Origin of the sequence: Paenibacillus mesotrionivorans, from assembly GCF_046098205.1 — a bacterium.
Classification (GTDB): Bacteria; Bacillota; Bacilli; order Paenibacillales; family NBRC-103111; genus Paenibacillus_AR; species Paenibacillus_AR mesotrionivorans.
In genome coordinates, this window is the sequence record NZ_JBJURJ010000012.1 from 173,015 (window position 1) to 228,758 (window position 55,744).

Below are 55,744 nucleotides of genomic sequence, written 5' to 3' on the forward strand. Positions count from 1 at the left end.
AGGAGACCTTATTTCCTCAAATCCGGGTCCCACGGAGGCTATAGGGGCCCAATAGCGGCTGTGGCCGCCGTTAGAATTTCCAAAGTAACCTAAAACCGGAAATAGCGTCTCTGGCTGCCGTTAGAATCCCTGGTGACCTGGCGGCACCCGGCGCCAGCAACGAAAATCCCGGGCACGTGTGCCGAAGGCGTTTTCGTATAAATGATGAAATGTTGAAGAGAGCCCCGAAACCAGCTCAGCCGGTTTCGGGGCTTTTCCAGGCTACTTGAAGAAAAACTGCCCCAGCTTCAATAAAAACGCAGTTATCCCCGCCGCCATCAGAGGGCCGACGGGCACTCCCCGCAGGAAGATAATCCCCATGATGGAGCCGATGACCAAACCCACAATCAGCTGGGGGTCAAACTTCAGCAGATCCAGTCCTTTGCCGTTCATCCAGGTGGCCAGCGCGCCGCCAACCAGCGCAATGATCCCCGGCCAGGAGGTAAACACCGCCGTCACATCCTTGACGGAGATCCGCTCACTCGCAAACGGGACCAGCACGCCCATGGTGAGAAACAATAACCCAAGCTCCAAGCCGCGGCGTTCGATCGTAGGCAGATACCGCTCCAGATGAATCAGCTTCACCACCAGAAGGATGCAGGCAGCTGTGGTAATAATGTTGGAACGGCCCACCATGCCGATGACGATTAAGGCCAGAAGCAGCAGATTGCCATTCATTCGGGTATTCCCCTTGTCCTAGGATTCTCGTTGGTTGATTGTATGCTGTCTCTGAGAAGTTAGAACAAGCAGCTATCATATTGACCGGCTGGGTTCACCCTCTGTCCCGGTTAGAGGAACCAGGAGGCCGTTTTGCCAAACCGGCACCAGATTATAGCGGTTGGTCCTTCCGCAGAATTCCAGATCACGGGCAAACCCCATACCGGTAAGGCGTTTGCCATTGGTGCACCCGGCTAACACCTCCGCCAGCCGGTTCTTGGCCTGTCTCCAGCTGCCCAGCATGGCTTCGGTCAGATCGCTCAGGACAAGGTCTTGTCCGGTCAATTGCAGCAGCTCCTCCGCCACCAGCCCGGCGCATAAGCCATCCTCCAGGGAAAACCGGTTATGGGTTCCGGAGCAAACCAAGGTGACATCCCGGTTCATACCAAAGAGAGCACGGGCGGCGGCTGATGCGTTAAGCAGTGATCCGGCCATCACGGTGTGGGCCTTCCCCAAGGCGGAATGCATAGCCCGGGTGCCGTTGGTGGTAGTGAGAATAATCCGCTTGCCCGCCAGATCGGCTGCCAGGTAATCCATGGGGGAGTTTCCTAACTGGAAGCCGGCAGGGCGTTTTCCTTTGCGCTCACCGGCCAGGATATCATCGCCGCCGGCAGCCGCTTTTGCCTCTTCCAGAGTCAGAACCGGCAAAAAACCGGCACAGCCGCAGGCTAACCCTGTGATGATGCAGCTTGTTGCCCGGAACACATCAATAATAAGAACCGATTTGCCGCTGAAATCCGTTTCCGCCGCTTCTCCAGCGTGAGCCAATGTTTCGATCCGCATGGTGCCTCTCATTTTCCCCGCAGGAAGAAGCTGTCGGACCGCAGCCCCCGCCTCAGCGCTTCCAGGGAAATCACGTCCTGGGGAGCGATATTCCCCAAATTCACTTCCGGTCCCAAAAGCTCCATCAGCCGCACCTGCTGGTTTTTCTGCGGTGCCTCCCACAAGAGCAGATGCGGGCTGGGTATTCCCTCCAGCACCGCCTGCACCTCGTCGTCCCGGCATTGGCCCGACTCGTCGAAGATCCCCACACCCACGCCCGATTCCCGGGCCTCCACCGTCACCAGCTCCGCACCGGCCTCCAGATCGGACAAAACCGTCTCAATCAGTTCATCGGTTTCAATCCGCGAGCCCCAGCATTTTTTTCCATATTCCGTGTACACCGAAAGACCCAGGCGGCAGCCCTCCCGGATCAGCCTGGTGCGGAGTGCGCGGTCCAATTGGATGGTTCCGTCGGAAACCTCTACTGCCGTAAAGCCCAAACCGGCGATTTGCTCCATAAAACGATCCTCCAGCCCGGCTGCAACCGCTGCTTCCAGGAAGGTTCCGCCGGGCATCACGGGAACGCCGGACAGTGCCGCTAGACGTATTTTTTTGGCCAAAACCTCCTCCGGATACAGGGCGGCGGTACCGAAGCCCAGCTTGATCAGATCGATATGCGCCTCCGCCGTTTCCAGCAGGTCGGCGAAGGCATGGGAGCCCAGGCCCTTGTCGATGACCATGGTAATCCCGCTGGTCCGGGGTTTGCTCTGGCGTTTGCCGGCGGGATTCACCAGCTCCTGTTGCCAGAACGGTTGAGATGTGACTTCCATTGATGACAGCTCCTTAGCAAACAGTGTAGGCATATAGAGCATCATATGCGGCGGCAGAAGGGGAGTGCGAAAATTGGCATGGCCCCGGTTATTTCACAGTCGAGAACTGCATAAGGTTAAGAGAAGCCGGCCTTGTCCTTTGAAGACTCTCACAATCTAGCAATGGCTGCGGCAATCGTACGAGGAGGGATTACAAAAAATGCTGGATAAATTTGTGATGGGTATGGCGGGCCTGCGGGTGCTCTCCGGCAGCATCGAGCTCATTGCCGCCGTGCTGATGCTCCGGTTTATGCAGGTGGAAAAAGCGCTTCTGATCAACTCCGGCCTGGCTGTGGTAGGCCCTTTGATCCTTCTGGCCACCACCACCATCGGTCTGGTGGGAATGGCAGACAAGCTCTCCTTCGGCAAGCTGTTCTGGATTTTGCTAGGGGTGTCCTGCATCTTTTTCGGCATTCTAAAAAAGTAACGGGGAGTCATATTTATGAGGGTCAAGCATATAGATGTGATAGACAACAAGATTGTCCAACCTTCCGAGGCGCCACAGAGGCTGTTTGCCGAGTCGGTGCTGCCGCTATTGCCCGCAGGACTCTCCCAGGCGGCGGCGGGGCTGCCCGGCAGCGTACAAGCCCGGATCGAGGAGATCCGCATCCGGGAGGGAAGGCCGCTGGAGGTCATCTACGGCGGCCAGTACGGATTTGTCAGCCCGGACGGCTCTGTCGGCCGGGAGCCGGGGGTGGCGCACACGGTCAGCCGTGAGGATTGCGCCCAGCTTCTGGAGCGACTGACCCGCCATTCCCTGTACTCCTTTGAGGAAGAGCTCAAACGGGGCTTCATTACCGTGGAGGGCGGACACCGGGTTGGGCTGGCAGGCCGAACGGTGCTGGAGGACGGCCGGGTGCGGATGATCCGGGATGTTAGCGGCTTTAACATCCGGATCGCCCGGGAGGTGCCGGGCTGCGGACGGGCTGTGCTGCCCTCCATTCTGGATGCGGGAGGGCGGACGGTCCACCATACACTGGTGATCTCGCCACCCGGTCATGGCAAAACCACCATGATCCGCGATCTGGCCCGGCTCATCAGCGAGGGAGAGTGGCCGGATTCGGGCTATGGAGGCGGGCGGAAGGTAGGCGTCGTAGACGAACGTTCAGAGATCGCAGCCTGTGTCCGGGGAGTGCCCCGCTTCAGACTGGGACCCCGGACGGATGTGCTGGACGGCTGCCCGAAGGCGGAGGGCATGATGATGCTGATCCGCTCCATGTCCCCGGATGTGCTGGTGGTGGATGAAATCGGCAGACCTGAGGATGCAGTTGCCGTACACGAGGCTGTCCATGCGGGAATCCGGGTGATAGCCACCGCCCACGGAGCGGGCCGGGAGGATGTCCTGTCCAGGCCGGTGCTCCGGGAGCTTACCGCCTCGGGCGTGTTCAAAAGGCTGGTTATTCTGCAGGGCAGGGGCGCTTCCGTCCGGGTGGAAAGCCTGTCCGGAGCGGGATATCCCCAAGGGGGAGGAATGTAGGCATGCTGAAGCTGGCAGGCGCCATGTGCGTTATTTTCGCAGGAACCATGCTGGGCTTTTACCAGGCGCTTCAGCTGTCCACCCGGACCCGGCAGATCCGGCAGGTGATGCAGGGGCTCCAGCGGCTGGAAACGGAGATTACCTACAGCTTTACTCCGCTATCCCAGGCTCTGCGCCAGGTGGCGGACAGTCTCGCTGGTCCCGTGGCGCATCTGTTCCGCCGGACTGCGGAGGCGCTGGAGGAGAAGGAAACCGCAACTGTGCAGGAAAGCTGGCGGCTGGCGGTGGAGGAGTGCTGGTCCAGGACGGCCATGAAGCGGCCGGAGCGGGACGCGGTGCTGCAACTGGGGGCGGTGCTCGGCAAAAGCGACAGGTCCGACCAGGCCAAGCATCTGCGGATGACGGTCAGTCTCCTGACGGCGGAGGAAGCGGAGGCTGCGGAGGAGAACAGACGGTATGGCAAGATGTGGAGAAGCCTGGGGCTGCTGTCCGGCGTCCTGATCGTCATATTGATGTATTAAAGCTCGGAAGCTTAGCTTGAACGGGAGGCCAGCCATGAATGTGGATGTGAACGCAATCTTTCAAATCGCCGGCATCGGTATTGTCATCGCCATGATCCATACGGTGCTGAAGCAGATGGGCAAGGAAGACATGGCGCACTGGGTGACGCTGATCGGCTTCGTGGTGGTTCTGTTTATGGTAGTCGGCATGCTCTCCGAGCTGTTCCAGGAAATCAAAACCATCTTCCTTTTCCAGTAGGTGAGAGCCCGTGGAAATTATACAAATCGTTTCACTGGGATTGGCGGTCACGGTTCTGGCGCTGATCCTGAAGGAGCAGAAGCCCATCTTCGCCTTTCTTCTGGTCACCGTAACCGGCATTGTCATCTTCTTGTTTCTCTTGGGGAAGATTTCAGCCGTCATCCGGGTGCTGGAGCAGTTGGCCGACCGCTCCGGCGTCAACCATGTGTTTTTTACCACCATTCTCAAAATTATCGGGGTGGCCTACATCGCCGAATTCGGCGCCCAGATTGTCCGGGATGCGGGCCAGGATTCCATCGCCTCCAAGATTGAGCTGACCGGCAAAATCCTGATTATGGTCATGGCGATTCCCATCGTTTCCGTCATCATCGATACAGTGCTCAAGCTCATGCCTGCCTGATGCGGGTATCCAAGCCCCTTCCGTACCACATTTTACGGCCCTATGTTGGGAGTTGTACCTATGAAACGCATCGTCTTCCTTGCGGTTTGCTTCGCGCTATTCCTGCTCTTGTCACTTCCGGCTTACGCAAGCGCAGGCGGAAATCCGGCCGATGCCATCATTACGGATCAGACGGAGAAGCTGCCCACCGGCCAGGTGGAGCAATACTGGTCGCAGATGATGAAGGAGTACGGGGCGTATTTTCCCTCCGGGGAAACCCCGAAGTTTAAGGATCTGGTGGCATCGGGCAACCAAGCCTTCAGCTTCAAAAGCATTCTCAGCGCTATCCTGAAGTTCTTCTTCCACGAGGTGCTGCAGAACGGCCGGCTTTTGGCCAGCATCGTCATCCTCACGGTGTTCAGCATGATCCTGGAATCCCTGCAGAGCGCCTTCGAGCGCCAGTCCGTCAGCAAAATCGGCTATGCCATCTGTTACATGGTGCTGATTGTCATCGCCATCAACAGCTTCAATATCGCTATCGAATATGCCAAAACGGCAATCGGCTCGATGATCAACTTTATGATCGCCATCATTCCGCTCTTGCTCACACTGATGGCCTCCATGGGGAATGTCACCTCAGTAACCATGATGCATCCCCTGATTGTGTTCATGATCAATACCATGGGTTCGGTCATCTACTACGTGGTATTTCCGCTCCTGTTCTTCTCAGTGGTGCTGCATATTGCCAGCTCTCTGTCGGAGAAGTACAAGGTCACCCAATTGGCTAAGCTGCTGCAAAAAGGCGGCGTGGTGGTGCTGGGTGTTATGTCCACCATCTTCCTGGGTGTGCTGTCGGTGCGGGGCATCTCCGGGTCTGTGGCCGACGGGGTGGGCATCCGGACAGCCAAGTATATTACCAGCAATTTTGTCCCGGTTGTCGGGAAAATGTTCTCCGATGCCTCCGATACGGTCATCGGGGCGTCCCTTCTGGTGAAGAACGCCATCGGGCTGGCGGGAGTTGTCATTCTGGTCAGCATGTGTGCGTTTCCCGCCATCAAGATTTTGACCATGGCCGTGATCTATCATGTATCAGCTGCCGTGCTACAGCCCTTGGGCGACAGTCCGATTGTCAAAACCCTGTCCACCATCGGCAAAAGTCTGGTGTATGTATTCGCCGCCTTGGCGGCGGTAGGATTTCTGTTCTTCCTGGCCATCACCATTCTGATTGCAGCCAGCAACGTGTCCGTGATGGTCCGTTAACAAGGAGGCCTGCCTATGATTGCCTGGATTCGCGAATGGCTGACCCAGGTTATCCTGATTATCCTGCTGGCGTCTTTTGCGGAGCTCCTGCTGCCGTCCCAAGCCATGCAGCGTTATGTACGGGTGGTTGTCAGCCTGTTCCTGCTGCTTACCCTCCTGACGCCGGTGTTCGAGCTGTTCACCCGGCAGTGGGACTCGGAGCAGGTGCTGGCCGAGGCCCAAACAGCCGGATTCAAAGACGGTCGGGCAGGGAAGCCCGACAAGGCCCAGCCGGTATTGGCCCCGCTGGCGGCGGTGCTGGACGATGCCGAGAAGCTGAAGTCGGATCAGGTCAAGGAAGCCCAACGGCTGGCGGAGGAGAAGCTTGGCCAGGAGATGAAAGCGGGACTTGCCCGCTCTGCGGGCATTCAAGCCCGGGAGCTGGCGGTTACCCTGGAAGTGGATAAAACAGGATCGCCGGTCATCGGCTCGGTCCGTGTGGTCCTATCACATAAAGAAGAAAGCCCTTCGCCGGAAGCGGAGGAGAAAAGCAAGGTGAAGCCGGTTACCGTGGAGGCTGTGAAGCCCGTGACGGTTTCCATGGAACATGCGGCGGGAGCCCTGTCCGCTTCCCCCAAGTCCGGTGTTGAAGGAACAGCAGAAGCGAATGAAGCGCGTGCCCGGTGCGTCAGCTATATGGAGAAGGAATGGCAGGTGCCGCGGGAGCGGCTGGCCGTTACCTTCACCGGAACGTAAGCATACACATTCAGTTTGACCTTTTCAGGAGGTGAACAACAATGGCATCTTGGCTCAAAAAACTGGAGGATATGCTGTCCGGCGGACCCGGAGGCGGCAAACGGGTGAAAACTTTCCGCTGGCTCCTCTTAATCGGCTTGGCGGGCATTGCGCTGATGATTCTCAACTCCTTTTCATCCTTCCATATCAAGGAGGTCCTTCCCATCCAGTCGGGAAGCGCTCCTCCTGACGAAAGTAAACCCGCCTTCGGTTCGGGCGCCCGGATGGAAACCAGCTTCCGGGATTACGAGCAGGCTTACGAAGCCAAACTGCGGGATATTCTTACGAAAATTGCGGGAGTGGGCGAGGTGGAGGTGATGGTGACCATCGATTCCACCGAGGAGCTCCAGGTGGAGAAAAATACCAAGGAAACCCAACAGTCCACCAATGAAAAAGGGGCCAACGGCGAAACCCGGTTTATCTCCGAAACCAGCCGCTCGGCGGACGCCGTCATCATGAACCAATCGGGGGGAAACAACCCCCTGGTGGTGAAAACCACCAAGCCCAAAATCAGAGGGGTGGTCATCGTAGCCAAGGGGGCGGAAAATGCCACCGTCAAAAGGCTGATTACCGAAGCGGTGGAAAGGGGCCTCGAGGTGCCGGCCCACCGGATTTCCGTAGTACCCCGCAAGCAGTAGCGGCGCTAAAAGCGCTGCTACAGCCAGGGGATGACATAGAAGAAACCAAAAACCAAGGAGGATGCAACATATGAATACGAAAAGACAAACAATTTGGCTGGTGTCCATGCTGAGTCTGATGGTGGTACTGTCGGCGTACTATCTCTTTACCGAGGACGTGGACAAATTGAACTCCGTTACGGAGAAGACGGCCCAGCAGGAAATCAAGGTCACCACGGAAGAGAAAACTCCCGAAGCGGCGGATAAAGCGGTTGGCGGCGTAACCACCGACAAGGCGCAAACCACCGATAAGGCGCAAACCACCAGCAAGGATCAAACCACCGACAAGGCCCAAACCGTCACCAAAACGGAAACCAGCGACGCCAAGGTTCTGGAGAAGGTGGCCAGCAAGGCGGTATCCGGCTCCGATTATTTTGCCAACTTGGTAATCAAACGCAATGAAGATCTTGGCAAAAAGGTGGAGAACCTGGCCAACATCATCTCCGACACCAAAAAATCCGCAGATGAAATTGCGAAAGCCAGCGATGACTTTGACCGGGTCCAAACCATGCAGGCCAAGGTGGAAAGCCTGGAGGATATCCTGGGCCAAACCTACAGCAATGCCATCGTTTTGGACGAAGGGGACAAATACAAGGCAGTGGTCCAGGTGGCCAACAAGCTGGATGCCAAGCAGGCTCAGGGCATTATCGATCTCATGATCAAGGAATTGGGTGTTTCCAAGGAATCCGTTTCCGTGCAGTACCTGAAGTAAGCCGCCATGCTCTAGGGAGGGCCGTACGGGCTCTCCCCCCGGGCATAAGCGTTTTACGCCACCCTTAGCTGATAGACAGGACATTTGTCGGTTCTTCCACAATCGTGACGGGATTCTAGGACTAGGTTATAAAACAGTCTTGTAGTGGCGGACGAGTGTGTTATAATTACTTTCGTCGCACGCTTGTTTCATTTCCGTTTCCTTGTGGCACCTGCATGAACCAATGCCGCGAACCGCCATGTGCGAATAGCTGCGGCAGATGCTTGTCCATGCCGGTTTATGCCGGCCAATAAACGCTTAGGAGTGGGTACGGCGCATGTTCAAATTAAGCGAAATCAAGGAATTGATCCGCCTCGTAGACCAGTCGAATCTGCAGGAGCTGGAGATTCAAAATGAAGGATATAAGCTGTACCTGAAAAAACCGGGAGTAACCGAATCCCTTTTGGTCACCCATACCCCCGCGTATCAGACAGCCCCGGCCGCTGTTTCTGTCCAGGCCGAGCCGGTCAAGAACGAGCCGGTGCGGGAGGAGCCCCAGGCCAAGCAGGAGGAGGACGGCCAGCTTCACCGGGTCGTTTCGCCGATGGTAGGTACATATTATCACGCTCCTACGCCTGAAGCCGCCCCCTTCGTGAAGGCGGGAGACCGGGTAACGGAGAAAACCGTGGTTTGCATTGTGGAAGCCATGAAGCTTATGAATGAGATTGAAGCTGAGGTCAAGGGCGAAATCGTGCAGGTGCTGGTAGAGAACGGCCAGCTGGTGGAATACGGACAGCCGTTGTTCCTGGTCCGCGTCTGACGGGAAGTCAACGGGAGCGAAAAGTATTTTATTTCGGGAGGATCATTCAGATCATGGCGTTTCAAAAAATACTAATTGCCAACCGGGGCGAGATTGCGGTCCGGATCATCCGCGCCTGCAAGGAGATGAATATCTATACGGTCGCCGTGTATTCGGAAGCCGACAGAGATTCCCTCCATGTCCGGCTGGCGGACGAAGCCTATTGCATCGGTCCTACCCTGTCCAAGGACAGCTACTTGAACTTTACCAATCTCATGAGCGTCGCCACGCTGACAGAGACTGATGCCATTCATCCCGGTTACGGGTTCCTGGCGGAGAATGCGGATTTCGCGGAGATCTGCGAACGCTGCAACATCACCTTCATCGGACCGTCCCCTGAAGCCATCAGCAAGATGGGAGACAAGGCCGTAGCCAAGGATACCATGAAAAAAGCGGGTGTTCCTGTTATCCCCGGCTCCGACGGGCTGGTGGAGGACCCCCAGGAAGCCCTGATGATCGCCAGGGATATTGGATACCCGGTTATTATCAAAGCTACCGCCGGCGGCGGTGGCAAGGGCATCCGGATCGCCAACGATGAGGAATCCCTGCTTCAGCAGATTACCACCGCCCAGCAGGAGGCCCAAAAGGCCTTCGGCAATGCCGGGGTCTATCTGGAGAAGTTCCTTACAGGCATGAAGCATGTGGAAATTCAGATTATCGCCGATAAACACGGCAACGCCGTCCATCTGGGCGAGCGGGACTGCTCCGTGCAGCGCCGCCGCCAGAAGCTGGTGGAGGAGGCGCCTTGCTCCGTAATCACTCCCGAAGTCCGGGAGCAAATGGGGGAAGCCGCCGTACGTGCCGCCTTGGCGGTGAATTATTCCGGCGCCGGAACCCTGGAATTTCTGCTGGGACCGGACGGGAACTTCTACTTCATGGAAATGAACACCCGGATTCAGGTGGAGCATCCCGTTACCGAAATGGTGACAGGCGTGGACCTGATCAAGGAAATGATCCGTGTAGCCGAAGGCCATCCCCTGAGCTTCCGGCAGGAGGATGTCCAAATTAAGGGCTGGGCTATCGAATGCCGGATCAATGCCGAGGACCCGGAGCGGAATTTTATGCCGTCACCCGGCCAAATTTCCTTCTATCTGCCTCCAGGCGGACTGGGTGTGCGGGTGGACAGCTCCGCTTATCCCGGCTATGTGATCTCCCCGTATTATGATTCCATGATCGCCAAGCTGATCGTGTGGGGAGATACCCGGGAGGACGCCATCGCACGGATGAGCCGGGCCTTGTCCGAGTTTGCCATAGACGGCGTGCAGACGACCATTCCCTTCCATATGAAGCTGATGCGGCATCCTACCTTCCTGAAGGGGGACTTCGATATCAAGTTCCTGGAGGAAGTGGACGTGTACAACTCGTAACGTACTCCAAGTCATAAAAATCTTGGGTTTGTCAACTTTCGGTCCAAATGGTATAGTAATGTATTAGGACGTCCAACAATGCTTGGGAGGTGTACATATGAGCACCATAGCTCCAGATTATGAGAAGACGGACATGGGGAACATCCAGATTGCCCCTGAGGTCATTGAGATTATCGCCGGTCTGGCTACCATCGAAGTGGAAGGGGTAGCAGGCATGAGCGGAGGCTTCGCCAGCGGCGTAGCCGAGCTTCTGGGACGCAAGAACCTTTCCAAGGGCGTGAAGGTGGAGGTTGGGCAAAGAGAAGCGGCCATCGATGTTTCCATTATCATCGAATACGGACAGCGGATTCCATCCGTCGCATCCGATATTCAACGGAATGTGAAGCAGGCCATCGAATCCATGACCGGCTTGGACGTGATTGAAGTGAATGTCCATATCCACGGCGTTCAGTTCAAAACTCCGGAACGGGTTATTGAAGAGGATGCGACCTCCGTTATTAAATTGAAATAACGGTTTGCACTTATGCCCCCTAGCCATAGGGGGCTTGCTTCACGAAAGGGGACCCGTTGGGGAGTGGTCCGACATGGAAGGGGACAAGCTTAATGGCCAAGATTATCGACCGCCTTCTTTTGTTTATTTTCAGCCTTGCCGTCATGGTAGCCGCTTGCGCCATGTTGGCCGGGGCGTTCAATTGGATTCCGCTGGAGGAAACCCAAGCGTTAACCGAGCGGATTTATACGCAAACCGGTCCGGCCATCGCCTTTATCAGCGTTTGCGCCGTTCTGCTGCTTATCGCCCTGCGTCTGTTTTACATTTCCGTGCGCAGCTCCAGGGAGCAGGCACCCTCCATCGACCAGCGCAATGAATGGGGAGATATCCGCATTTCCATTGAGACGGTGGAGAATCTGGCTCTGAAGGCCGCCACCCGTTCCCGCGGCGTCAAGGATTTGCGGGCCCGCATCCGGGTGGGCAGCGCAGGTATTGAGGTGACCATCCGCAGCATGGTGGACGGGGAAAGCTCCATTCCGGCTTTGACCGAGGAGATGCAATCCGCCGTCAAGCAGCATATCGAAGAGATCACCGGGATTCCGGTGGCGAGTGTTTCCGTATTTATCGCCAATATTGTCCAATCTGCGCCCACCTTCAAAAGCCGGGTTGAATAGGGGTGAAGCCGGATATGTGGAAGGACCTGTGGGAGCTCCACCGGGGCAAGCTCCTGGGAGCGGCATTCGGCTTTTTCTTGGGCTTCCTTTATTTGTTCGTCGGTTTTTGGGACATGCTCATTTTTGCTTTCATTGTTTTTATCGGTTATTATATGGGGAAAAAGCTGGATCAAGGGGAACGGCTGTTTCAGGTGGATCACCTGTGGCGCTGGCTTTCCGAAAGATGGAAGATGTTCAGGTAAAACTAGTTATATCCAAGTATAATCCTGTGGAACGGCACCGTCTCACGCTGGAGTGCCCTTTCATGGGGTTTTGTTTTGTATCGAATAGGGGGTTGAAGTCGTCCGATGAGACGCAGATTAGCCAGAGAGCTCGCCGTACAGAGCCTGTATCAGTTGCGAATGAACGAAGTGGATGTGGACCATGCCATCCGCATGGTAATTGAAGAAGCCTTGCAGGAGAACGAAGCCGAGCTTCGCCAGAAGAATGAGGATATTGTACCCAGTGACGTGAAGGAGCTGGTGGCAGGTACAGAAGAGCATCTGGCCGCCATCGATAATTTGCTCACCGATTATCTGAAGGGCTGGTCCATGGACCGGTTATCCAAGGTAGACCGGGAAATTCTGCGTATGGGCGTGTACGAAATGGTGTTCCGTGAGGATGTTCCGCCGAAGGTTGTGGTCAACGAAGCCATCGAAATGTCCAAGAACTTCGGCACCGAGGAATCGGGCAAGTTCGTTAACGGTGTGCTCGGCAAGATGATCACCGAGCTGGAAGGCATCAAGGAAAAGCTGTAAAGAGTTTGACTGCCGGGCAGACTGGGCACCTTCTGGCCCGGTTTTGCCGCTGCTTCAGGTGCGGTCCGAAACTAGAAATAAAGAACATATGGGGGGAGTTACATGTCGGCTCAAGTGATTAACGGCAAGGAATTGGTTCAATCCGTCCGCGAGCACTTCAGGCTTGAGGTGGAGGAGCTGGCCAAGCACCAGGTTCAGCCCGGACTGGCGGTAGTGTTGGTGGGCAATGATCCGGCTTCGGCCGTTTATGTGCGCAACAAAGCCAAGGCCTGTGAAACAGCCGGCATCTATTCCGAGGTGCACCGTCTGCCGGAGGATACCGGTGAAGAGGAGCTTCTGGCGCTGGTGGAACGCCTGAACGGCGACAAGAAGATCAATGGGATTCTCGTCCAGCTGCCGCTGCCCCGCCATATTAACGAAGATAAGATAATTGACACCATCCATCCTGATAAGGATGTGGACTGCTTCCATCCCATTAATGTGGGTAATCTGATGATCGGCAAACCCGGCTTCCTGCCTTGTACGCCTGCCGGCGTCATCGAGGTGCTGAAGCGGATGAAGGTGGAGATTGCCGGCAAACATGCGGTGGTTGTGGGACGCAGCAATATTGTAGGTAAACCTATGGCCATGCTGCTGCTCCGGGAGCATGCCACTGTAACGGTCTGCCATTCCCGCACCCCCGATATGGAGCAGATTACCTCCCAGGCGGATATACTGGTGGCGGCCGTAGGGCGTCCCCAGATGATCAAAGCCAAGCACCTGAAGCCCGGTGCCATCGTGATTGATGTAGGCATCAACCGTCTTCCTGACGGCAAGCTGGTGGGGGATGTGGATTTTGAGGATGTGCTGGAAACAGCCGGAATGATCACTCCTGTTCCCGGATGTGTAGGACCGATGACCATCACGATGCTGCTGGCCAATACCATTGTTTCGGCCAGGCGGGCCGCAGGATTGGAGTAAAGGCCATGATGCCCGATAAGGGGCCGGAGCAGGCCATTACCGTCAAAGAGCTGACCCGCTATATCAAGGCGCGGCTGGAGCAGGACACCCGGTTATCGGATGTCTGGGTCCGTGGGGAAATCTCCAACTTTACCCGGCATTCCAGCGGCCATATGTATTTTACCCTGAAGGATGCGGACAGCCGGGTCAAGGCGATTATGTTCGCTTCCTACAATCAGCGTCTGCCCTTTATCCCTAAGGACGGAACCAAGGTGCTGGCCAAAGGCGGCATTTCCGTTTATGAGCGGGACGGCCAATATCAGATGTATGTCACCCAGATGCAGCCGGACGGCGTGGGCAGCCTTTATTTGGCTTACGAGCAGCTGAAGCAGCGTCTGGAGGCGGAGGGGCTTTTTGCCGTCCACCGCAAAAAACCGATCCCCCGGTTTCCGAGAGCCATCGGTGTGGTCACCTCACCCACGGGAGCGGCGGTCCGGGATATTATCATTACTCTGCAGCGCCGGTTTCCGGCCATACCTGTACAGCTCTATCCCGTGCTGGTACAGGGGACGCAGGCGGCTCCCTCCATTGTGAAGGCTATCCGCCGGCTGAATGAAGCCGGTGAGGTGGATCTGCTCATTGTAGGCAGAGGCGGTGGCAGTCTGGAGGAGCTGTGGGCCTTCAATGAGGAAGCAGTTGCCCGGGCTATCCATGCTTCTCTGATTCCGGTGATTTCCGCCGTAGGGCATGAGACGGATTTTACCATTGCCGATTTTGTGGCGGATCTGCGGGCAGCGACTCCTACCGCAGCAGCCGAGCTGGCCGTCCCTCATCATATGGAGCTGCGCCAGCAGCTGGCTGTGGAGCAGGAGCGGATGCGCAGGGCCCTGCAGCGCAGGCTGCAGGAAATCCGGGAGCGCCTGGCAAGAGCGCAGCGTTCGCCGTATTTGCTGAATCCGCGCAAGCAGCTGCTGGAGCCTGTGGAACGGCTGGACCGCCTCACGGAGCAGTTGGGCTACCGCATCAACAAGCGGCTTACCAAAGCCCGTGAGGCCAAGATGGGCCTGGCCCACCGGCTGGCCCGGCATGACCCCGGCGAGCAGGTCATTTATGCCCGGCGCCAAAGCGATGCGTTAAGCCGCCGTCTGGCAGCCGCCATGCAATCGCTGATGAAGGACAAGCAGGCCGGCTTTGACGCCGCACTTAAGCAATTGGATGCGCTGAGCCCGCTAAAGGTCATGCAGCGCGGCTACAGTCTGGTATATAACGAGAACGAAACCGCACTTGTAAAATCAATTCATCACATACAGCCGGGAGATCTGGTCAAGGTCCGTCTGGCCGACGGACGTCTGGACTGCCATGTATGGGCCATGGAGGAGAATGCGGATGGATAAGGAAATCATTTCCGCCGGCTGGGCCGGTGAATCGGAACTGAGCTTTGAAGCGGCAATGGAGCGTCTGGAAACCATTGTCGGCAGGCTGGAGAACGGCGATGTTCCCCTGGAGCAGGCCATTGAGCTGTTTCAGCAGGGAATGAAGCTTTCCCATCTTTGCGGCAAGAAGCTGGAGCAGGTGGAGCGCAAAATCGAGATTCTGGTGGAGGAAAACGGCACTCTCGCCAAGAAGCCGTTTGCCGCCGGTACGGATGAAGGGTGAGTGGTGAGGCTATGAACCCTTTTGAAGCTCTAAAGCTGGCCACGATCAAGGACTATATCGGGCACTGGCAGACTGTGACGGAAGAGCAGCTTGCCTCCTGTCTGCCGGGGGAATGGCAGGTGCCCGACAAGCTGCGGGAATCCATGCATTATTCGCTGATGGCCGGAGGCAAGCGCCTGCGGCCTGTTCTTGTCTACGCCGCCGCTGAAGCGGCAGGCGGCAGTCCCGAGGCGGCACGTTATGCCGCCAATGCCATCGAGATGATCCACACCTACTCGCTGATCCATGACGATCTGCCGGCGATGGACAATGACGACTTCCGCCGCGGCAAACCCACGAACCACAAGGTATTTGGCGATGCCATGGCGATTCTGGCGGGAGACGCCCTCCTGACCCACGCCTTCTATTCCATTACCCAAGCGGGAAGAGCGGGAGGCGTTCCGGCGGAAACCGTGCTGGACATGTTGGAGGAGCTGTCTGTTTATGCAGGGGCCAGAGGCATGGTAGGCGGCCAGGCGGCAGACATCCTGGGCGAGCAGGGGACCACCGGCAAGGAGCAGCTGGAGTTTATCCATACCCACAAAACCGCCGATCTTATTGTTTTCTCGCTGAAGGCCGGAGGGCGTACAGCGGGAGCCAGTCCGGCGCAGCTGAAGGCGCTGGAGATCTATGGCTACAGCATCGGCCTGGCATTCCAGATTCAGGATGATATACTGGATATCACCGGAGACGAATCCAAGCTTGGCAAACCCCTGCACAGCGACGAAGCCTCACAGAAGGTGACCTATCCTTATCTGTATGGGCTGGAGGAGTCCCGGCGGAAGGTGGAGGAGCTCACCCAAGCGGGGAAACAAGCCGTGCTGGAGGCACAATTCGCTGACCCCCGCAGGCTGCTGGAGCTGGCGGATTATCTGGTGCAACGGGAGTTCTGATCTTACCGGATACTCCTGTGGATGAAGCATGGATGGAATCCGCTTTCGTAAACGCCTCTTTTCGCGTTGTGGCGGTTTTCCGGACTGTGATATAATGATGCATATTTAAACACGAAAGCGGGGCTACAATAGTGCTCGATCAAATCAACCAGCCGGAAGACCTGAAAAAGCTGAATATGGAGCAGTTGGAGGCTTTAACGGGAGAGATACGGAGGTTTCTGATCGAAAAACTCTCGTTGACGGGAGGACATCTGGCGCCCAATCTGGGCGTTGTGGAATTGACCTTGGCCCTGCATTATTATTACCAGTCCCCTCAGGACAAGATCATATTCGACGTCGGACACCAATCGTACGTGCACAAGATCCTCACCGGGCGCAAGGAGAACTTCGATACCCTGCGCAAGTACAAGGGTCTGTGCGGCTTCGTCAAGCGCAGTGAAAGCGAGCATGATGTCTGGGAGGCCGGGCACAGCAGCACCTCCTTGTCGGCGGCTATGGGCTTTGCCAGCGCCAGAGACCTGCAGAAGAAGTCCAACAAAGTGGTGGCGGTAATCGGCGACGGCGCCATGACCGGCGGCATGGCCTTCGAGGCCATGAACCATATCGGCCACGAGGGGAAGAATCTCGTGGTGATTCTGAATGACAACGAAATGTCCATCGCCCCCAATGTGGGCGCTATGCATAATTATTTAAGCAAGATCCGCTCGGACCGGCATTATCTGAAGGCCAAGGACGATGTAGAGTATCTCCTCAAAAAAATCCCGGCCATCGGCGGCAAGGTCGCCAAAACTGTGGAGAAGCTGAAGGATTCCTTCAAATATCTCCTCGTAAACGGTGTTTTGTTTGAAGAGCTGGGCTTTCAGTATATGGGGCCGGTGGACGGCCATAATTTGCCGCAGCTGCTGGAAACCCTGCGCCAGGCGGATAACCTGGAGGGGCCCGTTCTTATCCACGTGCTGACCACCAAGGGTAAGGGCTATTCTCCTGCAGAGGCGGATTCTCATACCTGGCACGGCATCAGCCCCTACAAGATTGAATCCGGCCAGGTGATGAAATCCTCCGGACCACCCATGTACACGGAGGTCTTCGGCAATACGCTGATAGAACTGGCGGAAGCGGACAGCCGGATCGTCGCCGTCACTCCCGCTATGCCGGGAGGCTCCGGCCTGCTGAAGTTCCAGGCACGCTTTCCCGACCGCATGATCGATGTGGGCATCGCAGAACAGCATGCCGCAACCTTCTGCGCCGGTTTGGCCATGGAGGGGATGAAGCCGGTTTACGCCGTTTATTCCACCTTCATGCAGCGGGCTTACGACCAGATTGTCCATGACATCGCCCGGCAGAACCTGAATGTGGTGTTTGCCATTGACCGGGCCGGTTTTGTTGGACCTGACGGAGAAACCCACCAGGGGATTTATGATATGGCCTTTATGCGCAGCATCCCCAATCTTACGGTGATGATGCCCAAGGATGAGCAGGAGCTGCGCTCCATGCTGTATACGGCACTCCACTATGACGACGGCCCCATTGCTGTGCGGTATCCCCGCATTAACGGCAGAGGGGTAGAACTGGCGCCGATGTCGCTTATTCCCATCGGCAGCTGGGAAGTGGTGCGTGGCGGCAGCGATGCTGCTGTGCTGGCGGTTGGACCTATGGTGGAGGTGGCGGAGGAAGCCGCCCACATTCTGGCCGGGCATGGCATATCCCTCCGGGTAGTAAACGCCCGGTTTATTAAGCCGGTGGATCAGGCCATGCTCCTTAGCCTTGCGGCGGAGCGCCTGCCGATCATCACCATGGAAGAAGGCGTCCGGATGGGCGGCTTCGGTTCGGCTGTGCTGGAATTTTATGCCGATCATGATATTTACGGGCTGGCAGTGAAAAACCTGGCTATTCCCGATTATTTTGTTGAACACGGAAGCATCAAGGAACAGCGGGCGGAGGTCGGGCTTACAGCCGAAAGCGTAGCCGGACAGCTGGCCGCCTTCATCCAGAAGAAACGGCAGCATGCCTAAAGGCTTCGGCCTTGGGAGCGCCTGGGAGGACAGTGTGGCTAAAGAGAAGGAACGGATAGACGTCCTGCTGGTTGAGCAGGGTTATTATGAAAGCAGAGAGAAGGCCAAGGCCGCTGTGATGGCGGGACTGGTCTTTACCGGAACGGAACGGCTGGAGAAACCCGGCATGAAAATCGCCAGGGATCTTCCGCTCAACGTCAAAGGAGCTCCCCACCCTTATGTCAGCCGCGGCGGGCTGAAGCTGGAGAAGGCCATTCGTGCCTTCGGTTTGGATCTTAACGGTGCCGCCATGATGGATATCGGGGCCTCCACCGGCGGGTTTACGGATTGTGCGCTGCAGAACGGGGTATCCCGGGTGTATGCCATTGACGTAGGCTACAATCAATTGGATTATTCCCTCCGCAATGACCCTCGGGTGCATGTGATGGAACGGACGAACTTCCGGTATATGGAGCCGGAGCATCTGGAGGGTTTTGTGCCAAACTTCGCCACCATTGATGTTTCCTTCATCTCACTCCGGCTGATTCTGCCTGCATTGGCCAAGCTGATGTCCGGCGGCGGCCGGATTGTCGCCTTGATCAAGCCTCAATTCGAGGCAGGGCGGGAGCAGGTGGGGAAATCCGGGGTGGTCCGGGATGCCAAGGTGCACGAGTCTGTGCTGGAAACCGTGTTGGAATTTGCCTGCCAGCTTGGTTTTGTTCTGGAGGGGCTTACTTATTCGCCCATTACCGGGGGAGAAGGAAATGTGGAGTTTCTGGCAAACTGGACCTACAAAGGAACCTTATCTGCAGACAGCGTCGGCTCAGAGCCTGCGTGTCCGGAAAAACCGGACTTCGCAACGTTGATCCGGGACACTGTACATCAAGCCCATCATACCTTCCGCTCCTCACCGGGTTGAACTTTTCTTAGGATGATGATACAAAAGCTTGCAGGAATTTCTTTAATCTCCTAGAAAAAGTATAGTATTCGGGGGGATGCGGAATGTACAGAGGCGACAGCCTGATTCTCTTGCTTCTCAGTGTATTCATCATCGGATGGCTGCTTTACCGGTTCCGGTTTTGGCTGATGGCCCCGCCCAAGGGGAGGCCGGCCATTGACCCGGACCCGGAGGTGCCGGCTACGGCGGCAGTTGAGCTGTTGGAATTTTCGGGATATGAGGTATTGACGGGCAAACGCCGGATACCCATCCAGATTCAGGTGAATGACAGAGAGTTGCTGGAGAGCAGGCTGTTCATCGATCATTTCGCCGCGGAAGAGGAAAAGCTGTATGTGGTCAAGGTTGCCCGGGACCGCAAACCCCTGGACTGGACCGGCAGCGGGTTGCGTGACCAGCTTCTGGTCTATCAGCTGCTGTATCCGGAGGCGGAAGGGATTCTGTACGTGGACCCCAGACAAAAGACGATTGAGAAAATCCGCTTCGATGTTCCGGAGGAGGAAAGCCGCACCTCATAAAGGATGCGCTTACGTGGCAGCACCGTCAAATCGTAAGGAGGACAATATGAAAGGCCAACGTCATCTGAAAATCAGGGAGATTCTGGCGTCGCAGGATATCGAGACCCAGGACGAGCTTGTGGAAGCACTCCGCACTGCCGGCTACAATGTAACCCAAGCTACCGTCTCCCGGGATATCAAGGAGCTTCACCTGATTAAAACCCCCTTAAGCAGCGGCCATTATAAGTATGCGCTTCCCAGTGAGCAGCGGGTGAATCCAGTATCGCGGCTGAAGCGTGTGCTGTCTGAGCATTTTGTAGGCATTGATTATACGGAGAATCTCATCGTCATGAAAAGCATGCCGGGCACTGCCAATGCCATTGGGGCATTGCTGGACAGCCTGGAGTGGCCTGAATTGATGGGCACCATTTGCGGCGATGATACCATTCTTTTGATCTGCCGCAGCCGCGAGCAAAGCCAAGAAATCGTACGCCGGATTACCGCCATGCTGTCCTGATCTTCAGGGCGGCTTTTTTTATTTGCGGGAACGCATGCAGAAAAATAAAATGCGAATAGGTGTTCCCTTTTTCTGCGGAATGCTGATATAATGGAGAGGACAAGATTTGTACCCGCATTTTTATTTGGAAAAAAGGGGAGTTGCCCAATGCTGCAAGAGCTGTCCATCCGCAATCTGGCGGTAATCGAATCGGTACGTCTGGCTTTCCACAACGGTTTTCATGTTCTCACGGGCGAAACAGGCGCCGGGAAATCCATTATTATAGATGCTTTAGGATTAATCGCCGGAGGACGGGGCCTAAGTGATCTGGTCCGGTTTGGGCAGGATAAGGCGGAAATCGAGGCCTTATTTGATGTTCCCGCCGATCACCCCGTTTGGGAGGTGCTGGAGGGAGTCGGCTTAACACCGGCTGCTGATGAGCATCTGATCATCCGCCGGGAGCTGAGCGTCCATGGCAAGGGCGTCAGCCGTATCAACGGCCAGCTCGTGAACCTGTCCGTCCTCCGGGAAGCAGGGGAGCGGCTGATTAATATTCATGGGCAGCATGAGCATCAATCCCTCTTGAAGGCGGAGGAGCATATCCGCTGGCTGGACTTGTTCGGCGGGCACGAAATCGAAAAAACCCGTTCCGCATACAGCGCGGCCTACGGTGAATATATGCGTATCCAAAAGGAGCTGGCTGCTCTCCGGGAGGCGGAGAAGAAAGCATTGCAAATGCAGGATCTGTACCGCTTCCAGGTGGAGGAGATTGCGGATGCCCAATTGAAATCCGGCGAGGATGAATGTTTGGCGGAAGAAAAGAGCAAGCTAGGAAATGCGGAAAAATTATACCAGAACGTGAACGATTCGTATGAGGCGCTTAATGCCGGAGGCAAAGCCTTGGATCAGGTCCGCAGGGCGGTTCTTAAGCTTCAGGACATTGTCCAGTTTGATGCTGTTGGGCTTGGCCCCGTTTTGGAGCAGATGCAAAGCGCCTTTTACCAGCTGGAGGATGCGGCGTTCCAGCTCCGGGATTACCGGGAGGGTGTAGAGTCTAACCCGATCCGGTTGAATGAAATTGAAGACCGTCTCAGTCTGATCGCCTCCTTCCGGCGGAAATACGGAGAGAACGTGGAAGAAATCCTTCGTTATCTGGAGAAGGTGCGCCAGGAGCTGGCGGTACTGGACCATAAGGAAGAGCGGCAGCAGGAGCTGGAACGGAAGCTGGCCCGCCAGGAGAAGGAATGTGTGCGCCTTGCTCTTAAGCTGTCCGGGCAACGCTCGTCTGCCGGGGTGAGGCTATCTGAGGCTATTGTAGCGGAGCTGAAGGAGCTGCATATGGAGCGAACGGTGTTCCAGGTACAGATGGGACGGGTAGAGGATCCTAAGGGGGTTCAGGCGGATGGCACGACGGTCCGGTTGGCCCGCAACGGCATTGACCAAGTGGAATTCCTTATCGCTCCGAACCCGGGAGAACCGCTGCGGGGTCTCGGGAAAATTGCCTCCGGCGGCGAGCTTTCCCGGATGATGCTGGCGATGAAATCGATTTTTGCCAAGGTGGACCGGATTCCCGTCCTGGTATTCGATGAGGTGGATACAGGTGTCAGCGGCCGCGCGGCACAGGCCATTGCAGAACGGATGGCGCGGCTGTCGTCCGATTGCCAGGTTTTCTCCATTACGCATCTGCCTCAAGTGGCGTGTATGGCGGATGCCCATTATTACATCAGCAAAGCGGTGGAGGACGGACGGACCTACACCAGGGTCAAGGACCTGGACACGGCAGACCGTGCAGAGGAGCTTGCCCGGATGCTTGGCGGCGTAGAGATCACGGAGACGACGTTATCGCATGCTTTGGAGATGCTGGCTATGGCAGAGACCCAAAAAAGGGCTTTTAACCCGGAATTCAAGCAGATATTGGCCTGAGGTGCAGCTTTTTCGAGTCATAAATCAGGTGGGGCGGGGTAACTTATAGGTACGCAAATGACACATGCGCCTTCTTTAACGGGCGAGGAGGAGAAAAGGAGCGTGATTGGGATTGAGTTCCATCAACCGCAAACGATTGATAGGTCTTATCATCGCTTTTTTCATTTGCTTGCTGAGTTTTTCCGCCCCGTTTCAATGCTTCGCCAGTTTTCCCGGTGAGCTGCGTATCTTCACAGGTCAGGACAAGGCGCTACACTTAGCGATGCCCGTCACCGGCAATATCAGCATCCGCGATCCGGGAATCATGAGTGTGAACGGTTCTTCGGAGCCGACCTTTCAAGCTAACCTCAAGGAGCCCATCCATATCCATACGGCTGTAGCCGGCCAAACGGAAATGCTGGTCAAGCTGGGGAATATCCCCATTAAATCGGTTAAGGTGAAGGTCCTTCCCGACTTAAGGGTAGTGCCCGGAGGCCAAACCATCGGGGTAAAGCTTAAATCAGCCGGGGTGCTTGTGGTGGGCCACCACATGGTAACGGTGGAGAATGACCGGAAGATTTCTCCGGGAGAGGACGCCAAAATCCAAGTAGGGGATTTGATCCTCAGCGTAAACGGACAGAAGCTCCGGGATGTGAATCAGATGGCGGAGCTGGTGGCACAGGCAGGCAGAGAAAAAACCAGCTTGGATCTGGAGATTAAACGGAATAAGGACAAGCTGCATGTTAAACTGGAGCCTGCCTTTGACCAGAATGACAAAGCTTACCGGCTCGGTATATACATCAGGGACTCCGCAGCGGGTGTAGGGACTCTTACCTTCTATTCCCCGGATCAGAACGCCTATGGCGCACTGGGGCATGTCATTACGGATATGGATACACAGACACCTATCGAAGTGGGCAGCGGCGAAATCGTACACTCCAATGTTACCTCCATCGCCAAGAGCCTGACAGGAGAACCAGGGGAAAAACGGGCCCAATTTAGCTCGGAGAACAAAATTTTAGGCAATATTGAAAAGAATACGCCCTTCGGAATATTCGGAAGAATGTCTGCTGTTCCTGATCACGGATACACGAAAGAAGCTTTGCCCGTAGCCTTTGCCGAGGATGTTGTGGAAGGACCGGCTGAAATCTATACGGTGGTTAACGGACAGAAGGTGGAGAAGTTCTCGATTAGTATTACCCATGTAGCCAAACAGGATTATCCGGCTACGAAGGGAATGGTAATCAAAATTACCGATCCCCGCCTGATCGAAAAAACCGGCGGGATTGTCCAGGGAATGAGCGGCAGCCCCATCATCCAAAACGGCAAGCTGATCGGAGCTGTCACCCATGTTTTCGTTAACGATCCGACCAGCGGGTATGGCTGCTTCATTGAATGGATGCTTCAAGACGCAGGAGTTTTGGACAAACAAACCATGGAGGAACTGAAAGCAGGCTGAGCCTGCTTTTTTTCTTTATCTAAAGCCATGTTTCATTTTTATTGGAAACGGGTAATAAAAATCTAACAATTCAGTGAACCTGTCGAAAAATGTTGGATGATAAGATAAAATATATATTATATATAAAACCGTAAAAAAAATAAAGAAAAATAAATTTCGACAGAAGGAATTTAATCCCATGTGTCGAATTAGAATAGTCAGGAAAACAAAAGTACGCATCTTTGGATTGGAGGATTAGTCGAGTGCAAAAAATCGAGGTTTTGTTGGCAGATGACAATCGGGAGTTTACAGCGTTATTATCGGAATTTATCAATGACCAGCAAGATATGAATGTATCCGGAATTGCTTATAACGGCAACGACGTGCTGCGTCTCATTGAAGAGGGACGTGTCCCTGATGTGCTGATTCTTGATATTATTATGCCTCATCTTGATGGCCTGGGCGTTCTGGAGAAGCTCCGGGAGATGAATGTCAATCCGCAGCCCAAAATCATTATGCTCACTGCTTTCGGCCAGGAGAGTATTACACAGAAGGCAGTCCAGTTGGGGGCATCCTATTATATCCTGAAGCCCTTCGATATGGAGGTTCTGACCAACCGCATTCGCCAGCTCATCTCCCCCAATCCGATTACAGCCAACTCGATGCTGGGAAGCGGCGTGTCATCCTCCGTAATCCAGCATAAGGCCAATGTGGTTCCTATGAACAAATCCCGTAACCTGGATGCGAATATTACCAGCATTATTCATGAAATTGGTGTTCCCGCTCATATTAAGGGTTACCAGTACCTGCGTGAAGCCATTACTATGGTATACAATAACATCGAAATTCTCGGCGCTATTACCAAGACCCTTTATCCGGCAATTGCCGAACGCTTCAAGACTACACCGAGCCGTGTAGAGCGGGCCATCCGCCATGCCATCGAGGTAGCTTGGACCCGCGGCAATATTGACAGCATCAGCCACCTGTTCGGGTACACCGTTAATATTTCCAAAGCCAAACCCACCAATTCCGAATTTATTGCCATGGTGGCGGATAAGCTGCGGATCGAGCATAAGGTGTCCTGAGAGGAAAAGGAATAGACAGTAAGCCTGAAGCCGCTTGTTTATTGGGTTGTCTGTTAATCCAATGAACAGGCGGTTTTCTATATCCTTATGTGAATCTAAACAAGGAGCCACCCTCAATGTCCCAAAAGCTCGCCAACCAAATTATAAAAAGGCAGACCGGCATTCTGACCTATGGTATGACACCGCCCAAGTTGGACACTCCGGAGGAAAAGCTGAACACCATTGCTCGTACGCAGCATGAACGGATCGCTTCCCTCCCTATTGACGGTCTTATTCTTTATGATGTTCAAGAGGAAGACAGCAGAGAGGGGGACCGGCCCTTTCCTTATCTGGAAGCATTGGATCCTGGAATTTACCGCAATACATACTTGAACCACCTGCAAACGCCATCCATTCTGTACAGAAGTGCAGGTAAATATCATCCCGCGGAGCTGGAGAGCTGGATGGCTGCGCAGCCGGAAGGTGCATGTGCCGTATTTGTCGGGGCCTCCTCCAGTACTCAACCGGTGAAAACCTCTCTTCCCCAGGCTTTTGAGATCGGGCGCCGTCATCCTCATCTTCTGATGGGTGGAGTTATGATTCCGGAGCGCCATATGAAAACACGGGATGAACATCTGCGGGTGATCCGGAAGATGGAAAGCGGCTGCCGCTTTTTCGTGTCGCAAGCTATTTATAATGTGGAAGCCTCCAAGGATTTCTTGTCGGACTATTATTACGCCTGCCGGGAGCAGGAGTTGGAAATGGTGCCGATTCTGTTTAATTTTGCCCCCTGCGGTTCATTGAAGACCTTGGAATTTATCAAGTGGCTGGGGATCAGTCTGCCCCGCTGGCTGGAGCAGGATTTAATCCATTCCCATGATATTCTGGATAAATCCATCACCTTGGTGCGCAAAATTATGGATGAGCTGATGGATTTTGCGTTGGAGAAGGGAATTCCTGTAGGCTGCAGCGTGGAGAGTGTGTCTACCAGGAAGGTGGAAATCGAGGCTGCGCTTCAGCTGCTTCGGGATATCCGCGGGGATATGGATAAGAAGCTTGCGGTCAACGGTGCGTGATGATGCTCTTTCCGGGGGCACAAGGCTCCCGGTTTTTGCGTTTACCGCGGGGGTTTAAGGGTAAAGGCATAATGGAGAGTGATAATTCATAAACGGCAGGGGAAGCTAAGGATGGCTGAATCATTTGACACGCGAAACTGTAAATAATATAATTACAGTATATCGGAGGTGTCCTGATATGAACAGCGATTTCTCCATTGCCGTACACAGCCTGGTATTGCTGGCCCACCGGTCGGATCATATGGCCACCAGTGAGATGATTGCAAACAATGTCTGCACCAATCCGGCCCGGGTACGAAAGGTGATGAGTCTTTTGCGGAACCACGGCTTTGTGGCGACCAAGGAAGGAACCGGCGGCGGCTATATGCTGGATTGCGACCCGGAAACCACCCACCTGGGGCAGATTTATACGGTTGTATGTGCCGGGACTCTGAAGCCCAGCTGGTGCTCAGGGGACCCGGACAACGGCTGTATGATCGCATCCAATGTCCAGTCTGTGATGGATGGTCTTTTCCATGAGGCGGAGGACCACCTGGAGCTGTACTGGAGGAAATGGACCATTGCAGCGGTGCTTGAGCAAATTTGCAGCCTGCATGAAGGGAAAAGTGACGGTACCCCAAAATTAGAAAAAGGAGTGTTTGAACATGGCGGTTAAACATATTACAGATGCAACGTTCCAATCGGAAGTAGGGCAAGACGGTTTGGTATTGGTGGATTTCTGGGCACCGTGGTGCGGACCCTGCCGGATGATCGCACCTGTTCTGGATGAACTGGCTGCTAACCCTGCAGCAAAGGCAACTGTAGCCAAAACCAATGTGGATGAAAATCCGGAAACTGCAGGCAAGTTCGGCGTAATGAGCATTCCGACCCTGATCCTGTTCAAAAACGGAACACCCGTTGACAAGGTAGTGGGCGTGCAATCACTGGCTTCTCTGGAAGCCCTCATCGAAAAACACGCGTAATCATCGGATATGAGGAGAAAGGGGCATATTATATGACCCAATTGCAGCAAGAGGCAGGTGCTGCCTTCACCCGGATGATTCTCGACCGGCATTCCGTACGCCGCTACAAAAAAGGGGCCGTTATCCCCGAGGCGGACCTCCGGCAGATTCTGGAGATTGCCCATTTTGCCCCCTCCGCATGGAACCTTCAGCACTGGAAGCTGGCAGTGATACAGGAGCAAGCGGACAAAGAGACGCTTTTTCCCATTGCCAACAGCCAGAAGCAGGTTCTGGAGAGCGCCGTGACGGTAGCAGTGTTGGGGGATCTCCAAGCGAATCTGAACGCGAAAACGGTCTATACGCAGCTTGCTGAAGCGGGAGGCATGTCCAACGAGCTGGCAACCCGCCAGATCGCCAACATCAATCATGTGTATGATACCAGAGGCGAGCAATTCGGCCGGGACCATGCCATGTTAAATGCGGGCCTGATCTCTATGCAGCTCATGCTGGCTGCTAAGGCGATGGGCTACGATTCCGTACCGATGACCGGCTTTGATGCCGCGGCCTTTTCCCATGCCTTCAACATTGATGCCCGGTATGTGCCGGCCATGCTGATCTCCATCGGGATTGCGGATGAGCCGACCCACCAATCACCCAGGCTGCCGCTGGAGAAGCTTATCTACCCGATCTCAGCATCCGTGGAATAGAAAAGAGAGCGGCGGACACGTCATAACGTGCCGCCGCTTTGCTGTGTGTGGATCCCATCACGATCTATCCTGATAGAGACTAATATTGGCGGGCGCTGGAAATGGCATCCTCCAGCTCCTGAAGATTCTGCAGCACCTGCTGCTCCTGGGAGCTGTTCGCTTCGGACATCAGCTGGGTCTTGGCCTCAGCCGCCCGGCGCTCCGCTTGCTCCAGCTTGGCCCACGCGTGACGTCGGTCCTCCGGATCCGCGGAGTTTTGAGCTTTAGCCGCTTCCTCCCGGGCTTGATTGAGCTCGTGAATGGCTTCGTTGACGCTTGTGAGCACATGCTCCAGTCGCTGCTGGTGCTGAAGATATTCGGTCATGGATGGTCTCCTCCTTATGGGACGAATGCGCAAAGCACATATTTAGGATGCCATATCTGCGGATGCGGCATTCTTCCCTAAAGAAAGTAATCATCAGGCTTCGTCCCATTCCAACCGGGCTAAGGGAAACATATCGATGGCGCGCGGGAAAATTCCCTGTACATACGCAATCAGCACCCCGTAATTGACAATGGGGACGCCGGCATCCACCGCCTGGGCAATCCTGTGCAGCATCGATCTCCGGTTGAGCATACACGAGCCGCAATGGACGATGAGCGAATAATCGGTAATATTGCCCGGGAAGGTGTAGCCGCTGGCATGTTCGAAATGAAGCTCCTTGCCCGTATTCTGACGGATCCAACGGGGGATTTTGACCCGGCCGATATCGTCGGATTGCTGGTGGTGGGTGCAGGCCTCGGCCACCAGAATTTTATCCCCGTCCTGGAGCTTGTCCAGCGCACGGGCCCCGCGGACCAGCTCCGCCAAATCCCCCTTGTGCCTGGCAAATAAAATGGAGAAGGAGGTCAGGGGAACATCCTTTGGCGTATCTGCTGCCACCTTCAAGAACGCTTGGGAGTCGGTAATCACCAAAGCGGGTTTGGTTCCAAGGCGCTCCAAGGTCTCCTTCAATTCATATTCCTTGGTCACCACTGCGATGGCATCCGCCTCCAGGATATCCCGGATGGTCTGCTGCTGGGGGAGAATGAGCCTTCCCTTAGGAGCCGCTTTATCGATGGGAGTCACCAGCACCACAAAATCCCCGGGCCGCACCAGATCCCCTACAATCTTAAACTTGTCCTCCTCATCCGGAACTGCTTCCCCCATCGCCTTGCGCAGCTCGTTGATGCCTTTGCCGCTGGCTGCGGAGACGGCATACACTGAAAGCTCAAGTTTTTCCCGCATTTCCTTCAGAAGCGGCTCAGAGCCCGCTTCCAAATCAATTTTGTTCAGAACGCCCAACGAAGGGATCTTCTTCTGGCGCAGATATGCCGCTAAGGATATGTCAAAATCGCTTAAGCCTTCCTCCGCGTCCACCACCAGGAGAGCCAGATCGGTTTTTTCCACTACCTCCAGCGTCTTGCGCTTCCGGAGCTCGCCAAGCTCCCCTTCATCGTCAAGCCCTGCGGTGTCAATAAAGACCACCGGACCCAGCGGCAGGAGTTCCATGGATTTATAGACAGGATCGGTAGTGGTTCCCTTCACAGGCGAAACCACAGCGGTTTCCTGCTTGGTTATCGCGTTGATCAGACTGGACTTTCCCGCATTCCGCTTGCCGAACAGGGCAATGTGGACGCGATTGGACCGGGGGGTTGAGTTCATGCTCATGATCCGGCTTCCCCTTTCATTTGCCCGGAATTCCGGGTTTGGTAATTTGGCGCGGGCTCAGGACCCGCTCTGCCTCCTGGGCGGTCATCAAGCCTTCGCGGATGAGAGCTTCCCGAACGGGAATGCCCTCGGACTGCGCTTGTTTGGCGATGCGCGCCGCGGCTTCGTAGCCGATATAATCCACCAGCGCCGTGGCCAAGGCGGAGGACATTTCTACCCGCGCAGCGGATACGGCGGCGTTTGCTTCCAGCCCGCGGATACACTTTTCCTCGAAAAGGGTCACAGCGCTTGTAAGCACTTCCAGCGATTCCAGAAGCGATTCCGCAATCAGAGGCGAGAAGGCGTTCAGCTCCAATTGCCCGTTCATGGCAGCCAGCGTGATAGCTGAATCATTGGCGATGACGCGCATGGCTGTTTGGCCTGTCATTTCGGCCATAACCGGGTTTACCTTGCCCGGCATAATGGAGGAGCCGGCCTGTACGGCGGGCAGCTTCAGCTCACCCAGACCTCCGGCGGGACCGGAGGCTAAGAGCCGCAGATCACCTGATATCTTCAACAGATTAACCGCAGCCGCTTTCAGCAGGCCAGACACCTCCACGAACACGTCCATGTTCTGGGTGGGGTCCATAGGGAACTCGCTGCGGGCCAGTCCCAGCCCGGAAAGCTCCTGAAGAAGCTCGGTTACGGTAAAGGTGTATTTCAGAGGCGCATTCAGCCCTGTACCGATGGCGGTTCCGCCGATATTCACCTCCCGTAGCCGCTCCTCCACCTTGTAGAGCCGCCAGCGGTCCCGGGAAATAGCCTTGGCGTAAGCCCCGAAGCCTTGTCCGGTGGTCATCGGCAGGGCGTCCATCAACTGGGTCCTCCCCAGCCTCAGCACATGGGCGAAGGCCTCCTCTTTTTCCTGGAGCGCTTCCTGGAGAGAGGCAAAAGCATTGGCCAAGGGACGCAGCAGGCGGATGGCTGCGATGCGCAGAGCGGTAGGATACACATCGTTGGTAGATTGGCCGAGGTTTACGTGGTCCAAAGGATGGACCCGATGATATTCTCCGGGCTTTCCGCCCAGCCGGAGGATGGCCAGGTTGGCCAGCACCTCGTTCACATTCATGTTGGTGGAGGTGCCTGCTCCGCCCTGGAGGGCGTCAACGGGAAAAGCGCTTTTGTAATCGCCGGACAGCACTTGGCTGCAGGAATAAAGGATGGCATCAGCTATCTCCGCCGGCAGGAGCCCCAGTTTTCGATTGGCCATGGCCGCAGCTTGTTTCACCAGAACGATAGCCGAGATCAGGCGGGGATTCACCGGCCTGCCGCTGACAGGAAAATTGTCCATAGCCCGCCGGGTGTGGATGCCATATAAAGCGTCCGCCGGAAGGGATAAGGAGCCCAAAAGGTCGGTTTCGGTGCGGAATTCCGGATTGGCGGTCAGCATGGGACCACTCCTATCGCATCAAAAAATGAAGGTTATTGCCTCTATCATACCAGACATGGGGGTCCGGGAGTGAGAGATGCTATAAGGTTATTTTATACCAGAATTCCCCTTGAAAAAAAGAATAAAATGAGGCGGAGTTTGCTTACAATTCCCAATAGTGTATGCTTAGGTGATGATTAATTTTCTGGAGGGACCGCGAATGACAAAGCAATATGATGTAGTGGTGCTGGGTGGCGGCACCGGCGGATATGTGGCGGCGATCCGGGCAGCCCAGCTGGGCAAATCCGTTGCCATTGTGGAGCGGGACAAGCTGGGAGGAACCTGTCTTCACCGGGGATGTATCCCCACCAAGGCGCTGCTCCGCAGTGCGGAGCTGGCCCATAGCATGCGGGAATCCGAAAGCTTCGGCATTACTGCCGGCAGCGTGTCTGTCCATTTTCCCAAGGTGCTGGAGCGAAAGCAGCAGATTGTGGACCAGCTGCATAAGGGCGTTCAATTTTTGATGAAAAAGAACAAAATCGACGTATATACCGGCAATGGCAGGGTCATCGGACCTTCCATCTTCTCGCCGCGCAGCGGTGCGGTGGCGGTGGAGCTGCCTGATGGGGAAACGGAGAATCTGGTGCCCGCGCAGCTGATTCTGGCTACCGGCTCCCGTCCGCGCCAGCTGCCGGGACTGGAAACGGACGGGGAGCTTATCCTCAACAGCGATCATGCTCTCCAAATGGAAACCCTGCCCCGTACGATACTAATCATCGGGGGCGGTGTCATTGGTGTGGAATGGGCCTCCCTTCTCCATGATTTTGGTGTGGAGGTCACGATTGTGGAATATGGCCCGCGGCTTGTCCCTTATGAGGATGCGGACGTTTCCAAGGAGCTGGAGCGCCTGTTCAAAAAGCGTGGCATCAAGGTAATAACCGGCGCTCAGGTGCTGGCGGAAACCGTCGTGAAGGATGGGCAAGGCGTAACCTTGAAGGCAGAGCGGAACGGGGAAATGCTGGAGCTCGGCTGTGAGCGTGTCCTGGTGAGTGTGGGACGGCAGGCCAATGTAGAAGGGCTGGGGCTTGAGAATACCGATGTGAAGGTGGAACGGGGGGTTATCCGGGTAAATGAGTGGATGCAGACCGCTGAATCCCATATTTACGCCATCGGCGATGTAATAGGAGGCATGCAGCTTGCCCATGCGGCCAGCCATGAAGGGATTCTGGCGGTTGAGCATTTTGCCGGGATGAAGCCTGCCGGTTATGCCGAGCACCTGATTCCACGCTGTGTGTACGGGCGTCCGGAGATTGCCAGTGTAGGCTGGACGGAGGTTCAGGCTGTGGAGAAGGGGTACACAGTCAAAACGGGCAAATTCAGCTTTAAGGCCTTGGGCAAGGCGCTGGTCCACGGGGATGCGGACGGCTTCGTGAAGGTTGTAGCCGACAAGGAGTCGGGGGATATCCTCGGGGTGCATATGATCGGCGCCCAAGTAACGGATTTAATCTCCGAGGCTGCCCTGGCACAGCTCTTGAACGCCACTCCCTGGGAAGTCGGCTCTGTCATCCATCCCCATCCCACCATGTCCGAGGCTTTGGCCGAAGCCATGCTGGCTGTGGACGGGAGAATGATCAACGCTTAACACGCATCGGTACCTGATTGTAATCCTCCTTGAAAAAAGCTATAATAGCCATAAGCCCAAGTCTTAGTACCAGGTATTAAAACGGGCCAAAAAACAGGCTTGGATCAAAGCCTATTTTACGAGGAGGAATTCTCCTGATGTCAATCGGACAAATCTTCAAGCACCGGTCGTTGGGGCTGACGGATGACGCAGTCACCGGCATGTACCGCAACATGATGCGGGCCAGAAAGTTCGACGAACGCTCCTTTTTGCTGCAGCGCTCGGGCAAGATTGCTTTCCACGTGTCGGGAATCGGGCAGGAGGCCGCGCAGGTGGCGGCAGCAACCGCCCTTCATACAGATGAAGACGTATTTTTGCCATATTACCGGGATTACGGGTTTGTGCTGACGGTGGGGATGACCATGCGGGAGCTGATGCTCTCCGTGTTTGCCAAGGCGGAGGACCCCAACAGCGGCGGCCGCCAGATGCCGGGACACTTCGGCTGTAAACGCCTGAATATCGTGACGGGTTCGAGCCCGGTGACGACCCAGGTGCCCCATGCGGCAGGTATTGCCCTGACCAAAAAAATGCGCGGCGAACCCGGAGTTTCTTGGGTAACCTTCGGGGAAGGCTCCAGCAATCAGGGGGATTTTCACGAAGGGTCCAACTTTGCCGGAGTGCACAAGCTGCCGATGATTCTCATGTGCCAAAACAATCAATATGCCATTTCGGTGCCCACCTCCCGCCAATTGGGCGGACGTGTGGTGGACCGGGCGAAGGGCTATGGCATGGAAGGCGTCCGGGTGGACGGCAATGACGTGCTGGAGGTCTACCGGGTGGTCAGCGAGGCGCGCAGCCGCGCAATCCGCGGCGAAGGGCCGACCTTGATCGAAGCCATGATGTACCGAATTTCCCCGCACTCCACATCGGATGACGATATGCTCTACCGGACCAAGGAGGAAGTGGAGGAAAACCGTTCGAAGGACGGGCTTCCCCGCTTCAGGCAGTATCTGGCGGAATGCGGCTTGTGGGACGACGATAAGGAAGCGGCGCTTCAGAAGGAAATTACGGCGGAGATCAACGACGCCACACAATATGCCGACCAGGCTCCGTATGCGCTGCCTGAGGACGCGCTGAAGCATGTTTATCTTGAACAGGCCGGGGAGGGGACGGGACAATGGCTGTAATTACGTATCTGGAGGGCATCCGCTCTGCCATGCAGGAGGAAATGCGCCGTGACAGCTCCGTCTTCGTTCTGGGCGAGGATGTGGGCAAGGGCGGTGTGCTGAACGCTACCAAAGGGCTGCGTGACCTGTACGGCGCAGACCGTGTGCTGGATACGCCCTTGGCGGAATCGGCCATTGCCGGAGTCGCCATCGGTGCGGCCATGTACGGTATGAGGCCTGTGGCGGAGATGCAGTTCGCCGATTTTATCCTGCCGGCCACCAACCAGATTATCAGCGAAGCGGCCAAAATCCGCTACCGCTCCAACGGGGACTGGAATTGTCCCGTTGTGATCCGGGCTCCATACGGAGCCACCGGAGGCGGTGCCTTGTACCATTCCCAATGCCCGGAATCTATCTTTTTCGGGACACCGGGTTTGAAGATTGTGGCCCCCTCCAATCCGTACGATGCCAAGGGATTAATGAAGGCGGCTATCCGGGACGAGGATCCAGTGATGTTCTTTGAGCATAAGAAGTGCTATCTGTCCATCAGCGGCGATGTGCCCGAGGAGGACTATATTGTTCCCATCGGCAAATCCAAGGTAGTCCGTGAAGGAGAGGATATTACCATTATCTCCTACGGCCTGACGGTTCACTATGCGTTGAAGGCGGCGGAGGAGCTGGCGGCATCGGGTGTCAGCGCCCATGTTCTGGACCTGCGGACGCTGCAGCCTCTGGACAAGGAGGGAATCCTGGAAGCCGCCCGTAAAACTGGCAAGGTGCTGATTATCCATGAGGATAATAAAACCGGCGGAGTTGGAGCCGAGGTGTCTGCCATCATTTCGGAAGAAATGTTCTACGAGCTGGACGCTCCGATTATGCGGCTGTGCGGGGCGGACATACCGGCAGTGGGCATGGCGCCTACCATCGAGAAGTTCTTCCTGCTGAACCCGGACAAGGTGAAGGAAGCCATGCTGCGGCTGGCCGAAATTTAAAGCAACCCCCCAAAAGTGAAATGAGGCTTCGTTGTTAAGGCCGGGTACTTTTGGGGGAGCCCCCGATAATTGGTTTACAGGAAAATTTAGGCACTTGGGAGGTAACAGGGGAATGACCCAATTGAATAAAGGCACGCCTGTGCCGGTGCCGCATCTGGCGGAGAGCCTGGTATCGGCGACAGTCGGCAAGTGGCTGAAAAAGCCCGGCGATTATGTGCAGCAATACGATGTCATCTGCGAGCTGATCACAGAGAAGGTGAATGTGGAAATGCCTTCTCCTGTAGAAGGCACCATTCTGGAACTGTTAGTTGAGGAAGGCCGCACGGCGGCGGTAGGGGAGGCCATTTGTCTGATCGCTGAGCCGGGTACTGCGGCGGGTGTGGCAGGAGCCTCTGTTAAGGGTGCTGCCGGGCAGACGGAATCTGGCGGCGGCACACAAACTGCCGGAGGAGACGGCCTGCGCTCCCGGTTTTCCCCTGCGGTTCTGACGCTGGCGGCGGAGCATGGAGTGGAGCTGTCCGAGGTGGAGGGCACAGGCCTGGGCGGCAGAATTACCCGCAAGGATGTGTTGGCTTACGTGGCAGGCGGCAAACGCCCTGCGCCTGGACGCCAGGAGGCTTCCAAGCCTGCTGCGGCGGTTCCTGCAGCTGTTGTGGCGCCTGTTCCTTCTGCATCCCAGGACGTGCGTTCCTCCGGTATTCATCTGTCCCAGGATCCGCCTACACCCTTGCTGCCCCAGGTGGTGACGGAGTCAAGCAACCAGCGGGAATATTACATTGACGTGACCCCTATCCGGAATGCAATTGCCCGGAATATGCGCCAAAGCGTTTCGGAAATTCCCCATGCCTGGACCATGATCGAGGTGGATGTCACCAATCTGGTGGTGCTGCGCAGCAAGCTGAAGGATGATTTTGCCCGCCAGGAGGGCATCAACCTGACTTATTTGCCATTTTTGATCAAGGCAGTGGTCAATGCCATCAAGGACTATCCAATCCTGAACTCCGTTTGGGCGGTAGACAAAATCATCGTCAAGCGGGATATAAATGTTTCACTGGCAGTGGGCACGGAGGATTCGGTGCTGACTCCGGTCATCAAAAAAGCGGACCAGAAGAATATTGCCGGATTGGCGCAGGAAATGGATCAGCTCGGCAAAAAAGCACGGGCCGGCAAGCTGACGCCGGATGATATGGTAGGCGGCACCTTCACCGTCAATAATACCGGCTCCTTCGGTTCCATTCTGTCTTACCCGATTGTGAACTATCCCCAGGCGGCGATTCTGACCTTCGAATCCATCGTCAAAAAGCCGGTAGTCATCAACGACATGATTGCAGTCAGGTCCATGGTGAACCTGTGCCTGTCGTTGGACCACCGGATTCTTGACGGTGTTATCTGCGGTCGTTTCCTGCAGCGGGTGAAGGAAAACCTGGAGGGCTACAACCTGGATACGAAGCTGTACTAGGAGTCTGACTGATCGGTGAATACATATTCAGCAACCTATCCCGGTAGTGAATGTTGCCGATTGAATATGTATTCACCAGAACCACTCCGTCAGTCAGGCTTAGATCCCGGTGAACGCTGCAACCAGATACATAACCGTTGAAAACAGCATGGCGGCAATCATCAGCCATACAACCACACGCATTACTCTTTTGTTAATCAGGACAATCAGCTCCTTCAAGGAGAAAGTATAAGGGCGGGTAACAAAACGGGAATGGAATAACGGATGAACGTCCGGTGCCGTACCGGACATGCTTGCCCATCTATCTATTGTAACGCAAAATGAAGCCGGGGGGAAACGGGTATGGTTAACCAGCAAAGACTGGTAGAGGAGTTTATCGCTTTGGTCCAGGTGGACAGTGAAACAAAGCATGAGGCGGAGATTGCAAAGGTACTGAAGGAGAGGTTTGCGGCATTGGGCCTTCAGGTGGAGGAGGATAATTCCTCTGCCAAATCAGGCTGCGAAGGAAACAATCTTTTGTTTACTCTGCCGGCTACTGCAGATGCACAGGATGCGCCGACGATTTATTTTACCTGCCACATGGACACAGTAGTACCGGGCAAGGGTGTGAAGCCCCAGGTTGGGGAGGACGGGATCATCCGCAGCGACGGAACCACAGTGCTGGGCAGCGACGACAAAGCGGGAATCGCCGCCATGCTGGAGCTGGTACGGGTTCTGGAGGAGGAGAAAATCCCCCACGGCATCATTAAATTCGTGATTACCGCAGGTGAGGAATCCACTCTGCTCGGTTCACGGAATATGGAGCCCGGCTGGGTGAAGGCAGACTTCGGCTACGCCATAGATTCCAACGGTGAGGTAGGCGGCATTGCCGTTGCGGCGCCGTTCCAATCAAAGGTATACATTACTGTGAAGGGCAAAACCGCCCATGCAGGAGTAAGCCCGGAGAAGGGCATCAGCGCTATTACAGTTGCGGCCAAAGCCGTAGCCCGGATGCCGCTGGGCCGGATCGACAAAGAAACCACCGCTAATTTCGGCACCTTCTTCGCTTCCGGAGAAACCAACATCGTAACTGAAAAGGTGGAGCTGATCGGGGAAGCCCGCAGCCTGGTGAAGGAAAAGCTGCTGGCGCAGCTGGATTCCATGAAATCCGCCTGTGAATCTGCCTGCTCCGAGATGGGGGCAAGCTGTGAATTTCGCTACGAATTGATGTATCCCGGCTATAAATTCGACGAAACCGCTCCTCATGTGAAGCTGGTTATGGATGCAGCAGAAGCCATCGGCTTAACACCCAACCTGTTCCATTCCGGCGGCGGCAGCGACGCCAACCTGTTTAACGGCCAAGGAATCCCCACCGTGAATCTGTCCGTTGGCTACCAGGCCATCCACACCGTCAATGAATATATCGCTGTTTCCGATTTGGTGAAGGTGGCGGAGCTGGTGGTGGAGATCTCCCGCAAGGCGGGCCAAGCAACGAAATAATGCCGCAGGCGGAAGCAATAGGCTTTTAAAACCTGTAAGGCAACGCGGCTGAATACTGGATATTACTGCGTCTCTTCCGGAGGCGCATTCTTTTTATCCTTGGAGATTGGAATCTTACCCAGGTGGTGGTGGCGATGCCTGAGCGGCATCAGGTGTTGATTATTGAGGATGACCGGGACATTCATGCACTGTTGAAAAATGTACTGGAGCAGAGCGGATATGCTACCGATTCTGCCTTTGACGGGGCGGCTGGGCTGCAAAAAGCTGAGGCCAACGCGTACGATATCGTACTGCTGGATTTGATGCTGCCGATTGCATCTGGTGAAGAGGTGCTGCGCCGGCTGCGGGCGGCTTCGGAGGTTCCGGTTATGGTGATTTCGGCCCGCGGTGCTACCCAGACCAAGGTGGAGCTGCTGCGGCTTGGGGCGGATGATTATGTGGCTAAGCCCTTTGAGGTAGAGGAGGTAGTGGCTCGGGTGGAAGCCAATGTCCGCCGTTTTGGGAAACGTCCGGCCCAGCAGACCGTGATATGCTTCAAGGATATCCGGCTTGATGTGGAAGAGCAGACGGCCATGGTTGGGGAATGTCCACTGGTGCTGACCGCCAAGGAGTACCAGCTGCTCCGGCTTTTGGTCAGCCGTCCCCAAAAAATCTTCTCCAAGGCCAATCTCTTCGAAAGCATATGGGGTGATGAATATCTGGGCGACGACGGCACCCTGAAAACCCATATCAGCAATATACGCATCAAGCTGCAGCAATTGAACCCGGAGGAGCGTTACATCGAAACCGTTTGGGGAATGGGGTACCGAATGTGGAAGGCTTGACGTTTTCTTGACTTCCTAGGGTTACACTTATGGAAAAAGGAGGGAAAAACGTTGAGCGATTCAGTATTCCACTGTAAGGATTTATCCAAACACTACCGGAAAGTGCAAGCGCTTAAACACATGTCGTTCCGTTTGGAACGGGGAAAGATCTACGGGCTGATCGGCAATAACGGAGCTGGGAAAACCACATTGATGAGGATCATTATGGGGCTTGCCTTCCCCACCGCAGGGTCCATCGGCCTGTTCGGCCGCCGGGAGGAGCGCGAAATCGTCAGGAGCCGGAGGCAGATCGGCGCTTTGATCGAAAGGCCTGTTTTTCATGGCTTCATGACGGCAGAGAAAAATCTGGAGGTCCTGCGGATTCTGAAGGGCATTCCGGACAAAAATGCAGTGGCGGAGACTTTGGCATTGCTGGAGATGACAGATACTTATCCGTACAGGCATTTTTCCTACGGGATGAAGCAGCGCCTCGGACTGGCCGCCGCTCTTCTGGGGATGCCGGATTTTCTGGTGCTGGATGAGCCGATTAACGGTTTGGACCCCAACGGCATCCGCAGCATCCGGGAGCTTCTTGTGTCCTTAAACAGGGAACGGGACATGACCATGCTGATTTCCAGCCATTATCTCGAGCAATTGTATCATCTGGCTACAGACTTTATTATTATTCATGAAGGCAGGCTTCTGGAGCAGATCAGCAAACAAGAGCTGGCGGAGCGCTGCAGCCGGTACATCTCCATCGTAACCGATCAGCCTCCTGCTGCTGTGGCCGTACTGGAGGGGATATGCGGAGAACAGGAGCTGAAGGTGTTCCCAGGCAATGAGATCCGGCTGTACAGTGCCGATCTCAAGCCTGAAGCGTTGGTGAAGGCACTATCCCAAAATGGAGTTGGAATCGGTCAAATCAGTTCGAAGGGTGTCAGCCTGGAGGAATATTTCGCGGCATTGGTAGGGGGTGGGAAGCTTGCTTAACCTACTTCGAGCAGAATGGACCAAGATGCGTTATAACATTCCTTACGGCGTAGTGATATTGGTCACGGCTTTGTTTGTCTACTGGTATTCCGGCAACCGTTTTGGCGATACTGCCTCATGGAAGACCGACTTTATGACTCTCTATTGGGGGGAGTTTGTGTTCAAAAATACCATGGGCGACGCCGGCTTAACCACCTTAATCACCATCTTCCTGACACCGCTTTTAATCGGTTCAGAGTTTTCCGGACGGACCTTGAATGACGCGGTATACGCCGGACATTCCCGGCTTCGCATTTTTACAGTCAAGCTGTTATTTTTCTATCTGGCTACGTGCCTGGTTTCCATTCTGTACCCCGTCATAAGTATTCTCCGCTACAGCCGAGAATGGCTTCAATCCCTTCCTCCGGCTGAGGCTGCGGCTTATATATGGCGCTGCCTGGGGATGCATGTCCTGCTGGATATGGCCTTGGTCTATCTGTGCCTGATCGTGGTGTTTGCCTGCCGGGATGTGATTCGTTCGGTGGCGTATTCGCTTGTGCTTACACTGGCATTATCCTTTATCTTCCGGTTGGTGCGTTCCTTGGCGCCGGAAACCTGGCTGAGCAAGCTGATCCAGCTTTATCCTGCTTATCAAATGAAAGCTGTTATGGAGCCGCAGGTGGAGGGTTCAGCTATCGGGATGGCGGTGATCACCGGGCTATTCTTTATCTCGGCCTCCATAGTCATTTCCTATTGGCTGTTCCGCCGGGCTGACTTGGATTAGGCGGGGAGGGATATCATGCTCATCTTATTGACGGTAGCACTTGTTATCTCAGCGGCATATCTGTTAGTGCTCCGCCGCCAGCTACTCCGCATGGCAAAGCGGCTCGAAAACCGGGAAAACAGCCGAGTACCCAGCAATCTGGACATTAATCTGATGGACCGAACGTTGAACCGGCTTGCTACTGCCATAAACGGATGTTTGGAGCAGGAACGTCAGGTACGGATAGAGGCGTTGCGGGCGGAGCAGCTGCAGAAGGATACCATTGCGGGCATCTCTCATGATTTCCGTACACCCCTAACCTCGGTGATCGGCTACCTTCAGCTGTGCAAGCCGGGGGCGGAAAATCAGGCTTACATCGGCACAGCTCTGCGCAGAGCCAGTGACCTGAATCAATTGGTCGAACAGTTTTATGAGCTTTCGCTATTGGATAACGGAGAGCATGAATGCCGGCTGGAGCGGGTGAATCTGGCCAATCTGCTGTCGGAATATATTCTTGAAAATGCGGATCTTTTGGAGGAAAGGCAGCTGGTTCCTGTTCTGTCCGGTTTTGAAACGCCGGTGTACGCTCATGTAGATCCCGGATTCGTGCAGCGGATCATGCAAAATCTGATGACCAATTGTGCCAAACATGCTGCGGGGGATGTGTGTTTTACACTCGAAGCTTCGGAGCAACCCATCCTTCGTATTTCCAACAGGGTCAAAGCGGCGCAAAAAGTGGATGTGCACCGTATGTTTGAACGGTTTTATACAGGGGATGGAGCAAGAGAAGGAAGCGGGATCGGATTGGCGGTTGTCAAAGCACTGGTGGAGCAGATGGGCGGGCAAGCAACAGCATTGCTGGACCGGGAAAATCTGGAGATTCGCCTTACCTTTCAATCAGCATAAATGGATATGGGGCTGCCGGGACATTGTCTCTGGCAGCTTTTTTGCTGCCGCGGGGGTTAATCTCCTTATTGACAAACAAGGATGTGATTTGTAATATGTTATTTAATGAATGTCTAATTAGATGTTTATCGAATTAGATGCAAGGGTGTGACGCACAAATGCAATTAGAAAAGGTGGTCAATTTTCATAAGGCGCTTGCCGATCCTACCCGTGTCAAAATGCTGATTCTGCTGGCGTCCGGGAGTCTTAACGGGCTGCACCTGGCAGAGAAGCTGGGGGTGACCCCTGCCACCATTACCCACCATTCCGTGAAATTGCGGCAGGCTGGGCTGATTTCAGAACGGAGGGATAAGAATACCGTTTATTTTTTGCTGAACCATGAGGTTTTCAGGAGCTTCTCCAAGGGAGCGGAGGAGTTGATCAACCGGCAAATCCGGGAAGAGGAGGTTAATCCGATGAATGAGGAAATGGAGAAATTCAGGCATTCAGTTATCCGAAATTTCTTTGGAATAAATGGGGAGCTAAAGCAAATTCCGGTGCAGATGAAGAAGAAGCTGATTGTTCTGGAGGAAATGGTCCGCCGGCTGGAATTCGGCAAGGCCTATCCGGAGAAGGAGCTGAATATATTCATTAAAGGTTTTCATGAAGATTTTGCTACCATCCGCAGAGAGTTTATTATTCACCAGTACATGTACCGGGAGAATAATGTTTATGTCCTGAATCCGCAGGAGTTATGGACGAAATGGCAGGAGCTGAAATAAATTGACCAATGTCAGAAATTTCAGATAATAATAGACGAACCCTGGGCTTTCTGGTAAGCTTGCTAGAAATATATTTGCAGCCGCAAAACCAGGAGGATCTCTATGCAAAAAGGCATTTTTACGCAAGGCATTGCCGTGTTGCTTTCCAAGCCTATATCCATCACACAGGCACATCAGGCCCTCCAGGAGCAATTTGCCGTAGGGGACATCAATGATTTCTCGAAGGAGTGGGCTTACAGGGGCGAAAGCTTCGTGATTCCGCTGCGTCCGGAGGTTAACGGGTATTTGATGGTGGATGTGGTGGACCGCCCCTGGCCTGACGGTATGGGTCATCCTCTGGAAGATCCCCAGTTGTTCGACGCTTGGTCTTTGGGGCAGTTTGGGCCTTTTACGTATCCGGGCAATCTGGAACGGGCGGTGGAGCAGGCTTGGGGCAGCTATCCCGAAGGGCGGCAGGCTGTGAATGACCATCAAGCTTTCATCCGGTTGCGGACCAGCTATATCCTGGGCAATAAAGCGGGAGAGGATGCGCCGGTGCTGCCGGAGGGTTATGACCCGATGCAGGAACTGGTAATGTTGATGGCGGTGGCAGCGAGGCTCCTGGATGTGCTGCTGGAGGCTCTATGTTATTTCAATCCTGCAGGGGAATGTTTGGCTTCCGGGAGGCTGCTCCGAGAGGCGTGGTCCGAAGTGGAGGAGGGAAAGAGCCTTTCCCCGGACTTATGGTCCAATATACGTCTCTACCGTCTGCCTCAGGAGGAGTGGGTTCTGATGGATACGGTGGGGATGTGGCAGTTGGATGTGGCGGATCATGAAGCTATCTTTAAGAATGAGGCCAGCGCCCCCTCCTACGTGGCCGACTTTCTGCGGAATATTTCCCTGTACTTTTTGAAGGACGGCATCGACGCCGGAGTGGTGGTTCAAGTGGAGGGACCGGGCGGGATCCAGTGGCAGGGGGAGCTGTATGACAATGGAGTGATTCAGCCGCCGCGCCAAACGGTCAGATGGGTCCGCCAGGATGAAACGGGACAGCCGGATATACACCGATAATATGCAGCCGGGTGCTATTGCCGCATCCGGTTGATTTCCTCCAAAGGCAGGCCGGTGACCTTGGCAATGAGCTGCGGCTCCAAGCGCTCCGCGATCATTTGGCGGGCCACTTCCAGCTTGCCCTTCTCGATTCCCTGCTCAATACCTTTTTCAATGCCCTTTTCAATCCCTTGTTCTAAACCGCGTTCAATGCCTTCCTTTAATCCCTTTTCCATGGCATACCGCTCAAAGTGAGTTTTCCATTCCATCACTTCAGTCCCTCCTAAACTGTATATTTGCTTTGCCTCATGCCAAACCTGCTGCTCCTGCTCCTCCGTAAGGGGAAGGTATGCGTCGAAGAAAACGGCCAGCAGCTCCATTCGGGCAGGATCCAGCTGCAGACGGGTCATCATCCCGATAAATTCCAGCTTCAAGCGGATTTTCTCCTCTTCATTATAGCCCATACTGCTCAGCAATGCAGCAGCCACCGGATTGCCTGAGTGCACAAAGTCCCTCCAATTTAGCTTACGCAGATGCAGACGGTGGTACCTAAAGCGTAGCACCTCCAAATGCGGCAGCTCCCAACCGAAGGTATCCGGCTCGGGGATTTGCCGTTTGTGGCTGATAATAGCGATGGGGAGCACACGAAGACGGTATTTTTCATACAACCGGGCAGTGTAAATAAACATTCGTTCCGGAAATTCCTCCTGGTAGTAAGCCTGCGGCTCCTGATGAACCAGAATAAAGGCCTGCTCCTGCTTCAGTCTGGTTTTCACCAGCACATCCAGCCGTTTTTTTGTACCGCCTGCAATATCTACAACAACCTCCTCGGAAAGGAACTCCACCGAGGCAAAATTGATTTGCTCAGCTGTCTCCGGGAAGAAAAGCTCCATAAATTCTCTAAAAAAGTTCCGCAGCAATTCCTTATACAGCGCATCATGATCCGTCACGGCATCAACTCTCCTTCGCAAAAATCGGATTTCACGTTCTTCCGGAAAGCAAAAAACACACCAGCCATCCCCTTAACGGAGAACAGCCAGGTGTGCTTCACCCGGAAATCCTATTTGATACCAGCAGCATATCATAATCAGCCCGTAAAGGACAAGCCCCAAACCAATTTACTCCCCGGGCAACTCCAGCATAAATCCCCCGGCTGCGCGCTCCTCTCCGTTCACCAGAATGGAAACACGGTGATATCCGGGATAATGCTTGCGGGTGGTAAAATCCTTAACCGTCACGCTCCATGAGATCACCTCATCGCCGGAAAATCCCTTCCGTTCGGGGAGGTGAAAGCGTTTGGGGGCGGTTTTGCCGTTGGCTTTTACGTACTCCACGGCGTATTGCAGACGGAAGGAAGCAGGCTCCTTGGAGGAGAGTTGGAAGGAGAAACGGAGCTGTTCTCCCAGCCGGATCGTCTCTGGCTCGATCTGCAGCTCACGGATGTCTACGGAGGACTGGACATCGCTGCTGCCAAAGCCAAAGAGGCGGAGAGCCTCCGGATTCCCTTTCTTCAGCAGAGTCCGGCAGGCATGCTTCAAGAGCCGGTCCGTGTTCCGGCTTAACCCCAGATGTACGGCGGCCAAATGCAGCACCAGCTCCGGGTGGTCTTTGGCGATATCGTTAAGGTTGTTGGCTACACTGCGGCGGACATATTCCGATTCATCCTGCATAAGCGCCGTTAGAATGGGAAAAAGCGGTCCAGGATCGGCAATCAGCTGCCGCAGCGGCTTCCCCCAGGGCAGGCGGGGACGGCAGCCCTCGCTGGCCAGCCGTCTTACATGCTCGTCCGGGTCCTGTGTCCAGGCAAGCATAGCTTCAAGCATCTGTTCCTGGTCCAGCTCGATATAGGGCCTCACCGCAAATTCGGAGGAGCTGGATGGTGTGAAGCTGCGCAATGCGCGGAGAGAGGTGTCCCAATGCTCCAAGCCGTAGAGACAAACAAATTCCGGAAAGAAAATATACGGGAAGCCCCGGCAGTCTGCGGCAATTCCCTCCAGAATATGTATGGCCCGATTATAGTCCGCAGGCAGGTATTCTCCGAGCATACGGGCGATATGGCGGTACCGGTCCTTCAGTTCCCGGGAGTCCCATTCGATATCGAATACGGATGCAAGAAACCCCGGTTGGTCAAAGGCGGGATAAACACCTGCCACCTTGTGGGCAAAGCCCTCCAGCAGCTCCGGAGTGTACATATATTTCAAAGGCTCCATGGCGGCGTGCTCCTTCTAGGGGAGATAGATAGGCAAACATTTGTTTCCCTTTTGGAACAGTATACCATCCGCCCGGAATCTTGTACAATACTGTCAAGCGCAGGGAAAACTCAATCTCCAAAGGAGTGGTTTGAAATGGCGTTTGTTATTAATGAGAAGACGGTTTCCTACGTTCAGCGGCGTTCGCCTGTGCCGGAGTTCGCCTGGCATACAACCGAGGGTTTGTCCAAAAGGTTGGGGTCGGAGCATATGAAGTTCGAGGTTCGCTCTCTCGATCCGGGTCTGTATTCATACCCGTACCATTTTCACCGGAACGCAGAGGAGCTGTTCATTATCCTGTCAGGGAAAGCCATGCTGCGCACGCCGGAGGGATTGCAGGAGATAGGGGAAGGGGATACGGTGTTTTTCGGGATAGGACCGGAGGGGGCGCATCAGCTCTACAACCATAGTGAAACGCCGTGCGTATATCTGGATATCCGGACGGATAGGGGAATAGATGTATGTGAATACCCGGATTCAGGCAAATTGAATATATTGCCTGAACAGCAGCTTTTCCGGCGGGTGGATGAAGTGGACTATTATGAAGGGGAACGGAACGTGAAAGCCATTTGGGGCGGGCTGGGTCAGAGCCCCCAGGATGCCGGACCGGAGGCTTAGGACGTTTTTGTATTTACGCCCTAACGGGATTTTCCACCGGGTACGGCGGTGCTCCGGCCTGCTGTACCCGGACGGATGAGGAATGCGGCATGCCGCACAAAGGTGCTTTCGGCACCTAAAGAAGCGCGTTGATCCAACTGCTCCAACAAAGGCATATGGGGGTTGGGAGATTGGTCCAGAAGCAGCCGGAGCATACGGCGTACCTCATGTGCTTTCCCGGTCATCAGGAGACTTGCGGTGCTATAGCGGGTTTTCATGGGCGGAACCCTCTTTTCTTTTCATAGTCGGCCTTTGCCGCTTGCGCAATCCTCGAGGTCCTTCCCCGACAGGCATGGTATAATGCTATTCATATGACAATTGCGTCACAGCCATGTCTGGTAACGGTTCAATTCAGCGAATCAGGCACATTTTACACGGATAAAAGGAGAAGAGACCATGAACGAGCAAGCATCCAGCAAATTTGAGGAAGTCACCCTCAGTACGGAATCTATTTTTAAGGGAAGGATTATCTCCCTTCAAGTGGATACAGTCCGGCTGCCCAACGGCGAAACGGCCACCCGGGAAATCGTGAAACATCCGGGGGCCGTGGCGGTCATTGCTCTTGTGGAGGATAAGATGCTGGTGGTGGAGCAATACCGCAAGCCCTTCGAAAAAAATCTGGTGGAAATCCCGGCGGGCAAGCTGGATCACGGGGAAGAGCCCCTGGCAGCGGCCATCCGCGAGCTGGCGGAGGAAACAGGTTATACTGCCGGAGATATTCGCCTTATACATTCTTTTTACACATCTCCGGGATTTGCAAACGAGTTGATCCATCTTTTTGTTGCGGAAAATTTAGCCAGAGGTGAAGCGCACCTGGATGAGGATGAATTTCTCGACTGCAGCGCCATCACCTTGGAGGAAGCGGAGCAGTACATCGCTGAAGGTCGTATCGGGGATGCCAAAACCATTATGGCGGTGTACGCCTGGAAGCTCTACCGGCTGACGGGGAAGCTGTAACATGGAGCGGCTGCAGGAATATTATGTGGATATGCATATCCATATCGGGCGTACGGAATCAGGTTTGCCGGTCAAGATCAGCGGCGCCGCCAACCTGACCTTCCACAATATCGCCCGGGAGGCATCGGAGCGTAAGGGGATCGATGTGGTGGGCATTATCGACTGTCATTCTCCCGCGGTGCAGGCCGAAATCGACAGCTACCTGGAGCAGGGGGAGATGGAGGAGCTGGAGGGCGGCGGCATCCGCTATCACAACACCACGATTCTCCTCGGTTCAGAGCTGGAGGTGAAGGAGCCGGGCAGAGGAGCAGCGCATTTCCTGGTGTTCCTGCCTGACCTTCGCTCCATGAAATCCTTTACGGTCTGGTTATCCGGGGTTATGAAAAATGTGCAGCTCAGCTCCCAGCGGATTTATGTGACTACCCGCCAGCTTCAGCGTGAGGCGGAAGCCCGCGGCGGCATCCTGATTCCCGCCCATATTTTCACACCCTACAAAAGTGTGTACGGCAGCGCGGCGGAGCGGATGTCGGAGCTTTTGGATGTGGAGCGAATTCTGGCGGTGGAGCTGGGGCTTAGCTCCGATACCGAAATGGCGTCTTACCTTCCCGAGCTGGACAGGCTGGTCTTCCTGACGGACTCAGATGCCCATTCCCTGGGCAAGATCGGGCGGGAATACAACCGTATCCGGATGGCTGAGCCTACCTTCCGGGAATTTGTGCTGGCTTTGCAGGGCAAGGATGGACGTGGGGTAACCGCCAATTACGGGTTGAATCCCAGGCTGGGCAAGTATCACCGTACCTATTGCGCCGCTTGCGGCTCCATTGTGGATGAGGCAGAGCTGTCCACGGAGCGCTGCCTGTATTGCGGGAGCACCAAGATTGTCCGCGGAGTCATGGACCGAATCAGGGATATTGCAGACCGCCCTGAACCTGTAGTCGGTACCCACCGGCCGCCTTATTTTTACCAGGTGCCGCTGGAATTTCTGCCCGGGCTCGGCCCCAAGCTGCTAGGCAAGCTGCTCTCACGATTCGGAACGGAAATGAACATTTTGCACAAGGCAGCACTGGAGGATATTGCGGAGACGGCCGGAGCCGCCATTGCCGGTATGATTGGGGCTGCCCGCGGCGGTGTTCTGCAGGTAAATGCAGGCGGAGGAGGAACCTATGGAAAAGTCAGGATGGAGGATCAGCAAGGCTGACCCGGAGGATGCGGAGGAGCTGCTCCGGTTTCTCAAAGGCCATCCGCCTGTATGAAAGCTTGCGTTTCCAGGCCTGCGGTACCTACGACCGCTTCTTCAAGATCAGCGGTGCCTATTACGATGTGCTTCTTATGAACTTATCTCTATAGTGGGCATCATAGTTTCCGGCCAAGCCTCATATTCTGTACTATGCGGCTTGGACAAGGAGGCGAAGAGACTATGAATTCAACCGGACATCCGTTGCGTATGTATATGAAGGAGCATTTCCCCTTTTTTCTGTTTATTTTCGTCCTGTTCGCCACGGGTATTGTCTTCGGTGCAGTGCTGGTGGGGGCCCTTACCCTGGAGCAAAGGGAGGAAATGGCTAGGCATCTGGCCGCTTTTGCTGCAACAGTGGATCAGGGTGGCGGCTTTAATGAAGGCGCCTCTTTCCAGCAGGCGGTAATTCTGCATCTGAAATGGCTTGGCCTGATCTGGGTGCTGGGTTTATCCGTTATTGGCCTTCCGCTGGTGTTCGCTCTGGATTTCTTGAAGGGTGTACTCGTCGGCTTCACAGTAGGCTATATGGTCAGCGTCTATTCCTGGGACGGTGTGCTGTTTGCCTTTGTGTCGGTGCTCCCCCAAAACCTGGTGATCATTCCGGCATTCATTATCGTCAGCGTTGCCGCCACCCTATTCGCCATTCATCTGGTAAAAGCAAGAGTGGTGGGACGGGAGGGGTCCTTGGCCGGTGCCTTCTGGCGCTATACGGCCACCGCCCTGTTTATGGTTATCGCGCTGACGGGAGCGGCCTTATACGAAGGGTATCTGTCACCGGAGCTGATGAAGCAGGTGGCACCCCGGCTGTTGTCGGTGTTCTCGATTCTATGAATAAGTTGACTTTATTTCCCGTGTCACCCTATAATGAAGAAAGAGTGTCGGGGATGGGGCGCGAGTGTGCTTCATGATGCTTACGACGCCGGTTTTCCTCCGGAAAACCCTAGGGAGGGCAACGATGGAAGCGCGCATTGAAAAAATCAAACAACAGCTGCAGGCGCAGGCTTTCAAGCTGACACCCCAACGTGAAGCGACGGTGCGAGTCCTGCTGGAGAATGAAGAAGACCATCTGAGCGCGGAAGAAGTGTTCATGCTGGTTAAGGATAAATTTCCCGAAATTGGCCTGGCGACAGTGTACCGCACCTTGGAGCTGTTGTCGGAGCTGCATGTTCTCGAGAAAATGAATTTCGGAGACGGCGTTGCCCGGTATGACCTGCGCAACGACAGCACGCATCATCATCACCATCATCTGATTTGCGTCCAATGCGGATCGGTGGACGAGATCCTGGAGGATTGGCTGGCCCCTCTGGAGGAGCGGCTGGATCGGGAATTCCAGTTTACGGTGGTGGATCACAGGCTGGATTTTCAGGGTATCTGCCACAGATGCCGGGAGAAGGCCAAGGCTAAAGCGAAATAACAGCAGCTAAAATGAAAACCCTTCAGCGGGAGATGCTCCCGGCAAAGGGTTTTTTTCGTTTTTCGGCGGCTTTAAACCTGACGGATTGCCTTATCCACCTGGACCAGACCTGCTCCCTGGGCCAGGGAGGAGTACCCGGACAGTCGTTTGGCTGTAGACCGGAGCACCTGGCGGACACGGGCCGGACTCAGCTTGCGATTTTTGGATAAAAGAAGGGCGGCGGCTCCCGTAACATGTGGGGCGGCCATAGAGGTGCCGCTCATCTTGCCGTAGCTTCTGCCGGGCAGTGTGGAGCAGATATCCACACCGGGAGCGGTGACGGCAATGCCCCTGCCCCTGTTGCTGAAGCTGGCTACCTTGTTTCCAATGTCACTTGCCGCTACGGCAATCACCTGAGGCAAGCGGGCAGGAAAGTCGATTTGGTCGGTATTGGGACCGTCATTGCCGGCTGAAGCCACCATTACGATACCCTTACGGTAAGCGCGCTCGATCTGCTCCTTCACCGTGTCGCTGCCTTCACGGATGCCGAAGCTCATGTTGATGACCTGCATATTGTGGCTGATGCACCATTCCAGCGCTTCCACAATATCTGATACAAACGCACTTCCGCTGGCATCAAAAGCCTTAACGGAATACAGACGGGCCTTCGGGGCCACGCCGACTACCCCGAAGCTGTTGTTCAAGGCGCTGGCGGTGCCGGACACGTGGGTGCCATGTCCGTTTTCATCCGTATCCGGCGTACCGGCAATGGCGTTGAACCGTCCGCGGACGCGGAGGTCGGGGTGGGGACTGATTCCGGTATCAATGATGCCGATTCTGACCCCGCTCCCCTGATAGGACCGCCAAACATTAGGAGCGCCGACCCGCTTTACGCCCCATGGAATGATTTGGGGGGCATTCACAGAGGCGCAGGGTGCCGATATCCGCACTTGGCGTAAGCCCCTTTTTCGATGCACCTTCACTTTGGCGTCATGCTCCACCCGCTTGACCATGCTGTGGGTAGATAATGCCTTTAAGCTTGCTTTGGCCGGAAACCGGCAAACCACAGCGTTGGCGCCCGCCACCTTTTTGACAGGCTTAATGCCCAATGCTTTAAGCTGGGCCAGACAATGATGATAGCAGTGGCTGTTTTTCAGGACGACCATTTTGCGTGTTTGCCCCGTATTTTTTTTCCCGCTTGTAATGCTGCCTCTGCCCGGCGCCTGCATAATGCCGGCCAGAATATCCCGCATAGTGCTCATATTCTTAACCATCTCCCCTTGGGTTCCTGATGCATTCTATGGGGAATCGGGACATTTGGCATGGGCAGCTGCAATATTCTGCGGACTTGGGCAGGATGCCTGTCCGATGGAGAAGGTTTGGTGAATCCATATTCATCAACATGAAACGGGAGGGATAGGTTGTGAAAGTTTTCCGCAAGGAAAACTGGCTTCGGAAGCATACGCTTTTGAGGGCGAGTTTTTTGGCGGCTTTGACCCCTTAAGATTCAATCCAATCAAGGCCGACAAAACGTGTTTGAGCTTCCAAGACAAGCCTATCCCGGTAGTGAATGTTGTCCAATGAATATGGATTCACCAGAATTACTCTTGTCAGACAGACTCCTTCGACTTGTTTTTTTCCGGCATAGTAGGGAATAATAGGCATGCGGACGGACGGGGACAAGGCATAGTCAATGCTGCGCTGTCATACGTTAACGGTAAGAGGTGAGCCGTTATGATCGTACATGTGCGCAAATGGATCGAGCGTATGAAATTCATCGCATTGTTTTTTGTCTTGGTGATTTTGCTGTATCATATTATGACGCTGGTAGGGCAATGGATGCAGCCCGCTCACCGCCACAAAACCCCGGAGGGCAGTGCCGTCAAGGCCTTCCGCCATGATTCCGGAACCCTGGATGCAGACAACATGGCCGACCGCCTGCGGCTCTATTATTGGCTGGGAGAATGATTCCGTTTGGAGGGAGAAGGAAAAAACAGCCTCTTTGTTGAACTTATAATACGAAAGAACGTATGATAAGGAGCGTAAGAGGCAATGAATCTCCACTTGCAACGCTATCTTGAACTGCTGGGGGAAGAACGGGGCCTGGCCATGAACACGCTCCAGTCCTACCGGCGGGACCTGGCTCAATATCTGGGATATCTGGCGGAGAAGTCCGTCCGGCTGGAGGATTCCTCGCGCGTCCATATACAGGGCTACTTTCTCCATCTCAAAAAATTGGGACGGGCATCGGCAACGGTAAACCGGTGTCTGGTATCCATCCGCTCCTTCTACCAATACCTCGTTGCGGAGCATGTGCTTGACCATGATCCTGCAGTGGGGCTGGAGGCTCCCCGGCTGGAACGGAAGATGCCCTCCGTGTTGACCGTAGAGGAGGTGGGCCGGCTTTTGGAGGCTCCGCGTACGGATACCCCCTACGGCCTGCGGGACAAGGCGATGCTGGAGCTTCTGTACGCCACGGGAATCCGGGTTACGGAGCTGGTTTCGCTGGACAGAGGCCATGTTTACCTGGATTTGGGCTTTATCCGCTGCTCCGGAAAAGGCGAGAAGGAAAGAATGATCCCCATTCATCCACAAGCGGCTTTGTGGCTGCAGCGTTATCTGGAATCGGGTTCAGGCGGCCAGGATGGAGATACGGGCGCCTTGTTCGCCAATCACCTGGGCGGCAGGCTTTCCCGGCAGGGCTTCTGGAAGATTATCAAGAAGCATGCTGCGGATTCCGGGATCCTGGGGGAGATTACCCCCCATACCCTGCGCCATTCCTTTGCCGTGCATCTTCTGGAGAATGGAGCGGACCTGAAGGCCTTGCAGGAAATGCTGGGCCATGCCGATCTTTCCTCCACTATTATGTATGTGAAATCCAACCCGGAAAGAATGAAGGATATTTATAACCGGGCCCATCCCCGGACAGGGATGGTTACCCCTTAGGGAGGTTTGTACAAGCATGGCTTTCAAACGAATTGCATTGATCGTACTGGACAGCGTCGGCATCGGCGAGCTGCCGGACGCACCCTCCTTCGGTGATGCGGGAGCCCATACGTTGGGCCATATCTCCGAGCATGCCAAGAATTTCCGTGTGCCACACATGGAGCAGCTGGGTCTTGGCAATATTGCCCCTCTCCAAACTGTGCCGCCTGTTGACGAGCCCAAGGCTTATTACGGCAAAATGGCGGAGCAATCCGTGGGCAAGGACACCATGACCGGCCACTGGGAGATCATGGGTCTCTTCATCAATACCCCTTTTAATACCTATCCGGATGGCTTTCCCCCGGAGCTGCTTCAGGAGTTCAGCCAACGGACAGGCCGCGGCATTCTTGGCAATAAACCGGCGTCCGGCACAGAGATTCTGGACGAGCTGGGCGAGGAGCATATGAAAACCGGCTCCTGGATTGTCTATACCTCAGCGGACAGCGTCTTCCAGATCGCCGCCCATGAGGAAATCATTCCGCTTGAGGAGCTGTATGCAGCCTGCAAAATCGCACGTGAGCTGACGCTGCGTCCGGAATTCCCCGTAGGCCGCGTCATTGCGCGTCCGTTCGTAGGGCAGCCGGGGGCATTCAAGCGTACTCCCAACCGGCATGACTATGCCGTTACACCTCCTGCACCTACGGTGATGAACCGTTTGGCAGAGGCCGGGCTGGACTGTATCGCCGTAGGCAAGATCAACGATATTTATTCCGGGCAAGGGGTCACCCAATCTTACCCCACCAAGAGTAATGAGGATGGCATCAACCGGACCATTGAGGTGCTCAAAAGCGATTTTAAAGGTTTAGTGTTCACTAACCTGGTGGATTTTGACTCCTTGTTCGGTCACCGCCGCGATGTGGAGGGATACGCCGGAGCGCTTATGGAGTTTGATGCCCGCCTGCCGGAGATTATGGCGCAGATCGGCCCGGAGGATCTGTTGATTCTTACGGCGGACCACGGCAATGACCCGATCCATGCAGGCACTGACCATACCCGGGAATATGTGCCGATTCTCCTGTACAGCCCGGCATTGACCCAGCCAGCCGGGACCGGCATCCGCGATACCTTCGCCGATCTGGGCGCTCTGGTAGCGGATAATTTCGGCCTGCCCCCCATGGAGCATGGGACAAGCTTTTTGGACAAGCTGGTCTGAGCATCCAAGGCACTCTTTCCCGGTAAGGAATGAAACCCGAACTAAGACTAAATTCAAGGAGGTACATAGATGGCAGAGAAACATGTATTGGAGCGTATTGAAGAAGCGGCAAGCTATATCGCATCCCGTTCTTCCATCCGTCCGGAAATTGGACTGATCCTCGGTTCCGGGCTCGGCGTATTGGCCGATTCCCTGGAGGAAGCCGTTACGGTGAATTACAGCGACATTCCCCATTTTCCCGTTTCCACTGTGGAAGGACATGCAGGAGAGCTGCTGCTGGGCAAAATTGGCGGGCGTCCGGTGCTCCTGATGAAGGGCCGTTTCCATATGTACGAAGGGTATCAAGGGGAAACCGTAACCTTCCCCATTCGCGTCATGAAAAAGCTGGGCATCACCGGTCTTCTGGTTACCAATGCAGCCGGAGGGGTAAACACCTCCTATGACCCGGGAGATCTTATGCTGATTTCCGACCATCTGAACATGACCGGAACCAATCCGTTGATCGGCCCCAACCACAAGGAGCTGGGTGTCCGTTTCCCGGATATGTCCGAAGGATACAGCAAACGTCTGCGTACTATTGCCAAGGAAATCGCCGCTGCCCAAGGGCTGAAGCTGCAGGAGGGTGTGTATGCCGGACTGTTGGGCCCGTCCTATGAAACACCGGCGGAAATCCGTATGCTGCGTGTGTTAGGCGCCGATGCTGTTGGCATGTCCACTGTATCCGAGGTGGTTATCGCCCGCCACTCCGGGATAGAAGTGCTGGGCATCTCCTGTATCAGCAATATGGCTGCAGGGATTCTTGACCAGCCCCTTTCCCATGAAGAGGTTATGGAAACCACTGACCGGGTGAAGCAGCAGTTCCTGAAATTCGTCATCCAGCTTATTCCTCAAATGTAACGACATCCGGGAGGGTATATACGTGTCTATAAATCCAAATGAAGGTACTTATGCACAAGTCCGGGAGGCCAGCCAGGCCATCCAGGACAAGCTGGGCCAGGTCCGTCCCGTCATCGGCCTGATTCTTGGTTCGGGACTGGGGGATTTGGCCGACCAGATTCAAAATCCGATTGTGATTGATTACCACGACGTTCCGCATTTCCCCGTGTCCACCGTGGAGGGGCATGCCGGGCGGTTTGTGGTAGGCGAGCTGGAGGGCCGTACGGTTATCGCTATGCAGGGGCGGTTCCATTTTTATGAAGGCTACAGCATGAAGAAGGTTGTGTTCCCCGTATATGTGATGCGGGAGCTAGGGGTAAAAACACTGGTTATCACCAACGCGGCAGGCGGGATGAACCGTAATTTCCGTGCCGGAGACCTGATGCTGATCTCCGACCACATCAATATGACCGGGGCCAGTCCTCTGATCGGGCCGAATGATCCTGAGCTGGGTGTGCGCTTCCCCGATATGTCCCAGGCTTACAACCGGGAGTACCGCGTCCTGGCCAAAAAGCTGGCGGAGGAGGTGCGGGATGATGCAGGTCAGCCTCTGGTTCTGCAGGAGGGCGTGTATTGCGGTATCAGCGGTCCCGCTTATATGACTCCGGCGGAGCTGATGATGCTGGCCCGTGTAGGCGGGGACGCTGTAGGTATGTCGACGGTGGGCGAGGTTATCGCGGCCAGTCACGGCGGGTTGAAGGTGCTGGGAATCTCCTGCATCACCGATATGGCCATCGGCGAGGAGCTGGAGCCCTTGACCCACGAGCAGGTCATGGAGGTCGCCAACCGGACCAAGCCCAAGTTCCAGGCGCTGGTGAAGGCTTTTGTGCGGCAGGTAGAGGTTTAACAGCAGAAACAACTCCATACATGGAAAAGACTACTCGGCACCGTGAATGTTTATCGGGAATGAGTAGTCTTTCTTTCACTTTTAACGTAAAGGGGCGCTATTGATGCGTACAGTGGATCTGATCCAGAAAAAAAGAGACGGCCATGAGTTGGCCCGGGAGGAAATCCAATTTCTGATTGAGGGGTATACCAAGGGGGAGATTCCCGATTACCAGATGGCGGCATGGGCGATGGCGGTGTTTTTCCGGGGGATGAGTGCCCGTGAGACGGCGGACCTGACCTTGGCCATGGCGGCTTCCGGCGATATGCTGGATTTAAGCCCGATTCTCGGGATCAAAACAGACAAGCATTCCACCGGCGGTGTAGGTGACACGGTTACCCTGGTGCTGGCTCCTCTGGCAGCGTCAGCCGGTGTCCCTGTCGCCAAAATGTCCGGGCGTGGTCTGGGCCATACAGGGGGAACGATTGACAAGCTGGAATCCATTCCGGGCTTCTCCACCGAGATGTCTCCGGAGGACTTCATCCGGCAAGTGAACACCCACGGGGTGGCGGTGATCGGCCAGTCCGGCAACATTACGCCGGCGGATAAGAAGCTTTACAGCCTGCGGGATGTTACGGGAACGGTGAATTCCATTCCCCTGATTGCCAGCTCCATTATGAGCAAGAAAATTGCCGCAGGGGCAGATGCCATTGTTTTGGATGTGAAAACCGGCAGCGGTGCCTTTATGAAAACACTGGAGGACTCCATCCGGCTGGCGGAGGCTATGGTCAGCATCGGCACGGAAACGGGACGGGAGACGGTGGCGGTGATTACGGATATGGAGGAGCCCTTGGGGACGGCTGTAGGGAATGCCCTGGAGGTGCGGCTTGCTGTGGAGACCCTACAGGGCAAGGGACCGGCGGACCTGGTGGAAACCTGTCTGACATTAGGCTCCCATATGCTGGTGCTGGGCGTCAAGGCGGACAGCGCCGAAGAAGCCAAGGACATTCTGAAGAGCAAGCTGTCTTCCGGGGAAGCCTTGGCCAAATTCAAGGAATTTGTAGCGGCTCAAGGGGGAGATCCGGCGGTTGGAGACGATCCGAACCTGCTTCAGGTATCG

General features: G+C 55.1%; 63 protein-coding genes (1 of these 63 only partly in view). 52 read left to right on the forward strand and 11 right to left on the reverse strand.

Features of this window, described 5'->3' with window-relative positions:
- Positions 1-261: 261 nt before the first annotated feature.
- The 3 genes from ACI1P1_RS18550 to comA form a co-directional block, all read right to left on the reverse strand.
- Positions 262-717, reverse strand: a complete 456-nt coding sequence (locus tag ACI1P1_RS18550; protein WP_416217932.1) for a DUF441 domain-containing protein — start codon at positions 715-717, stop codon at positions 262-264.
- 75 nt (positions 718-792) lie between these two features.
- Positions 793-1,539, reverse strand: a complete 747-nt coding sequence (locus tag ACI1P1_RS18555) for a 2-phosphosulfolactate phosphatase (RefSeq protein ID WP_416217933.1) — start codon at positions 1,537-1,539, stop codon at positions 793-795.
- 8 nt (positions 1,540-1,547) lie between these two features.
- Positions 1,548-2,348: a phosphosulfolactate synthase gene (comA, locus tag ACI1P1_RS18560; protein ID WP_416217934.1), complete on the reverse strand. Its 801-nt coding sequence runs from the start codon at positions 2,346-2,348 to the stop codon at positions 1,548-1,550.
- A gap of 199 nt (positions 2,349-2,547) precedes the next feature.
- On the opposite strand from comA, the gene ACI1P1_RS18565 reads away from it, so the two are divergent.
- The 30 genes from ACI1P1_RS18565 (at position 2,548) to ACI1P1_RS18710 (ending at position 27,185) form a co-directional block, all read left to right on the forward strand.
- Positions 2,548-2,814: a YqhV family protein gene (locus ACI1P1_RS18565; protein ID WP_416217935.1), complete on the forward strand. Its 267-nt coding sequence runs from the start codon at positions 2,548-2,550 to the stop codon at positions 2,812-2,814.
- 15 nt (positions 2,815-2,829) lie between these two features.
- Positions 2,830-3,864: a stage III sporulation protein AA gene (spoIIIAA, locus tag ACI1P1_RS18570; protein WP_416217936.1), complete on the forward strand. Its 1,035-nt coding sequence runs from the start codon at positions 2,830-2,832 to the stop codon at positions 3,862-3,864.
- A gap of 2 nt (positions 3,865-3,866) precedes the next feature.
- Positions 3,867-4,385 carry a stage III sporulation protein SpoIIIAB gene (gene spoIIIAB / locus ACI1P1_RS18575; RefSeq protein WP_416217937.1) on the forward strand — a complete coding sequence of 173 codons (519 nt, stop codon included), beginning with the start codon at positions 3,867-3,869 and terminating at the stop codon, positions 4,383-4,385.
- A 34-nt stretch (positions 4,386-4,419) separates the two neighbouring features.
- Positions 4,420-4,623, forward strand: a complete 204-nt coding sequence (spoIIIAC, locus tag ACI1P1_RS18580) for a stage III sporulation protein AC (protein ID WP_113020269.1) — start codon at positions 4,420-4,422, stop codon at positions 4,621-4,623.
- A gap of 10 nt (positions 4,624-4,633) precedes the next feature.
- Entirely contained in the window at positions 4,634-5,023 is a 390-nt protein-coding gene (spoIIIAD, locus tag ACI1P1_RS18585) for a stage III sporulation protein AD (protein WP_113020268.1), read from the forward strand.
- 60 nt (positions 5,024-5,083) lie between these two features.
- Entirely contained in the window at positions 5,084-6,262 is a 1,179-nt protein-coding gene (gene spoIIIAE / locus ACI1P1_RS18590; protein ID WP_416217938.1) for a stage III sporulation protein AE, read from the forward strand.
- A gap of 15 nt (positions 6,263-6,277) precedes the next feature.
- Entirely contained in the window at positions 6,278-6,997 is a 720-nt protein-coding gene (spoIIIAF, locus tag ACI1P1_RS18595) for a stage III sporulation protein AF (protein WP_416217939.1), read from the forward strand.
- Positions 6,998-7,038: 41 nt separating this feature from the next.
- The gene (gene spoIIIAG, locus ACI1P1_RS18600) at positions 7,039-7,674 is read left to right on the forward strand and encodes a stage III sporulation protein AG (protein ID WP_416217940.1); all 636 of its coding nucleotides are present in this window, start codon (positions 7,039-7,041) and stop codon (positions 7,672-7,674) included.
- Positions 7,675-7,744: 70 nt separating this feature from the next.
- Complete coding sequence (locus ACI1P1_RS18605; protein WP_416217941.1) at positions 7,745-8,425, forward strand: SpoIIIAH-like family protein; 681 nt, start codon at positions 7,745-7,747, stop codon at positions 8,423-8,425.
- A 316-nt stretch (positions 8,426-8,741) separates the two neighbouring features.
- Positions 8,742-9,224 (forward strand): acetyl-CoA carboxylase biotin carboxyl carrier protein, encoded by a 483-nt coding sequence (gene accB / locus ACI1P1_RS18610; RefSeq protein WP_416217942.1) that lies wholly within the window; start codon positions 8,742-8,744, stop codon positions 9,222-9,224.
- Positions 9,225-9,277: 53 nt separating this feature from the next.
- Positions 9,278-10,630, forward strand: coding sequence for an acetyl-CoA carboxylase biotin carboxylase subunit (gene accC / locus ACI1P1_RS18615; protein ID WP_416217943.1), 1,353 nt, complete (start codon positions 9,278-9,280; stop codon positions 10,628-10,630).
- A 97-nt stretch (positions 10,631-10,727) separates the two neighbouring features.
- Positions 10,728-11,141 (forward strand): Asp23/Gls24 family envelope stress response protein, encoded by a 414-nt coding sequence (locus ACI1P1_RS18620; protein ID WP_416217944.1) that lies wholly within the window; start codon positions 10,728-10,730, stop codon positions 11,139-11,141.
- Between the two features lie 92 nt (positions 11,142-11,233).
- A complete protein-coding gene (amaP, locus tag ACI1P1_RS18625) occupies positions 11,234-11,794 on the forward strand; it encodes an alkaline shock response membrane anchor protein AmaP (protein WP_416217945.1) in 561 nt (186 codons plus the stop codon).
- Positions 11,795-11,808: 14 nt separating this feature from the next.
- Positions 11,809-12,036 (forward strand): DUF2273 domain-containing protein, encoded by a 228-nt coding sequence (locus ACI1P1_RS18630; RefSeq protein ID WP_416217946.1) that lies wholly within the window; start codon positions 11,809-11,811, stop codon positions 12,034-12,036.
- Between the two features lie 105 nt (positions 12,037-12,141).
- A complete protein-coding gene (gene nusB / locus ACI1P1_RS18635; RefSeq protein ID WP_416217947.1) occupies positions 12,142-12,591 on the forward strand; it encodes a transcription antitermination factor NusB in 450 nt (149 codons plus the stop codon).
- Between the two features lie 102 nt (positions 12,592-12,693).
- A complete protein-coding gene (gene folD, locus ACI1P1_RS18640; protein WP_416217948.1) occupies positions 12,694-13,551 on the forward strand; it encodes a bifunctional methylenetetrahydrofolate dehydrogenase/methenyltetrahydrofolate cyclohydrolase FolD in 858 nt (285 codons plus the stop codon).
- 8 nt (positions 13,552-13,559) lie between these two features.
- Positions 13,560-14,924 carry an exodeoxyribonuclease VII large subunit gene (gene xseA, locus ACI1P1_RS18645; protein ID WP_416218009.1) on the forward strand — a complete coding sequence of 455 codons (1,365 nt, stop codon included), beginning with the start codon at positions 13,560-13,562 and terminating at the stop codon, positions 14,922-14,924.
- Positions 14,917-15,186: an exodeoxyribonuclease VII small subunit gene (xseB, locus tag ACI1P1_RS18650; protein WP_416217949.1), complete on the forward strand. Its 270-nt coding sequence runs from the start codon at positions 14,917-14,919 to the stop codon at positions 15,184-15,186. The genes xseA and xseB overlap by 8 nt, the downstream gene beginning before the upstream one ends.
- Positions 15,187-15,197: 11 nt before the next feature.
- Complete coding sequence (locus ACI1P1_RS18655) at positions 15,198-16,118, forward strand: polyprenyl synthetase family protein (protein WP_416217950.1); 921 nt, start codon at positions 15,198-15,200, stop codon at positions 16,116-16,118.
- 128 nt (positions 16,119-16,246) lie between these two features.
- A complete protein-coding gene (gene dxs / locus ACI1P1_RS18660; RefSeq protein ID WP_416218010.1) occupies positions 16,247-18,130 on the forward strand; it encodes a 1-deoxy-D-xylulose-5-phosphate synthase in 1,884 nt (627 codons plus the stop codon).
- A gap of 34 nt (positions 18,131-18,164) precedes the next feature.
- A complete protein-coding gene (locus ACI1P1_RS18665; RefSeq protein WP_416218011.1) occupies positions 18,165-19,028 on the forward strand; it encodes a TlyA family RNA methyltransferase in 864 nt (287 codons plus the stop codon).
- Between the two features lie 83 nt (positions 19,029-19,111).
- Positions 19,112-19,582 (forward strand): hypothetical protein, encoded by a 471-nt coding sequence (locus ACI1P1_RS18670; RefSeq protein ID WP_416217951.1) that lies wholly within the window; start codon positions 19,112-19,114, stop codon positions 19,580-19,582.
- Positions 19,583-19,628: 46 nt separating this feature from the next.
- Positions 19,629-20,078, forward strand: a complete 450-nt coding sequence (gene ahrC / locus ACI1P1_RS18675) for a transcriptional regulator AhrC/ArgR (RefSeq protein WP_416217952.1) — start codon at positions 19,629-19,631, stop codon at positions 20,076-20,078.
- A gap of 147 nt (positions 20,079-20,225) precedes the next feature.
- Positions 20,226-21,980 (forward strand): DNA repair protein RecN, encoded by a 1,755-nt coding sequence (gene recN / locus ACI1P1_RS18680; protein WP_416217953.1) that lies wholly within the window; start codon positions 20,226-20,228, stop codon positions 21,978-21,980.
- A 112-nt stretch (positions 21,981-22,092) separates the two neighbouring features.
- Entirely contained in the window at positions 22,093-23,418 is a 1,326-nt protein-coding gene (gene spoIVB, locus ACI1P1_RS18685; RefSeq protein WP_416217954.1) for a SpoIVB peptidase, read from the forward strand.
- 242 nt (positions 23,419-23,660) lie between these two features.
- Entirely contained in the window at positions 23,661-24,482 is an 822-nt protein-coding gene (gene spo0A / locus ACI1P1_RS18690) for a sporulation transcription factor Spo0A (protein WP_416217955.1), read from the forward strand.
- Between the two features lie 116 nt (positions 24,483-24,598).
- Positions 24,599-25,537, forward strand: coding sequence for a methylenetetrahydrofolate reductase (locus ACI1P1_RS18695; RefSeq protein ID WP_416217956.1), 939 nt, complete (start codon positions 24,599-24,601; stop codon positions 25,535-25,537).
- A gap of 178 nt (positions 25,538-25,715) precedes the next feature.
- On the forward strand, positions 25,716-26,192 hold the full coding sequence (locus ACI1P1_RS18700; RefSeq protein WP_416217957.1) for an RrF2 family transcriptional regulator: 477 nt from the start codon (positions 25,716-25,718) through the stop codon (positions 26,190-26,192).
- Entirely contained in the window at positions 26,182-26,499 is a 318-nt protein-coding gene (gene trxA, locus ACI1P1_RS18705; RefSeq protein WP_416217958.1) for a thioredoxin, read from the forward strand. Before ACI1P1_RS18700 ends, trxA begins: the two co-directional genes overlap by 11 nt.
- 32 nt (positions 26,500-26,531) lie before the next feature.
- Positions 26,532-27,185 carry a nitroreductase family protein gene (locus ACI1P1_RS18710; protein WP_416217959.1) on the forward strand — a complete coding sequence of 218 codons (654 nt, stop codon included), beginning with the start codon at positions 26,532-26,534 and terminating at the stop codon, positions 27,183-27,185.
- A gap of 79 nt (positions 27,186-27,264) precedes the next feature.
- On the opposite strand, the gene ACI1P1_RS18715 is transcribed toward ACI1P1_RS18710, so the two are convergent.
- From ACI1P1_RS18715 to ACI1P1_RS18725, 3 genes are all read right to left on the reverse strand, one after another.
- A complete protein-coding gene (locus tag ACI1P1_RS18715; protein ID WP_416217960.1) occupies positions 27,265-27,549 on the reverse strand; it encodes a hypothetical protein in 285 nt (94 codons plus the stop codon).
- A gap of 93 nt (positions 27,550-27,642) precedes the next feature.
- Positions 27,643-28,875: a [FeFe] hydrogenase H-cluster maturation GTPase HydF gene (gene hydF, locus ACI1P1_RS18720; RefSeq protein ID WP_416217961.1), complete on the reverse strand. Its 1,233-nt coding sequence runs from the start codon at positions 28,873-28,875 to the stop codon at positions 27,643-27,645.
- Between the two features lie 16 nt (positions 28,876-28,891).
- Positions 28,892-30,304 carry an aspartate ammonia-lyase gene (locus ACI1P1_RS18725; RefSeq protein WP_416217962.1) on the reverse strand — a complete coding sequence of 471 codons (1,413 nt, stop codon included), beginning with the start codon at positions 30,302-30,304 and terminating at the stop codon, positions 28,892-28,894.
- Between the two features lie 199 nt (positions 30,305-30,503).
- On the opposite strand from ACI1P1_RS18725, the gene lpdA reads away from it, so the two are divergent.
- The 4 genes from lpdA to ACI1P1_RS18745 all read left to right on the forward strand — a co-directional run bounded on the left by lpdA (position 30,504) and on the right by ACI1P1_RS18745 (position 35,521).
- Positions 30,504-31,925, forward strand: coding sequence for a dihydrolipoyl dehydrogenase (gene lpdA / locus ACI1P1_RS18730; protein WP_416217963.1), 1,422 nt, complete (start codon positions 30,504-30,506; stop codon positions 31,923-31,925).
- Between the two features lie 137 nt (positions 31,926-32,062).
- Entirely contained in the window at positions 32,063-33,091 is a 1,029-nt protein-coding gene (locus ACI1P1_RS18735) for a thiamine pyrophosphate-dependent dehydrogenase E1 component subunit alpha (RefSeq protein ID WP_416217964.1), read from the forward strand.
- The gene (locus ACI1P1_RS18740; RefSeq protein WP_416217965.1) at positions 33,082-34,062 is read left to right on the forward strand and encodes an alpha-ketoacid dehydrogenase subunit beta; all 981 of its coding nucleotides are present in this window, start codon (positions 33,082-33,084) and stop codon (positions 34,060-34,062) included. The genes ACI1P1_RS18735 and ACI1P1_RS18740 overlap by 10 nt, the downstream gene beginning before the upstream one ends.
- A gap of 112 nt (positions 34,063-34,174) precedes the next feature.
- Complete coding sequence (locus ACI1P1_RS18745) at positions 34,175-35,521, forward strand: dihydrolipoamide acetyltransferase family protein (RefSeq protein ID WP_416217966.1); 1,347 nt, start codon at positions 34,175-34,177, stop codon at positions 35,519-35,521.
- Positions 35,522-35,620: 99 nt separating this feature from the next.
- Here ACI1P1_RS18745 and prli42 read toward each other — a convergent pair whose 3' ends face one another.
- The gene (gene prli42 / locus ACI1P1_RS18750) at positions 35,621-35,812 is read right to left on the reverse strand and encodes a stressosome-associated protein Prli42 (protein ID WP_416217967.1); all 192 of its coding nucleotides are present in this window, start codon (positions 35,810-35,812) and stop codon (positions 35,621-35,623) included.
- Between the two features lie 51 nt (positions 35,813-35,863).
- Between prli42 and ACI1P1_RS18755 the strand changes: the two genes are divergently transcribed.
- The 7 genes from ACI1P1_RS18755 (at position 35,864) to ACI1P1_RS18785 (ending at position 42,252) form a co-directional block, all read left to right on the forward strand.
- Complete coding sequence (locus ACI1P1_RS18755; protein WP_416217968.1) at positions 35,864-37,000, forward strand: M20/M25/M40 family metallo-hydrolase; 1,137 nt, start codon at positions 35,864-35,866, stop codon at positions 36,998-37,000.
- A gap of 134 nt (positions 37,001-37,134) precedes the next feature.
- Positions 37,135-37,824 carry a response regulator transcription factor gene (locus ACI1P1_RS18760; protein WP_416217969.1) on the forward strand — a complete coding sequence of 230 codons (690 nt, stop codon included), beginning with the start codon at positions 37,135-37,137 and terminating at the stop codon, positions 37,822-37,824.
- A 51-nt stretch (positions 37,825-37,875) separates the two neighbouring features.
- Positions 37,876-38,793 carry an ABC transporter ATP-binding protein gene (locus tag ACI1P1_RS18765; RefSeq protein WP_416217970.1) on the forward strand — a complete coding sequence of 306 codons (918 nt, stop codon included), beginning with the start codon at positions 37,876-37,878 and terminating at the stop codon, positions 38,791-38,793.
- Positions 38,786-39,556: a hypothetical protein gene (locus tag ACI1P1_RS18770; protein WP_416217971.1), complete on the forward strand. Its 771-nt coding sequence runs from the start codon at positions 38,786-38,788 to the stop codon at positions 39,554-39,556. Before ACI1P1_RS18765 ends, ACI1P1_RS18770 begins: the two co-directional genes overlap by 8 nt.
- Positions 39,557-39,571: 15 nt before the next feature.
- Positions 39,572-40,441 (forward strand): sensor histidine kinase, encoded by an 870-nt coding sequence (locus ACI1P1_RS18775; RefSeq protein WP_416217972.1) that lies wholly within the window; start codon positions 39,572-39,574, stop codon positions 40,439-40,441.
- 158 nt (positions 40,442-40,599) lie between these two features.
- Positions 40,600-41,202, forward strand: a complete 603-nt coding sequence (locus tag ACI1P1_RS18780) for a DUF2087 domain-containing protein (RefSeq protein WP_416217973.1) — start codon at positions 40,600-40,602, stop codon at positions 41,200-41,202.
- A gap of 102 nt (positions 41,203-41,304) precedes the next feature.
- Positions 41,305-42,252, forward strand: a complete 948-nt coding sequence (locus ACI1P1_RS18785) for a DUF4261 domain-containing protein (protein WP_416217974.1) — start codon at positions 41,305-41,307, stop codon at positions 42,250-42,252.
- Positions 42,253-42,266: 14 nt separating this feature from the next.
- Here the strand turns inward: ACI1P1_RS18785 and ACI1P1_RS18790 are convergent, their stop codons facing one another.
- Entirely contained in the window at positions 42,267-43,181 is a 915-nt protein-coding gene (locus tag ACI1P1_RS18790) for an Rpn family recombination-promoting nuclease/putative transposase (RefSeq protein WP_416217975.1), read from the reverse strand.
- Between the two features lie 168 nt (positions 43,182-43,349).
- Positions 43,350-44,441, reverse strand: a complete 1,092-nt coding sequence (locus ACI1P1_RS18795) for a DNA alkylation repair protein (protein WP_416217976.1) — start codon at positions 44,439-44,441, stop codon at positions 43,350-43,352.
- A 135-nt stretch (positions 44,442-44,576) separates the two neighbouring features.
- Here ACI1P1_RS18795 and ACI1P1_RS18800 point away from each other — a divergent pair, with 135 nt between their 5' ends.
- Positions 44,577-45,098 carry a cupin domain-containing protein gene (locus tag ACI1P1_RS18800; protein WP_416217977.1) on the forward strand — a complete coding sequence of 174 codons (522 nt, stop codon included), beginning with the start codon at positions 44,577-44,579 and terminating at the stop codon, positions 45,096-45,098.
- 20 nt (positions 45,099-45,118) lie between these two features.
- On the opposite strand, the gene ACI1P1_RS18805 is transcribed toward ACI1P1_RS18800, so the two are convergent.
- Positions 45,119-45,355, reverse strand: coding sequence for a hypothetical protein (locus tag ACI1P1_RS18805; RefSeq protein ID WP_416217978.1), 237 nt, complete (start codon positions 45,353-45,355; stop codon positions 45,119-45,121).
- A gap of 178 nt (positions 45,356-45,533) precedes the next feature.
- On the opposite strand from ACI1P1_RS18805, the gene ACI1P1_RS18810 reads away from it, so the two are divergent.
- From ACI1P1_RS18810 to fur, 4 genes are all read left to right on the forward strand, one after another.
- Positions 45,534-46,094, forward strand: coding sequence for an NUDIX hydrolase (locus ACI1P1_RS18810; protein ID WP_416217979.1), 561 nt, complete (start codon positions 45,534-45,536; stop codon positions 46,092-46,094).
- Between the two features lies 1 nt (position 46,095).
- Positions 46,096-47,292: an endonuclease Q family protein gene (locus ACI1P1_RS18815; protein ID WP_416217980.1), complete on the forward strand. Its 1,197-nt coding sequence runs from the start codon at positions 46,096-46,098 to the stop codon at positions 47,290-47,292.
- A 219-nt stretch (positions 47,293-47,511) separates the two neighbouring features.
- Positions 47,512-48,162: a stage II sporulation protein M gene (gene spoIIM / locus ACI1P1_RS18820; RefSeq protein WP_416217981.1), complete on the forward strand. Its 651-nt coding sequence runs from the start codon at positions 47,512-47,514 to the stop codon at positions 48,160-48,162.
- Positions 48,163-48,286: 124 nt separating this feature from the next.
- The gene (gene fur, locus ACI1P1_RS18825; RefSeq protein WP_416217982.1) at positions 48,287-48,745 is read left to right on the forward strand and encodes a ferric iron uptake transcriptional regulator; all 459 of its coding nucleotides are present in this window, start codon (positions 48,287-48,289) and stop codon (positions 48,743-48,745) included.
- 71 nt (positions 48,746-48,816) lie between these two features.
- Here the strand turns inward: fur and ACI1P1_RS18830 are convergent, their stop codons facing one another.
- Positions 48,817-49,986: a S8 family peptidase gene (locus ACI1P1_RS18830; protein ID WP_416217983.1), complete on the reverse strand. Its 1,170-nt coding sequence runs from the start codon at positions 49,984-49,986 to the stop codon at positions 48,817-48,819.
- 472 nt (positions 49,987-50,458) lie between these two features.
- On the opposite strand from ACI1P1_RS18830, the gene ACI1P1_RS18835 reads away from it, so the two are divergent.
- The 6 genes from ACI1P1_RS18835 to ACI1P1_RS18860 form a co-directional block, all read left to right on the forward strand.
- On the forward strand, positions 50,459-50,692 hold the full coding sequence (locus tag ACI1P1_RS18835; protein WP_416217984.1) for a YqzK family protein: 234 nt from the start codon (positions 50,459-50,461) through the stop codon (positions 50,690-50,692).
- An 84-nt stretch (positions 50,693-50,776) separates the two neighbouring features.
- On the forward strand, positions 50,777-51,670 hold the full coding sequence (xerD, locus tag ACI1P1_RS18840; protein WP_416217985.1) for a site-specific tyrosine recombinase XerD: 894 nt from the start codon (positions 50,777-50,779) through the stop codon (positions 51,668-51,670).
- Positions 51,671-51,686: 16 nt separating this feature from the next.
- Positions 51,687-52,862 (forward strand): phosphopentomutase, encoded by a 1,176-nt coding sequence (deoB, locus tag ACI1P1_RS18845; RefSeq protein ID WP_416217986.1) that lies wholly within the window; start codon positions 51,687-51,689, stop codon positions 52,860-52,862.
- Between the two features lie 69 nt (positions 52,863-52,931).
- A complete protein-coding gene (locus ACI1P1_RS18850) occupies positions 52,932-53,759 on the forward strand; it encodes a purine-nucleoside phosphorylase (RefSeq protein WP_416217987.1) in 828 nt (275 codons plus the stop codon).
- 22 nt (positions 53,760-53,781) lie between these two features.
- A complete protein-coding gene (locus ACI1P1_RS18855; RefSeq protein ID WP_416217988.1) occupies positions 53,782-54,645 on the forward strand; it encodes a purine-nucleoside phosphorylase in 864 nt (287 codons plus the stop codon).
- Positions 54,646-54,748: 103 nt separating this feature from the next.
- Positions 54,749-55,744 carry the 5' portion of a pyrimidine-nucleoside phosphorylase gene (locus ACI1P1_RS18860; RefSeq protein WP_416217989.1) on the forward strand. Its footprint extends 339 nt past the window's final position, so the window shows 996 of its 1,335 coding nt (coding positions 1-996); the start codon lies at positions 54,749-54,751; its stop codon lies off the right edge, out of view.

Coding starts and splice junctions, on each gene's coding strand:
- deoB (WP_416217986.1), top strand. CDS start 51,687: ATGGCTTTCAAACGAATTGCATTGATCGTACTGGACAGCGTCGGCATC.
- ACI1P1_RS18835 (WP_416217984.1), top strand. CDS start 50,459: ATGATCGTACATGTGCGCAAATGGATCGAGCGTATGAAATTCATCGCA.
- ACI1P1_RS18780 (WP_416217973.1), top strand. CDS start 40,600: ATGCAATTAGAAAAGGTGGTCAATTTTCATAAGGCGCTTGCCGATCCT.
- lpdA (WP_416217963.1), top strand. CDS start 30,504: ATGACAAAGCAATATGATGTAGTGGTGCTGGGTGGCGGCACCGGCGGA.
- prli42 (WP_416217967.1), bottom strand. CDS start 35,812: ATGTCCGGTACGGCACCGGACGTTCATCCGTTATTCCATTCCCGTTTT.
- trxA (WP_416217958.1), top strand. CDS start 26,182: ATGGCGGTTAAACATATTACAGATGCAACGTTCCAATCGGAAGTAGGG.
- ACI1P1_RS18695 (WP_416217956.1), top strand. CDS start 24,599: ATGTCCCAAAAGCTCGCCAACCAAATTATAAAAAGGCAGACCGGCATT.
- spoIIM (WP_416217981.1), top strand. CDS start 47,512: ATGAATTCAACCGGACATCCGTTGCGTATGTATATGAAGGAGCATTTC.
- ACI1P1_RS18850 (WP_416217987.1), top strand. CDS start 52,932: ATGGCAGAGAAACATGTATTGGAGCGTATTGAAGAAGCGGCAAGCTAT.
- spoIIIAF (WP_416217939.1), top strand. CDS start 6,278: ATGATTGCCTGGATTCGCGAATGGCTGACCCAGGTTATCCTGATTATC.
- ACI1P1_RS18830 (WP_416217983.1), bottom strand. CDS start 49,986: ATGAGCACTATGCGGGATATTCTGGCCGGCATTATGCAGGCGCCGGGC.
- ACI1P1_RS18735 (WP_416217964.1), top strand. CDS start 32,063: ATGTCAATCGGACAAATCTTCAAGCACCGGTCGTTGGGGCTGACGGAT.
- ACI1P1_RS18725 (WP_416217962.1), bottom strand. CDS start 30,304: ATGCTGACCGCCAATCCGGAATTCCGCACCGAAACCGACCTTTTGGGC.
- xseA (WP_416218009.1), top strand. CDS start 13,560: ATGCCCGATAAGGGGCCGGAGCAGGCCATTACCGTCAAAGAGCTGACC.
- spoIIIAG (WP_416217940.1), top strand. CDS start 7,039: ATGGCATCTTGGCTCAAAAAACTGGAGGATATGCTGTCCGGCGGACCC.
- nusB (WP_416217947.1), top strand. CDS start 12,142: ATGAGACGCAGATTAGCCAGAGAGCTCGCCGTACAGAGCCTGTATCAG.
- ACI1P1_RS18775 (WP_416217972.1), top strand. CDS start 39,572: ATGCTCATCTTATTGACGGTAGCACTTGTTATCTCAGCGGCATATCTG.
- ACI1P1_RS18710 (WP_416217959.1), top strand. CDS start 26,532: ATGACCCAATTGCAGCAAGAGGCAGGTGCTGCCTTCACCCGGATGATT.
- spoIIIAE (WP_416217938.1), top strand. CDS start 5,084: ATGAAACGCATCGTCTTCCTTGCGGTTTGCTTCGCGCTATTCCTGCTC.
- ACI1P1_RS18795 (WP_416217976.1), bottom strand. CDS start 44,441: ATGGAGCCTTTGAAATATATGTACACTCCGGAGCTGCTGGAGGGCTTT.
- ACI1P1_RS18805 (WP_416217978.1), bottom strand. CDS start 45,355: ATGAAAACCCGCTATAGCACCGCAAGTCTCCTGATGACCGGGAAAGCA.
- spoIIIAA (WP_416217936.1), top strand. CDS start 2,830: ATGAGGGTCAAGCATATAGATGTGATAGACAACAAGATTGTCCAACCT.
- ACI1P1_RS18555 (WP_416217933.1), bottom strand. CDS start 1,539: ATGCGGATCGAAACATTGGCTCACGCTGGAGAAGCGGCGGAAACGGAT.
- ACI1P1_RS18550 (WP_416217932.1), bottom strand. CDS start 717: ATGAATGGCAATCTGCTGCTTCTGGCCTTAATCGTCATCGGCATGGTG.
- spoIIIAB (WP_416217937.1), top strand. CDS start 3,867: ATGCTGAAGCTGGCAGGCGCCATGTGCGTTATTTTCGCAGGAACCATG.
- xseB (WP_416217949.1), top strand. CDS start 14,917: ATGGATAAGGAAATCATTTCCGCCGGCTGGGCCGGTGAATCGGAACTG.
- ACI1P1_RS18670 (WP_416217951.1), top strand. CDS start 19,112: ATGTACAGAGGCGACAGCCTGATTCTCTTGCTTCTCAGTGTATTCATC.
- amaP (WP_416217945.1), top strand. CDS start 11,234: ATGGCCAAGATTATCGACCGCCTTCTTTTGTTTATTTTCAGCCTTGCC.
- folD (WP_416217948.1), top strand. CDS start 12,694: ATGTCGGCTCAAGTGATTAACGGCAAGGAATTGGTTCAATCCGTCCGC.
- hydF (WP_416217961.1), bottom strand. CDS start 28,875: ATGAGCATGAACTCAACCCCCCGGTCCAATCGCGTCCACATTGCCCTG.
- ACI1P1_RS18760 (WP_416217969.1), top strand. CDS start 37,135: ATGCCTGAGCGGCATCAGGTGTTGATTATTGAGGATGACCGGGACATT.
- spoIIIAC (WP_113020269.1), top strand. CDS start 4,420: ATGAATGTGGATGTGAACGCAATCTTTCAAATCGCCGGCATCGGTATT.
- fur (WP_416217982.1), top strand. CDS start 48,287: ATGGAAGCGCGCATTGAAAAAATCAAACAACAGCTGCAGGCGCAGGCT.
- ACI1P1_RS18630 (WP_416217946.1), top strand. CDS start 11,809: ATGTGGAAGGACCTGTGGGAGCTCCACCGGGGCAAGCTCCTGGGAGCG.
- ACI1P1_RS18620 (WP_416217944.1), top strand. CDS start 10,728: ATGAGCACCATAGCTCCAGATTATGAGAAGACGGACATGGGGAACATC.
- ahrC (WP_416217952.1), top strand. CDS start 19,629: ATGAAAGGCCAACGTCATCTGAAAATCAGGGAGATTCTGGCGTCGCAG.
- ACI1P1_RS18800 (WP_416217977.1), top strand. CDS start 44,577: ATGGCGTTTGTTATTAATGAGAAGACGGTTTCCTACGTTCAGCGGCGT.
- accC (WP_416217943.1), top strand. CDS start 9,278: ATGGCGTTTCAAAAAATACTAATTGCCAACCGGGGCGAGATTGCGGTC.
- comA (WP_416217934.1), bottom strand. CDS start 2,348: ATGGAAGTCACATCTCAACCGTTCTGGCAACAGGAGCTGGTGAATCCC.
- ACI1P1_RS18755 (WP_416217968.1), top strand. CDS start 35,864: ATGGTTAACCAGCAAAGACTGGTAGAGGAGTTTATCGCTTTGGTCCAG.
- ACI1P1_RS18745 (WP_416217966.1), top strand. CDS start 34,175: ATGACCCAATTGAATAAAGGCACGCCTGTGCCGGTGCCGCATCTGGCG.
- ACI1P1_RS18655 (WP_416217950.1), top strand. CDS start 15,198: ATGAACCCTTTTGAAGCTCTAAAGCTGGCCACGATCAAGGACTATATC.
- ACI1P1_RS18785 (WP_416217974.1), top strand. CDS start 41,305: ATGCAAAAAGGCATTTTTACGCAAGGCATTGCCGTGTTGCTTTCCAAG.
- accB (WP_416217942.1), top strand. CDS start 8,742: ATGTTCAAATTAAGCGAAATCAAGGAATTGATCCGCCTCGTAGACCAG.
- ACI1P1_RS18815 (WP_416217980.1), top strand. CDS start 46,096: ATGGAGCGGCTGCAGGAATATTATGTGGATATGCATATCCATATCGGG.
- ACI1P1_RS18700 (WP_416217957.1), top strand. CDS start 25,716: ATGAACAGCGATTTCTCCATTGCCGTACACAGCCTGGTATTGCTGGCC.
- ACI1P1_RS18810 (WP_416217979.1), top strand. CDS start 45,534: ATGAACGAGCAAGCATCCAGCAAATTTGAGGAAGTCACCCTCAGTACG.
- ACI1P1_RS18715 (WP_416217960.1), bottom strand. CDS start 27,549: ATGACCGAATATCTTCAGCACCAGCAGCGACTGGAGCATGTGCTCACA.
- ACI1P1_RS18565 (WP_416217935.1), top strand. CDS start 2,548: ATGCTGGATAAATTTGTGATGGGTATGGCGGGCCTGCGGGTGCTCTCC.
- ACI1P1_RS18605 (WP_416217941.1), top strand. CDS start 7,745: ATGAATACGAAAAGACAAACAATTTGGCTGGTGTCCATGCTGAGTCTG.
- xerD (WP_416217985.1), top strand. CDS start 50,777: ATGAATCTCCACTTGCAACGCTATCTTGAACTGCTGGGGGAAGAACGG.
- recN (WP_416217953.1), top strand. CDS start 20,226: ATGCTGCAAGAGCTGTCCATCCGCAATCTGGCGGTAATCGAATCGGTA.
- ACI1P1_RS18740 (WP_416217965.1), top strand. CDS start 33,082: ATGGCTGTAATTACGTATCTGGAGGGCATCCGCTCTGCCATGCAGGAG.